The sequence below is a fragment of the Zavarzinella formosa DSM 19928 genome (assembly GCF_000255705.1).
In the GTDB taxonomy this organism is placed as follows: domain Bacteria; phylum Planctomycetota; class Planctomycetia; order Gemmatales; family Gemmataceae; genus Zavarzinella; species Zavarzinella formosa.
The window spans coordinates 19,188-76,858 of the sequence record NZ_JH636449.1 but is presented as its reverse complement, the minus strand read 5'-3'; the positions used below and the strand labels follow the sequence as shown (position 1 = coordinate 76,858).

Below are 57,671 nucleotides of genomic sequence, written 5' to 3'. Positions count from 1 at the left end.
TGATTCCAAGCCGTGTTGACGGTGGTATGGCCGGTAAAGTCCAAGTAGATGACTTTCGTGGCCGATGGCCTGCTGTGCAGCAGGAAGGTTTGATCCGCCGTCGCCGCAGCCGTGGCGGCCGGAACCATTTGCGGGTCGGTTTCAACCGTGGCCGCCACCGGGCCTGAACCGGGTGGCGGCGGCGGGAATGCGTCCGGCGCCGTGGTCACACTGAACACGGCTCGGGTTTCGAGAAAATCCAACTGCAGGGTGCGAGTCTTCAAAGACCGAAACGAAGCCATCGTGACTTTTCCGGAGAATGATCCAAGGAAAAATTTTGTTGATTGGTTATACCTGTTTCCAGATTTGCCGCACAACAGCGAACCGCACTCAGAAACCAGAGAACTTCACGCGGATCATGTCCGAGTGAAGTTTTAGGATGTGAGAGAATATTTATGTTGTGGGTGCGGGTGGCCCTGAGACAAGCGAGCGAACCGAGGCAAATGTTCGTTTGCTGAAAAGTAATCCAGTCCTGCCTCATCAAGGCCGTTCTTCTGGCCGACCCAGCACACTGTCCAACCGGCGAAGACCGGCGCCGACTTGGCCGCGATCATTCACAAAAATGTCGTCCTGGTCGATTCCGACGTTCACATGGGAACAAAAGCGGACATTCCCGCCGAGGAAGAGGACGTTTTGCCCGTGGGGATGGTTAAGGCTGGCGTGGCATTCTCCGTTGCGCATCGGGGCGTCGGCCAGCAGGGGCATTGATCCGTCGTCGGCCCGGACATGGAGGCCGCGAAGTTCGCCGGTTCCGTCCCGGTAGCCGAGAGAGTAGGAATAGTTGGCAAAAGGCAAATTGCCCGGCGGCGCGGGGGCGGCCGCGCAGCCGAAGTGTTCGTTCGGCCCGAGGCTGCCGGTCTCATCCAAGATGGTCACAATCCGGGCGACTTTTTCGCCGTCCTCGATCAGCGGCAGCCAGCCTTCACGGCGCTCGGCATAACTGGTGGCCGCCTCGTGGAAGCGTCGCATGGAGTTTTGGCAGGTCATCCGGTCGTTTTGTTGCCGCCAGTGGATGACGGCCGGGAACAAGAGGGCCAGCCCGGCGAGGGACAGGCCGATCGTGGCGAACACGTTCCATTGACGAGGCAGACGAATTTCCGGATCGCTCGCGGGCATCAAGGTGACCGGCGTGATCTCACAATTGGCAAGTTTGACGGCCTTCGACGGCGTCAGCGAGCATCCGTTGAGGCGGGGCTTGGCGCCGCGGCCACAAACGGGCGGTTCTTCAACAACTTGAGAGGGAGGCCCCTCGGTGGCCACCAGATGCTCGGCCACGCGGGAAATCGTCCGGAGCCAGAGATCCCTAGGCGGGGCGACATCATCCTTGTCGGCCGCCAGCGGGGCGAGGGCGGTTTCCAGCGTCTCCAAACTTCGGCGGGTGCGGGGATTGCAACAAATCAACCGCTCAACCTCGGCCTGCGTGGCCGGGTCGTTCGCCTTGAGAAGATGGCCGAGGAGAACTTCTTCGATCTTATTGTTCATGACTCACCCCCCTCACATCTCGGGGAGTGAGGGCGTTTCCGTCCAGGATTCATGGAGTTTAATCAACGCGGCATGCAGGCGAGATTTCACGGTTCCCAAGGGTATGTTCAGGGCATCGGCGATGTCCTGATATTTCAACCCCTGATAGTAGGCCATCACCACCACCGACCGCAGAAATTCCGGCAAACGGTCCACACAGGCCCGCACCAGTTCCCGCGTCTCGGCGGCGTCGGCATGGTCGAACGGATCGGCTTCGCGGGCTTCGAGCATGTCGAGCAACCCGCGATGCTCCCCTTCCGTCTCAACCTCGACCTGTTCCAAGCTCACCGTGGGCCGCCGACCGACCTTCCGCATGGCGTCGATGGCCTGGTTGGTGGCGATGGCATAAAGCCAGGGCCGCACCGGCCGTCCCGCCTCGAACTGGCCGGCTTTGGAAAAGACCTGCACGAACGTGGTTTGGAAAACATCATCCGCGAGATCCGCGTCCCCCAGATACCGCCGCAGGTATCCAAAGAGTTCCCGCTGATACCGCCGGACCAACGCGCCGAAGACGTCTCGCTGCCCCTTTTGGAAGCGTTTGAGAAGTTCCTCGTCCGAATAGTGAGAGAGCGGATCGAAATCGGCCACGGCCGCCTGTTGGTTGATACGTCGGAAAGAACGGCCGGGTTCACGGCCGGGTCAATCCGCGGGAGGGCAACAATGGTATCTCAGCCCGAACCGGCCCCCCCGTCAAGCCCGCGCGGTGAGGAAAGTTGATTTTCACTCCTCCGATGACCGGAAGATGACAAGGAGACAAGGTGACACGGAGACACGGTGAAAAAGACATCTTCGCCTCGACTCGAATGCGGGTTTTTTACCTTGTCTCCGTGTCACTTTGTCTCCTTGTCATCTTCCGGGTCCTTGTCGCAACCGACGTTTGAACGCAAAACAAGTGGGTCACATCGGTTCGCCGAAACAGAAGGATTCGATCATGTCCAGCACGCACGAGCATTTGGAACAAGCGGAACATGCCCAGCACGCGACCCATTCCAAGTTTGACAAACGGGTGGCCATCAGCATTGCGATGGTGGCGGCCGTCCTCGCCACCGTTTCCATGATTGCCCATCGAACCCACAACGACGTGTTGCGGCTCCAAAACGAGGCGAGTGTCAAGGAAGTGAACGCCTCGAACGGCTACGCTTGGTATCAAGCCACCCGCGTCCGGCAACTAACTTTGGAGATCAACCGGGACGCCCTCGACCTCCAGCCGGCGCCGACTGACCCGGCCGCCGCTCAAAAGCGGGAGAAACTGGTGGCCGGGTGGAATGCGAAGATCGACGAATACAAAGCGGACTTGAAAGTCCGCAAGGACAGCGCTGACGGCGACAAGAATCGCGCCAAAGAATTGGCGAAGGAATCCCACATCAAGCATGCCCAAGGCAACCGACTGGACATCGCCCACTTGGCCGTGGAACTTGGCTTGGTGCTCTGTTCCATCGCCGTGCTGACCAAACGCAAAGCCTTCTGGCTCTCCGGGATTGTCTCTTGCGCGCTGGGCATCGGCATCACTCTCTCGGCGTTCACTGTGACCGCCGAGCATCATGAGGAGCACCCGACGGAAAGCCACTAATAAAAACCAAGGATGAGGGATGAAGGATGAAGGATGAGGGATGAAAAAAAACAAGAAAGGACTGCGTGATCCGGTTTTCTTTTCATCCCTCATCTTTCATCCCTCATCCTTGCTTAAAATGATTGAAGCCCCTGAAAGAAGACTGTGGCATGAAGCGTGTCGTCCTGGCGATGTCTGGTGGTGTTGATAGTTCGGCGTCGGCCGTGCTGCTCAAGGAGCAGGGGTACGAGGTCATCGGCCTGTTCATGCGCACCGGTGTGCATTCGGAGGAGGGGGACACACGGGCCGATCACAAAAAAGGGTGCTGTTCCGTCGTGGATGCGGGAGACGCCCGCCGTGTGGCCGACCGGCTGGACATCCCCTACTACGCCCTGAATTTCGAGCGAGAATTCGACAAGATCATCGACTACTTCTCGGACGAATACCTCGCGGGCCGGACGCCGAACCCGTGCGTTGTGTGCAATAACTATCTGAAATTCGGTCAACTCTGGGAGTTTGGCAAGCAACTCGACGCAGATTTCATCGCCACCGGGCATTATGCCCGCATCCTGACCGGGCCGACCGGCGAACCGGAATTGCACAAGGGATTGGACCCGGAAAAGGACCAGTCTTACGTCCTCAACGGCATCAAGCGGGACATTCTCAAGCATCTGTTGTTCCCGGTGGGGGCGTATCAGAAGTCCGAGATTCGGGCGTATGCCGCCAAAGCGGGGCTGGCCGAGGTGGCGACCAAGCCGGACAGCGTGGAAATTTGCTTCGTGCCGAACGGGGACCATGCCTCCGTGATCCGCAAGCGCCGGCCGGATTTGCAAACCGCCGGGAACGTCGTGGACACTGAGGGAACCGTTCTCGGCCAGCACGACGGCTATGAACGCTACACCATCGGCCAACGAAAGGGCCTGGGCATCGCCGCCGCCGGAAAGCGGTATGTGTTGAACATTCTGCCGGAAACCAACACCGTCGTTTTGGGCGAACGCGAAGGGCTGATGTCCGCCGGGCTGACCGCCTCCCGCGTGAACTGGCTGATCGACACCCCGGCCGAACCGCTGCGATGCGCCGTAAAGATACGCTATCGCAACGCCGGTTCCCCCGGCACCGTGACCGTCACCGAAAACGACGGGGCCACGGTTGTCTTTGACGAACCCCAATCGGCCGTCACGCCGGGCCAATCGGTCGTGTTTTACGAGGGTTCCCGCGTGCTGGGCGGCGGGTGGATTGAATCACGTCAGTGAGATTTTTCTCTGGTAATCCCGGTAAAAATTGACTGCCGGGATTGCCTTCCCATCATCCGACGCACTCGCATTTCCCATTGACATGTGTCTTCATTTTTACCTGATGTCCGGCAAAACGAAAATCCTGAGAAGCATGCCCTTGTCAAGCCAAAATGTTTGAGATAACTTATTAGCAACGTTAATGAGATTTAATCTCATTAACGTTGCTAAGGTTTGTTTTGCCTGCCTCCGGGATGCGTTCCAACGCTCACCTCCGCATCATTGCCCGCCAAAGTTTCCCGGCATCCGGAGTATCCCGACATGAGCCGTCGCGCGTTCACGCTTATTGAGTTGTTGGTGGTGATTGCGATCATCGCCATTCTGATCGGGTTGCTGCTTCCGGCGGTCCAGAAGATCCGGGAGGCCGCCAACCGGATGAAGTGTTCCAACAATCTCAAGCAACTCGGGCTGGCCTTCCACAACTATTACTCGGGAAATGAGCGGTTTCCCGCCGGGTATGTCAACACCCCGGCGATTTCGTATTGGGGGGTTCAAATCCTTCCTTTTATCGAACAAGACAACGTCCGGAACAATTACCGTTTTGATTTGGCTTTCAATCACGCCGACAACCAAACCATTGTTCAGACGCCGATCAAAATCTTGGTTTGCCCGTCGGTGCCCGGCGGCGACGGGCGAATGGATTCGCTGGCGGGCAAACTTTATGCCATCTCCGACTACGCGACTCCTTGGGGTGTTCAGGCGACCCAGTACACCAACGGATTTGTGACCACGACGCAACCAGCCGACTCCAGTGGCATCATGATTTCGACCGTCAATGTTTATTGCACGTTGAGCCAGGTGACTGACGGGACATCAAACACATTCCTCTTGATTGAGTCTGGAGGCCGCCCGGACAACTGGAGGAACGGAGTCAAAGGAACGAATGCCGTGAATCTGGGCGGCTGGGCCGAATTCAATGGCTTTTTGGTTCGCGGCTTCAAAACAGACGGTACAGACACCTACAGTTCAACGGCCGGCGGCCCGTGCATGATTAATTGCAATAACTTTTACTCCATGTATGCCTTTCATACCGGCGGGGCCAATAACCTCTTTGCAGATGGTTCCGTTCGGTATGTTCGCCAAAGTGCGTCGGCGACCATTATTGCGGCTCTCATTACTCGGGCCGGCGGCGAGATTGCTTCGGAGAATGGTTGACATGCGAATGTGGTTTTCGGCCGGATGTCTGTTCTTGGCGGCGGGAATTCTTTCAGCCCAACCGGCCCCTTCGACCGCCAAATCTTCGCGGCCGGAATTGACTCTGGAGCAGGCGAAAACGCGGGCCGCCGAACTGCGAACGGCTTACGGCAAACCGGCGGCTGAATGGCCGAAACCAACTCTTGATCCGGGGACGGAGCATCGCGAACTTGGTTTGCTTCCGGAAGTGATTCACCCCAAGGACAATCCCCACTCCAAGGACAAGGAAGAACTCGGCCGAGCCTTGTTCTTCGACGGCCGATTGTCCGGCACCCGGCAATCAGCCTGCGCCAGTTGCCATGACCCGGATCTGGCTTGGGCGGACGGACGGACCACCTCTTTTGGCCACGACCGCAAACCGCTGAAACGCAACGCCCCCACGGTGGCCAACACTGCCTTTGCCACCGCTTATTTCTGGGACGGCCGCTCGGCTTCGCTGGAGGCACAAGCCAAGGCGGTCCTTGCCAACCCGGATGAAATGCGCGCCGACGAGAAGGAACTGACGGGGCGGTTGGAAAAAGCGCCCGGCTACACAGAGCTGTTTGAAAAGGTCTTCGGGGACAAAGGAATCACCGTTGACCGCGCGGCGATGGCCATTGCCTGTTTCGAGCGAACAGTGGTCGGCGGCCGCAGCCGGTTTGACACCTTCCTCAAAGGGAAGCCGGAAATCCTGTCCGATTCCGAGGTGCGCGGATTGCACTTGTTCCGGACGGATGCCCGCTGCCTGCACTGTCACAACGGCCCGACTCTGTCAGACGGCAAATTCCACGATGTCGGTCTGAGTTACTACGGGCGGGAGTTTGAAGACTTGGGGCGTTTTCGAGTGACGAAGGCGAAAGCCGACGTGGGAGCCTTCCGGACGCCTTCCCTCCGAAACGTTGGGAAAACTAGTCCATACATGCACAACGGTTTGTTTGATTTGGATGGCGTGCTGCGAATGTACAACGCCGGAATGCCGACGTTGAAAAAGACCGAGAAACACAAAGACGACCCGAATTTTCCGACCAAGTCGCCGCTGCTCAAACCGCTTGGGCTGAACAAACAAGACTTGGCCGATTTAGAAGCCTTTTTGCGATGCCTGGACGAACCAGCAAGACGAGTGAGACCACCGGCCATCAGTCTGCCAGTGAGTGAAATTGAAAAGTAGGTCCGGCTTTTCAGCCGGACCTACTTTTACCAGCCTGACAATGACAATCAGGCAGGTCTTAGACAATTCATTATTGGCTGTCCGACAGTTTCACCGTCTGGCGTTCGCGGAGCAGTTGCTCGATCGGCCCGATCTTGAAGCCAATCAGGGCGACGTTGGGCATCAGGATTTCATGACGGTCGGCCCCGGCGGTTCGCACGCTCAAGTCGCCGCTGCCGAAGCCGAGGAAAATGTGCCGGAACCAGTCGTCCCGGTGTTTTTCCACGGTCATTCCCATCGTGTCGTACACCTTTTCCCGGCCGCCGATCTGTTCGCACACCCGGATTTGGCCGGGCATGAAGATGATGTAGGACCGGTTGTCAAACACGAAGGTCGCCAGCGCCCAGCCGCCGAACACCACAGTTCCCAACATCAGGTAGCCGGCCATGTTGATGAAGATGTGCAGGCCGTACAGGGCGGAGAAAATGTTGTCCCACCAGCCGAACAGGCTGATGAACAGCGATCCGGTCACGCAGAGGATGACCGCCACCAGCGACCATAACCCCCGTAACGGCACATTGGTAATGATGATGACCAGACAGAGGATAATCAGGTAAAGCGGCCCCATCCACGATTTGTTGCTGACGCGCGGAATGAAATGGTATTTGTTGCCGCCCGCCTCGACCGGGGTGATGATCTTGGTCGATTCGTGCATGTCGCCGTCGATGTAAATCGCCGTCTTGACGCCGGGTTCCTTGGAGATCACCAACTCGGCGTTGGACGGCAGCACGGCCAGCCGGTCGTTTTCAACCAGTGTCCACAGGGCGAACACAAAGCCGAAGAGCCAGACCGGCCACCAGTAAAAGAGGTGGGAGTGGCTGACAATGCGGATTTCACGCATGTGGGTTTGCGGGGAGTGCGTCGGAGCCGGGACGTCCGGTGCGGGTGTGGACATCGATATTGATCCTGAATTAAGTTTGATTGGTTGGACTTAGGGATATCACTCCGTTCGCCGGAAGTCGCGTAATATTGCAATTTTTCGCGCCGAACTCACATGGTCATCCGCAGGCTGGCTTGCCCGCCCCGGCGTCGTGCTTCGGGTTGGAGACATCCACAAACACGTCTCCGTTTTGCACGGTCACCGGGTAACAACCGATTTTGATTTTCGGGTTGTCGGCCCAGGCGCCGTCCTTCAGGCGAAACCGCCAGTAATGCCACGGGCAAGTCACGATGCCCTCCTCCACCGGGCCGCCGGAGAGAGAGGCCCCGGCGTGGGGGCACATGTCGTCGATGGCGAAAAAATCCCCGCCGACCCGGAACAGGGCGATGCTCTTGCCCGGCCCCTGCAACACGCGGGGATTCTCCTCCGCGATGTCCTCCGCCCGCCCGACTTTCACGAGGTTGCTCATGATTCAAATCACCTTGGATGCCGCCGATGAATCGAAACGTATTGTAACGGGAAGTGTCCGCCCCGACCTGCCGGAAAGAATCCGAATGCTGGAAGTGGAAGCCAAGTTTCGCCTGCCCGATCCCGCCGCCTTTCGGCAACGGCTGACCGACCTGCGGGCGAAATTTCTGGGCGAAGAACGGGAAGCCGACATCTATCTGGGCGCCCCCGACCGCGATTTCGCCCGGACGGACGAGGCCCTGCGGTTGCGGGTCGGCGGGGAGGGAACCCGCCTCACGTACAAAGGCCCCCGGCGGGACGCCATCACGAAGACCCGCACGGAATGCGAGACAACCATCATCCCCGGCGAACAGGCCGCCGCCGAAATGTTAAAGCTGTTCGGGCATCTCGGTTATCGCCGGGTGGCCGAGGTTCGCAAATTGCGGCGAACCCACGAATTTCTGCGGGGTCATTTTATTGTTCATGTGTGCGAGGATCATGTCGAGAAGGTCGGTCAGTTCGTGGAAATCGAGATCATTGTTGATCGGGAAGACCATTACGAAGCCGCCAAGGGAATGCTCTTTGAGATCGCGGCCGAGCTTCGGCTGACCGAACAAGAAGGCCGTTGCTACCTCGAACAACTCCTCGGCCACACGACCGTCCCCGGAGGGGAAAAACCATGCTGACGCCGGTGGTTCCGAGCATTGCCGAGGTTCGCCAACTTGTCCGGGAAGCCCGTCAGGCCGGCCGCCGGGTTGGTTTTGTCCCCACGATGGGCGCGCTTCACGCCGGTCATGCCGCCTTGATTCGGCAGGCCCGGCTGGAGACGGATTTTGTGGTTGTCTCCATTTTTGTGAACCCGACGCAATTTGGCCCGACCGAGGACTTCGGCAAATATCCGCGCACCTTGGAAGATGATCGGCAACTCTGCACGGCCGTCGGCACGGACCTGATCTTCGCCCCCGACGCGGCCACCATGTACCCGCCGGATGCCTCGACGTTTGTGGAAGTCCCCGCCCTGCAAACCGGTCTGTGCGGCGATCGCCGGCCGGGGCATTTTCGCGGCGTGGCGACCGTCGTGCTGAAGTTGTTCAACATCGTTGCCCCGGATGTCGCCTATTTCGGCCAGAAGGATTACCAGCAAGCCCGGCTGCTCCAACAGATGGCCGAAGACTTGAATGTGCCGACGCAAGTGGTCATGTGTCCGACTGTTCGCGAGTCGGACGGGCTGGCGATGAGTTCCCGCAATCGGTATCTCTCCCCCGTCGAACGCGGCCATGCGGTGTGCCTGATTCAATCATTAGAACATGCGAAGCTCATGCTGGCCGCCGGGGAGAGGCATGTCAACCTGCTGGTCCGCGGCATGGTGGACATCCTCGAACAAACACCGGGCGCCCGGATTGATTACGTGGAGATTCGGGACGCCAAAACGCTTCAACCCATCGGGGTCGTCGAACGCCCGGCCGTTGCCGCCCTGGCGGTGTTTCTGGGAACCACCCGTCTGATCGACAATCTGATTCTGAATCCCTAACCACTCGTCAGGCAGGCTCGCATGGCTCACCCGTTATACGGCCCCGAACTGCGGTTCATGCTGCTCGACGGCAATCTGCCGGGATTGAAGGCGTTCGTGGAGACGCTCAATCCCACGACGGTGGCCAACGCCTTGGTGGACGATGCGTTTACGGTCGATCAACTTTGGACGATTCTGGGCCAGGCCGACCCGCGCCGACAGGCGCTGATTTTTGAATACTTTCCCATCGACTGGCAGGTGCGGCTCGCCATCGGGGCCGGCCGGCCGCAGATGGCGAAACTGATCGAGTTGATGTCTTCCGACGACCGCGTGGACTTGTTGCGGAAACTGCCGGAACAAGTCTCCGAGGCATTGTTGCGGTTGGTGGACGAGGCCGACCGCAAGGACATCGCCAAACTCTTCCAGTACGAGGAAAACACGGTCGGCTCGATCATGACGACCGACTATGCGTGGATTCCCGCCGGTCTCACCGCCGGGCAGGCCATCGACCGCCTGCGGCAACAGGCCCCCGACCGCGAGACGATTTATTACATTTTCGTGCTGGACGAGGGAACCCGCAAACTGCTCGGCATTCTCTCCCTGCGAAATCTCGTGCTGGCCGACCGGAACACGCCGGTCAAAAAGATCATGCTCGCCGATGATCTGATCTTGCTGAAAGCCTCCGATGACAAAGAACGGGCCGCCGAAGAACTCGGACAGTATGACTTGCTCGCCATCCCCGTGCTGGATGACGAAGGCCGGTTGGTGGGGATCGTCACGCATGACGACGTGTTGGACGTCATCACGCAGGAAGCCACCGAGGACATGCAGAAGCAGGCCGGCGTGGGGCCGTTCAGTGGAAACTATTTGGAGACCGGGTTCTTCACCATCTGGCGAAAACGGGCCATGTGGCTGTCGATTTTGTTCTTCGCCGAACTGGCCACCTTCACGGTGATGGCCGAATTTGAGGAAGCGCTCTCCACGATTCTGGTGCTGGCTCTGTTTGTGCCGCTGTGCATCTCCACCGGGGGCAACTCCGGTTCGCAGGCCGCCACGCTCATCACCCGGTCGCTGGCGCTCGGACATGTGAAGGTGGGGGATTGGTTCAAGGTGCTTCGCCACGAGTTTGTCATGGGCGTGGTGCTGGGGCTGACGCTCGGCGTGATTGGCTTCCTGCGGGGGGCGTCCACCTCGACCGAGTTGCGAAGCGCCAAAAAAGAACTCTCCTCCCCGACAGAAGTGATTTTCCCCTCGGATCAACCGCTGAAATCTGACGGAAACGGCGTCTATCGCCTCCCGGTCGGCACAGAAACCGCCGTGCGGGAACCCACCAAAAACCCCACGACCCTGACGATGGCCAGCCCGGACATCGTCCCCGAGAAGGTGGCCCACGGGGAGCATACCACTTACATTTTCCCGGCCGGGACGGTCAGCCAGGCCGAGACGGTGGGCCGCTGGCGGTTCGCAATGGTGATTTCCCAATCCGTGGCGTTTATCTGCCTGTGGGGGACAATCATCGGGGCCATGTTGCCGCTGGCGTTCCACCGATTCGGGATTGACCCGGCGCTGGCCTCCAGCCCGTTTGTGGCCACTTTTGTGGACGTGACCGGTATTTTGGCGTTCTTCTCCATCGCCAGCGCCTACTTGCTTTGACATTCGCCCTACGAAAACCTTGATCCGACAAATACACTGTTCCTTGGAGGCCGGCGACCCCCTGACGGAACCATGACAAACCCCCCCGCCTTGTTCAGCCTGTTTGGTTGCGTGATCCGTGTTCACTGGACGGTCGGCCTGTCCGTCCCTCTGGTGGCTGGTTACACCTTCGCCACCGAATCCGCATTCGCCGCCTGTTTCTATTCCCTGATTGTCGTGGCAATGTTGGGGTGTGTCTTCCTTCAGGCGATGATGCACGTCTTTCTGGCGGCCCGGCTCGGAATCGACACGCGGGACGTGGTTCTCTATCCGTTCTGGTCAGGCGTCCGGTATGCGACCATCAGCGAACGCCCCTGGCAGGAAATTTACGTGTCGCTGGCCGGGCCGCTCACTCACGGGTTGATCTCGGCGGTCATTACCCTGGGGTTGGGATTGGCCGGAAAAAGCGCGGCCTTCCCGATGCCCGACCAATTGAACTTTGATTCCACATTTGTCGTGTTCCTCGGCTGGTGCAATCTGTTGATGGCGATTTTTCATCTGGTTCCGGTGTTGCCGCTCGACATGGGACAGGTGTTTCGGGCCGCCCTCTCCATGACCTCCACCCGGCTCCATGCCACGGAGATCGCCTGCAATCTCAGCACTATCGGATCGCTGGCCCTGCTGCTAATCGGCCTGGCGTGGCTTCAATCGCCGCTGCTCGCCTACCTCGCCATTGCCCTATATTTGTCAAGCCAGGAAGACTTGGGGCGAATGCGTTATTTCGCGTCCATCAAGGCCGACAAACTGGAGGCGCTGGAGCCGATCCCGTCCATCATGATCCCGATGGATCAGATCGTGGATGAAACATGCAAACCGCCGGATGAACGCTTCACCGGGTTCACTTGGAATCGCAAGGCCCGGCTGTGGATTCAATGGCTGGAGGGGAAGGCCATCGGGGCGAACGCCCTCGTGGGGGACTGATGGACACGTCCGCCGTTGTCGCCGCCTTTCGCGGTGTGTCGCACCGCATCGGCTCCCATCCTGTCTTGCGGAATATTTCCCTCGAAGTGAGCGCCGGGCAAACCGTCTGCATCATCGGCGAAAGCGGCTGCGGCAAAACTGTCTCCCTGAAATTGCTCGTCGGCCTGATGACCCCGACCGCCGGAGAAGCTCTGCTGTTCGGCTCGCCGCTGGCCAGCCTCGGGGTGAACGAACTCCGGGCGGTTCGCCGCCGAATCGGTTTTCTGTTCCAGGGTTCCGCGTTGTTCGACAGTCTGAGTGTGGCCGAGAACATTGCTTATCCGATGCGGGTGGCCGGTAAAATAACCGGTGATGATCTCCCAAAAGAAGTGATCGCCCGGTTGGAAGAAGTCGGCCTGAATGCCGCCGCGATGACGAAATTCCCCTCGGAACTCTCGGGCGGGATGCAAAAACGGGTGGCGTTGGCCCGCGCGTTGTCCACCAACCCCGAACTGATGTGTTACGACGAGCCGACCACGGGACTCGACCCCGTGATGACCGAAGTCATCAATGAACTCATCGTACAAACCCGGCAACGCCGGCCGCTGACGAGCATCGTCGTGACGCACGAACTGCGAACGATTCGCCGGGTGGCCGACCGGGTGGTGATGCTCTCCCCGCTGACGAGGCTCGGGCCGGACGATCCGCAGGTGATCTTTGACGGAACGCCGGACGCCTTGTTTGATTCTTCCGATCCCCGTGTCCGACGATTTTTGGCGTGAGGAAACTGATTCGTGCCGACGTACCGCTATCCCGTGTTGATCGTCCGTGATGCCGCCGGGGGTTGCTCGGCCATCGCCATCGACGAGGACCATCTGGCCGGATTTGGCCCCAACGCGGCAGCCGCGCGCGACGACCTCGAAAATTTCCTGACGTGGCATCAACGGGAAAACGCCTGGCTCCCCGCCACGGACTTCCTCGAACCGGAGTTGCACACCTTCAAAGTGAACGTTCGCACCGAGTATCACGAGAAACAGCGGATATTCCCGACGGACATGCCGATCCCCGTTCGCGTGCAATGCATCACCGGGGTGCAGGATAGCGGCCAGCGGGTGGCGTCCATCCCGTTGCTCGGGATTCGCTTCACTTATCACAACGCCGATGACCTGAAGAATCTTGTCACCCGCTATGTGATTCAAAAACTGGAGGGGCTGACCCCGGAGGCGGTCGCCCGTTGTCTCTCCCCCGCCCATGTGGAATTGTCGGACGTGGTGGTTCGCGTTCCCCGCAAAGTGATGGCTGAAACAAAGTCCCCCATGCCAGAAACACTCGGCAAAGTGGGCGAACCGCTCGGCGACCGGGCGACGCGGAAGCAATTTCCCAAAGCATGGGAACGCGAGGACTCGCTGGCCCTGTTGGTGCGAAAACTCCACGATGAAAAGGCGAACGTCCTGCTGCTCGGCGAATCCGGGGTGGGCAAGACGACGCTGCTGGTCGATGCCGTACGCGAGGTGGAACGCCGATTGGAGCAGGAGGCGAAGGAGGCCGACACCCGGCCAGTGTCCCGGCGATACTGGGCCACCTCAGCCGGGCGGATCATCGCGGGGATGAAGTATCTCGGCCAGTGGGAAGAACGGGTGGAAACCCTGATCGCCGAGTTGGGGGAAATTCAGGGCGTTTTGTGCATTGACCGACTGCTTGATCTCATTCAAACCGGCGGACTCGGGCCGAGCGACAGCATCGCCGCTTTTCTCGCCCCATACATGGCTCGCGGGGAGGTGCGGATGGTTGCCGAGGTCAGTCCCACGGAGTTGGATGCCTGCCGGCGATTAATGCCCGGTTTGGCCGATTTGTTCCAAGTCATCCGGGTAGAACCGTTCAACCGGGCACAAGCTCTCAAGGTCATCGACCGGCAGATCGAGGCCACGCGGGCCAACCTGAAACTGGACGTGGCGGCGGGCGTCAGTGACCGGATCGTGCAACTGTTCCGGCGGTTCATGCCGTATTCGGTGTTCCCCGGCCAGTCGGTGCGGTTCACCCGTGAATTGCTTGAGCAGTGCAAGAGGGACCACAAGAAAGAGGTAACCGGGAACGAGGTCGTCAGCCGGTTCAAGGACCGCACGGGCTTGCCCGAGGTTTTCCTTCGGGACGAAATCACGCTGGATCGCAAGAACGTCTTCGATTGGTTCTCCGGTCAGGTGATTGACCAACCGGATGCCGTAGAGGCGGCCACCAGTGTGGTGATGACCTTCAAGGCCGGATTGAACGACCCGAACCGGCCGCTCGGGGTGTTGCTGTTCTGCGGCCCGACTGGTGTGGGGAAGACGGAACTGGCCCAAGCGCTGGCCCGCTATTTTTACGGCCACGGGGACGACGCCTCGGCAGCCACTTCCGGAAAAGCCAGTTCCCGGCTGATCCGGCTGGACATGAGCGAATACGCCGGTTTCGACGCCGTCAGCCGGTTGGTCGGCAGTTCCCCGGCCGAACCGGGCGTGCTGATCCGCAAAGTGCGGCAGCAACCGTTCACGGTGGTGTTGTTCGACGAAGTGGAAAAAGCCTCCCCGGATGTGTTTGACGTGCTGCTCGGCATGTTCGACGAAGGCCGGCTGACCGACCCGATGGGGCGGGTGACCAACTTCCGCAGCACCCTCATCATTATGACCTCCAACCTCGGGGCCGACCGCCAGCGCACCGTCGGCTTCAACCCGAACGGCGCGCCCCGCTATCAGGACGAGGCGATGGCCTACTTCCGGCCGGAGTTCTTCAACCGGCTTGATCGCGTGGTGACCTTCCAACCGTTGAAGGAAGAAACCATCCGGGCCATTACTCGCAAGGAACTGACAGCCATCGGCCAGCGCGACGGGCTGAGCCGGTTGAAACTCGTCATCGAATGGACCGATCCGCTGGTGGACCAACTCGCCAAGGTGGGATACGACGCCCGTTACGGGGCCAGGCCGTTGCAACGGACCATCGAACGGGAAGTGGTCGCCCCGTTCGCCAAATGGGTGCTGAGTCAGGAAAACTTGTTCGGGGCGAAGATTGTCGTGGATTGGAGTGACGGCAAACTCGCCATCCACCGGCGTTGAAACCGGCAAAATCCGTGCCCCAAGCGTAACAAACGTGTCACCAGTGACGTAATATCTCGTGTCGGCATTTTCCCGATGGCCGGGGGGATGTCTAATATAATGACAAACGACTGGCGACGGAGGGTTCCGCCGTGGCGCTCACAGCTGTGGACCGCACCTTGCTTCAACGATGTCTGCATCACGACACAGGTGCGTGGAACGACTTCGTTGACCGTTTCCTCGGTCTCATCTACCACGTTATCCACTACACAGCTTACCTGCGCAGCACTGGCCTCACCCCGGAAGAGGTGGAGGACATTGCCCAAGAAATCCTGTTGCAAGTGGTCGCCAACGATTACTCAGTCCTCCGGCAATTCCACGGCAAAAGCTCGCTGGCGGCCTATCTCACGGTGATCGCCCGGCGAATCTGTGTTCATCAGATGGTCAAGATCGACCCGGCCCGCAAGCCCCTTCCGAAGAATCTGCAAAAGACCGACGACGCGGACAACCATCAGCCCCGCCTCGGACTGGACAGTCTGGAAGAAGTGCAACGTCTCCTCAAGCGGTTGCCTGCCAAGGAACGAGAAGTGGTTCGTCTCTTCTATCTGGAAGGGCGAACCTACGAGGAAATCAGTTCCCGGCTGAACATCCCCGTGAACACCATCGGGCCGGTGTTGTCGCGGGCCAAGAAGAAACTCCGTGAATCGGAGGAGAATGAAACCGCTCCCGCCAAGAAAGCTCCCGCCAAGAAAGCGCCCTCCTGATCTGATCGCGGGATTTTTTCCCTGTCTGCGGGACGTTCATTTCCCCGTCTCCTTAGAATGACCTCCGACATCAAACCGAGGAGTACGCCGTGAAATATCTGGCAGCAGTCGTCGTTTGCGGAATCGTCTTCTCCGGCGCGTTCGCCGGGGATGTGGAAGTGGCCGGCATGAAGTCCGTCACCCCCAAGGGATGGAAGGAAGAAGCCCCCTCCAACAGCATGCGGCTGACGCAATTCAAGTTGCCCAAGGCCGAAGGCGATCCCGAGGATGCCGAACTGGCCGTGTTCTACTTCAAGGGGGGCAGCGGCGGCGTCGAAGCCAACCTCGAACGACAGGTGAAGAAGTTCAAGCCCGCCGCCGGGGAAGACAAGGTCGAGGCCAAGACCGAGAAGATCAAGGTCGGCAAGATCGACGCGACCTTCCAAGACGTTCAGGGGACGTTCCTCTCCAAGTTCCCGCCCTTCGCCCCGAACGCGAAGATCACGGAAAAAGAAAAGTACCGTCAACTGTATGTGATCTTCACGACGGAACAGGGCGATTACTACATGACCCTACTCGGCCCGGCGAAGACCATCGAAAAACACAAGAAGGACTTCCAAGAGTTCCTGACGAACTTCAAGTGATTTCTGATTGATGAAGACACCAGACCCCGCTCCCAAAGAGCGGGGTCTTTTCGTTTCTCCAGCCGATTTGACTTGGCGAGATAGGATAGTTTCTCGCCCCGTTCGCCCGGACGGCCATTTTGAGCGTCGTGGAGGAATCGCACCCATGCCCGCCACCGTTGAATCCCGGATGCAAGTCATTCAAGGCGACATCACTCATCTGAAAGTTGATGCCATCGTCAATGCCGCGAACGAGTCTCTGCTGGGAGGCGGAGGCGTGGACGGGGCCATCCACCGGGCGGCCGGGCCGGATCTCTTGGCCGAGTGCGAGGACTTGGGCGGCTGCCGCACGGGGGACGCCAAGATGACCGCCGGGTATCGGTTGCCGGCCCGGCATGTGATCCACACGGTCGGCCCGGTCTATCACGGCGGCGTTTCCGACGAGGCCGAACTGCTTCATTCGTGCTATTCGGAATCGCTGCGTCTGGCGGCCGACGCCGGATTGGGGACGGTTGCCTTCCCGTGCATTTCAACCGGCGTGTTCGGCTACCCCAAAGAAGAAGCCTGCGAGGTGGCCATCGCGGCGGTCACGGAATGGCTGGCCGCCCACGAATTGCCCCGCCAAGTGACCTTCTGCTGTTTCAGCATCGACGACGCGGAGTTGTACCGCTCCCGGCTTGGCCGGGAAGCGTGACCGCATATTTTGCGCTGCAAGAATTGACCGGCAGGGATCGTTATCCCGTCGAAGAACCGCATGATCCCAAGAGCCCCACTGCGTGAGCGGTGGGGGTGGCCGTCACACTTTAGAAGCCACCCCCACCGCTCACGCAGTGGGGCTCTTGAATCTCTCACGCGAGATGCTTGTTGAAATTGCTTTACGTTTTTTCCACCCGCCCCATCGTCACTTTCACTTCGTGAATCTTCCCGTCATCCGACAGCGTGACGGCCATGCCCTCGGCCGGCTGACCGTCCAAAGTCACCGTTTTCACGCCCCGTTCCACACCTTCCGGGTTGAAGATTTCAATGCGGTAGGTGGATGATCCGTGCCGGTAAGTCACCTCGAAGGTTTTCCAATCCGGGGCGACACACGGGTTGATCTTCAAGTGGCCCGCCTCGCGCTGGAAGCCGAGGATGCCCTCCACCCCCACGCGGTACATCCACCCGGCCGAGCCGGTGTACCATGTCCAGCCTCCCCGGCCGGTGTGCGGGGGGACACCGTAGACATCGGCGGCGATCACATAAGGTTCCACCTTGTACTTGGCCACGCCCTCCGGGGTGGAGGAGGCGTTCACCGGGTTGAGCAGGCGGTACAATTCCGTCGCCTTCGCCCCCTCGCCAAGCATCGCGGCGGCCAGCACCGTCCATGTGGCGGCGTGGGTGTATTGCCCGCCGTTTTCGCGGATGCCTGGCACATAGCCCTTGATGTACCCCGGTTGAAGTTGTCCGGCGTCAAACGGCGGCGTGAACAGCAGGATCAGCCGGTCCTCCGTTCGCACAAGCCGCGAATAAACCTCGTTCATCGCCTGACGCGCCCGTTGCGGATCGCCCGCCCCGGAAATTACCGACCATGATTGGGCGATGGCGTCGATCCGGCATTCGGTGTTCTCATGCGAACCAAGCGGTGTGCCATCGTCAAAGTACGCCCGCTTGTACCAGCTTCCATCCCACGCGGACGTTTCCACTGCCGACTTCAGCCGGGTGATCGCCTCCGCATAGTGCGAAGACCGGGCCTGCTCGCCTCGCTTTTGGGCCAATTCCACGAACCACGGCAGAATCGACAGTTGGAACCACGCATTCCAGACGCTTTCGCCGGTGCCGTGGTTGCCGACTTTATTCATCCCGTCGTTCCAGTCCCCGATGCCCATCAGCGGCAATCCGTGGGGACCGAACTTCATTCCGTTGTCCAGTGCCCGGAAACAGTGCTCCGCGACGGTGGCGGCGTCCTCGCTCACGCCCGGCAGGCCGTAATCTTCTTCCTGCTCCGGCCGAAGTTTGGCCCAATTCAGGAAGTGGGCTTTTTCCTCCAGAATCGTTTCGTCCCCGGTGACCGTGATGTATCGGCTCACGGCAAGCGGGAGCCACATAAAGTCGTCCGAGAAGCGGGTGCGAACCCCTCGCCCCAGCGGAGGATGCCACCAGTGCTGCACATCCCCCTCGGGGAATTGCCGGCTGGCGGCGCGGATGATGTGCGCCCTCGCCTCGCCCGGCGTGAGATGCACCATCGCCATCAGATCCTGAAGCTGGTCCCGATAGCCATAAGCCCCGCCGGATTGATACGTGGCCGAACGGCCCCACACTCGGCAAGCCAGCGATTGATACGCCAGCCAGCCGTTGAGCATCACATCCATCGCCGGGTCTGGCGTTTTCACTTGAATCGTCGTGAGCGTTTGCGACCAGTATTCCCGCACGGTTTTCAACGCTTCGCCGGCCGCCGCCGGTTCCCGATAGAGCTTCGCCAACCGGGCGGCCTCGGCCTTGTCCGTGGTTTCGCCGAGAACGAACACGACTTCCTTCTCCTGACCGGGGGCCAGTTCGACGGCGCACATCAAAGCGGCGCACGGATCGACCGTCGGATCAATCCGGCCGGTGAATTGAACCCGTCTCAAGCCCGCCGGCCAACGAACCGAGCCGTTACGCCCGAGGAATTCCGTGCGATCGCTGCTGAAACTCGTCGGCCGGGGCATGGCGTCCGCGAAGGCGACCACCGTGGGGAAGTCCGGGTTGAACGGGTTGCGGGCCAAGATTCGACCGCCGTCTTCCGTTTCGGGAATCACCTGCATGATGGCCGCGTCGCGGGTCGTCCCCAAGACCCACTCGGCATAAAAGATAGCCGAGAGCTTTCGTGGGGTCGGGCCGGTGTTCTTCAACTTCAACAGGAGAATTTTCACCGGATCAGCGACGGGAACGAACATGGTCAGTTCGCTGGAAACTCCGTTTACCTCGCTTTGGAACACGCTGTAGCCGAAGCCGTGCCGCACGATCGTTTCGCCGCCGAGCGGCAACGGCGTCGGGGTCCAGCATTCGCCGGAAACATCGTCCCGCAGGAAGATCGCTTCGCCGGGGGCATCCGTCACCGGGTCGTTGCTCCACGGCGTGATGCGGTTTGTCTGGCTGTTGCCCGCCCATGTGTACCCCGCTCCGGCTTCGGAAATGGTGAACCCGGCCGCCGGATTGGCGATGACGTTCACCCACGGCGCCGGGGGAAGCGCCCGCATCGACGGAATGATTACCACATATTCCCGGCCGTCGGCCGAGAAGCCGCCGTTGCCGTTGGCGAATTGCAAATTTGGAACGGACTGGCTGCCGGTTCGGGCTTTCGCCGTTGCCGGGCGCACGTTGAGTTGCCGGCCGACGCCCGCCTTCGGGTCTTGCTCCCGGCGGTCCACCTGATTCGCCAGCGATCCCCGCCGGCCATCGAGCGTCACTCGCGCCGCCGCGAGCAGCAAGCGGCGGTCCTCGGGAACCAGTTGATCCCCGCGCCGGATGAATATCCCCCCCGGTTTGTCGATCAGGGAATGCGAATCACACGCCTTGGCCAGTTCGATCAATTGCTGGTTCAAACTGTCGAGATAATCGGACGGATGCTCGTTGAGGATCACCAAGTCCGCTTCCAATCCCTGCTGCCGCCAGTAGGCATGGGCCAGGAACAATTGCCGGACAATGGCAATTTCGTCCGGTTCGTTCAACGTCACCAACACAATCGGCTTGTCCCCGGAGATGCCATGCCGCCAGAGGCCGTTTTGGCCTTGTTGATTGGAAGCGATGATCTCCTTCGATGCCCGCAAGGTTTGGCCTGCGTAAATCACTTTCGCGGCCAGCCGTTGGAACAGGTGGACATCCTCGTCCGACAAGTGCAAGTGACGAAGCTGAACGCGGGAATGTGCCCACGCCAGTTCAAACGCCCGGTTCACGCCGTGAAAATCGTTGAAGCGATCGGCGAGCAACAGGGCTTCTTCCCGCGTGACGGCGATGGCCGTCGTGAACGCCAGCGCGGCCGAGCCGCCAGCCGGAACCTTGATCCGGCGCCGCAGGCTGAACACCGGGTCCAGCACCGGGCCGGTCGTGCCGGAAAGGCAGGCGTTCTTGTCCATCGCCGCCGGGGAGGCGGGAGTCCGGCCTCGGCCCAGCCAGCGGGAGCGGTCTGATTCAAATTCCACATCCCCGACCGTCGGGCAATCCGTGGCCAGCACATGCAAGGCCCAGATCGGTTGCTCCGCCGAAGCTCGCGGGCGCCTTCGGCAGAGCAAGGCGTTGAATCCGCCAAGCCATTCTGTTTCCAAGAACAATTTGCCAAACGCCGGATGGGCCACATCGGCCCGGTGCGGCAAAAGAGCCACCTCGGTGAAACTCGTCAGTTCGATTTCGCGTTCCGCATCGCCCAAGTTGAGGATCGTCAGTCGGCGAATCTCGGCCGAGTGTTCGGGGGAGACGGTTACCTCCATGTGGGTTTCAATCTCGCCATCGCGGCGCCGGAACTCGGCTTTGTCCGTCGAGTAAATCACCTCGAAATAGTCGGCCTTCGCGGCCACCGGATGATGCCCGGCCGACCAGATTTTGCCGGTTTGAACATCCCGGATATAGCAGAACTGGCCGCTGGAATCGGTCGTGCGGTCTTCTCGCCAACGGGTGACATCCAAGTCGCCGCAGGTCGAATAACCGGCGCCCGTGTTGGTAATCATCACACTGTAACGACCGTTGGAAAGCAGATGCGTGCGCGGGTGCGGCGTGTCGGCGGTCGTCAGACGGCGGCTCATCGGCAAGGCCGCCTCGCGCACCACGGCGGCCGGTTCCGTTTCATCCTCGTGGGCTTCCACCAGTGGGGCCACGCGGGGGAGGCGTTCTTGCAAGAGCAGTTCCGTCGCCCGAACCATCGGTTCGTTGTGGAATCGTCCGGCCATCGGCTCGCCGAGCAATGCCTCGGCCAGCGCCGTCAGCGCCATCCCCTGATGGTGGGCCATGTAAGAACGCACAACGGCCGAGTGGCGCTTCCACGCCACGCGATCGCGAGTGTAGTCGATGGCCTCGTAGTACCCGTATGGCCCTTCGCCTTTTTCCTCGGAAATCTGGCGAAGGTTTTCGAGCGCCGACCGGGGCCGCACCATCACCGCCAGCAACGTGGCATAGGGGGCGATCACCAAGTCCCGCGAGAGGCCGCGTTTTAACCCGAGGCCGGGCACGCCGAACGATTGATACTGGTAGTCCAGCCCGGCGTCCAATGCGTTGAAGCCCGATTCCGAAATGCCCCACGGGATGCGGTTTTCCTTGCCGTATTGAATCTGCCGGGCGACCGAGCCTCGCAGGCTTTCTTCGATCAACGTGCCCGGATAGGCGTTCATGAACAATCGCGGCATCAGATATTCAAACATCGTGCCGCCCCACGAGACAAGCGACACCCCGCCGGGCACCTTCGTGAGCAACCGGCCCAACTGGAACCAATGCTTGCGAGGCACATCCCCGCGGGCGACAGCGAGGAAACTCGTCAGGCACGACTCGGAAGCCAGCAGGTCGTAATGCGATTGATCCAACCGCCCGGCCGAGCGGTTGAAGCCGATGGCGAACAAGTTTCGCTGCCGGTTGTAGAGGAACTGAAAATCCATCGCGGTGCCGAAAGCGTCGGCCCGTTCGGAGAGACGTTGCAATGTCTCCACCGGCGTCGGGTTGGCCAGTTCGTGAGACCAGCTTTTCGCCTGGGTGTTGAAATGGCCGATCCAGTCGGCGAACATCCGTTGCCCTTCGGTGGGCTTGGGCAGTGCCTCGAATTGCCGGAGGATGTCGGCGGAGCAGTTGGCCATTTTGCCAAGCCGTTCGGCGACATCGGCAGCGTCATCCCGCCATTCGGCCAACAGTTCTCGCAGATGTTTGAGGTTGCAACCGGATTCCCCGGTCGTCCACGATTCATCAAGCGTTTTCTTGAAGGCAATGCCTTCCTCGGCCAACCGCAAAGTGTCGGCCAATCCGGCCCGAATAGTGGCGAACTTTGTCGGCTGACCGGCTTTTTCCAGCAAGCCTTGCTTGAGCGTGATAAAGCAGCCGAGCAGGTTGCCGCTGTCCACTGTGGAGATGTATGCCGGGTTCAACACGGCTTTGTTGGACGTGTCGTACCAGTTGAAGAAATGCCCATTGTACCGTTCGAGGCTGTCAAACGTGTCGAACGTGTCGCCAATTCGCTTCGCCATTTCGCCGGGCGTGATATAGCCGAAATCATTGGCCGCCATCGAAGAGATCAAATACAGCCCCATGTTCGTCGGGGATGTTCGCCGGGCAAGCTGGCGCTTCGGGTCTTCCTGGAAATTGTCCGGCGGCAGCCAGTGGTCGGCGGCCGTCACGAACGTGTCAAAGAACAGCCACGTTTTGCGGGCCACACGGCGAAGTTCTTCCCGCTCGGGTTCCGTGAGCAGTTCATCAGGTTCGTCAGGAACCGACCGGCTGACAAACCACGCCACGCCGGGCGACAACACCCAGCAGACCAGCAGCGGCAGGGCGGTCAGCAGCACATCCGTCCGGCCCCATGTTCCGGCGAAACCGATGCACACGGCGATCACCAAGGCAATCGCGACCGTGGGCCACATCACCTTGAAGAAATTCGCCACGCTTGCCTGCAACCGGCTGTCGGCGGCGGCGGCCGTCTCCCATTCCAGCAACCGGCGGCGGGAAATGAACAATCGAAATAGCGTTCGCGTGATCGCATCCGCGAGGTTGCGGGCCTGATCGGCCAGAAACACCATGCTGAAGAGGAACTGGCCGAACGTGGCCCCGAAATTCCCCTGCAACTCCCGCAGTTGCATCCGGCGGGATTCGCCAATGACCAACCGGACGGCCGATTCCAGCCCAAAGGTCAGGAATGGCAATGCCAGCACGCCGAGAGCGAAGGCCGTCCATGCCCACGCCGGGCCGGGCAACACCGTCCAGCCGAGGGCGAGCAACACCAGCAACGCCGGGGGCGTGATGCTTCGCCGCAGATTGTCAAAGATCTTCCAGCGTTCCAACAAGGGAAGCGTGTTGGCCCGTTTGCCGGGTTTCGCGGCCGGACCATGAACGCCGGTCGGCTCTTCCTCGGTCGAGGGAGCCGGGGCGGGCACGCGGTTGAAAATCCACGGAAAAATCTGCCAGTCGCCGCGCACCCAGCGATGGTCCCGGCGGGCGTGGGTGTGATACCGGGCCGGGAAATCATCGACCAATTCGATGTCCGTCACCAGCGCGCAACGAACATAATTCCCCTCGATCAGGTCATGACTCAGGATTTGATTCTCAGGGAAGGCATGACCGACGGCCGACTCAAACGCATCAAGGTCGTAGATGCCCTTGCCAGTGAATGTACCCCGGCCGTAGAGGTCTTGATAGACATCCGACACGGCAGTGGTGTACGGGTCAATCCCGGCCGAAGAGGCCATCACTCTGGAAAACAGCGAGCGCTTCCCGGCCGCCATGCTCAGGGTCACGCGGGGTTGCAACACACCATAACCTTCGGTGACCCGGCCTTTGGCCTTGTCAAACCGGGGTTGGTTCAGCGGATGGGCGATGGCCGCGACCAGTCGCCGGGCGGTTTCCCGCGGCATTTGTGTGTCCGAATCCAGCGTAATCACGAAGCGAATTCGGGGAATCGAGGTCATGTCCCCGGCGATCGTGGTGAACGTCGTGTCGGCCGCCCCCCGCAGCATTTCGTTGAACTCGGAGAGCTTGCCGCGTTTCCGCTCCCAGCCCATCCATTTCCCCTCGGCCGGGTTCCAGAGACGGCGACGGTGGAACAGGAAAAAGCGATCTCCCCCGCCGGGTAACGGGTATCGTTCGTTGAGGGCGTCGATGCGGGCGGTGGCCGTGGAGAGAATCGTCTCGTCGTCCGGCCGTTGTTCGGTGTCCGAATCGGTGAAGTCAGTCAGCAAGGCAAAGCGGAGTTGCGGATCCGGATTCGAGAGGAAGTGAACCTCCAACCGCTCCGTGAGGGCGACGGCTCCCTCGGGCTTGGTCAGCAATGTGGGAACGACCACAAACGTCGGGCAATCAACCGCAATGCCATCCTTGAAGTCCAGTTTTGGCAACACGCGAGGCGGGAGATAATGCGTCACCAGCCAATGGGTCAGCAACACCCCCGTATCTAACGCCGGGAAAAACGCCGCCAGCCCGGCCAACACCAGCCACAGCCAACCGGCCCCGGTCGAGGCCGTCAACAGTACCACTGCCACGATAATCAATGATGTGAGAACGCCCATCGTCCCGAAGTGAAACACTCCGGGACGGGCAAGCACCGTGTCTTTCAGCCATTCGGCCGGGCCGGGACGGTATCCCAGCAGACGCTCAAAACTCGCCCGGCCGGGGCCGATCAGGTGATAGCCGACATGCCGCACCGGCGATTTGTCGGAGACGGAAGCTTGGCACAAATCAAGCAGACGTTGTGTGACCGTGATTTCTTCCTGCTTGGTTCCCCGGCTGAGTTGTTCCACCCGGCGACGGTAGCGGTCCTTCGTGGCAAAGTCTTGCCGGGCGTAGATGCGGGCGGGATCGCTGCGCAGCATCGATTCGACCACGCTGGTCGTCTCGAAAAACTCGGCCCAATCAAGGTTCGACAACAGCCGCAAGCTGGTGACGCAATTCCCCACGGACACCTGATCGGCGGCCTGCCGACGGTGTTCCCGGCGAAGAAGCTCCGAACAATTGTCATTCGCGCAAGAAAGCCGTTGCTCCAGCCATTCAACGTGCGGCGTCGCGGCCGGGCCATGATCCCGGAACAATTGCAGCAGATGAACCAAAAACGGATCGGACCATTCCGGTTTCCAACTCGGGGATGGCGGCGGGGCCTCGGCTTGGGCAAACTGGGCGTCAAACCACCCCTTGGCGGCGATGCGCTCTCGCCGATGCTCGATGAATTGCTTGGCCAGCCGGTTGAGGTTTTCGAGAAGCACCACCCGCAACATGATCGGCACGGCCCACAATTCGCCGATGGTGAGCGGGGAAATTTCCTGATACGACTTCACGAAACGAGTGACGTTTCCCTCGTCCAGACTGGCGTCAGTGTGCGAAATGAGGGCCACGGCCAAGGCATACACCCTCGGCAATCCCTCGTGCGGCCCATCCCCCACTTTGGGCAGGCGTGAGTAATAGCCGCTGGGCAAATCCTCGCGGACTTCCCGCAAACCCTCTTCGATGATGTGAAAATTATCCAGCAACCACTCGGCATCCGGCGTCAGCACTTCCTCACGGCGGTTGGCCTCGACGATCTCGGCATGATCGCGCAGCAGTTCTCGCTGCATCACCGGGAACCGCTTGAGCAGCGACACTTCCTTGGCCGATTTAGGCGCCACGCGCGACGCCTCGGCCAGCCAGCGGGCGTGGCTGTCGAGATGATCGCCGCCGAACAATTCCGCACGCATCGGCTGGTCGATGGCGGACAATTTCGAGGAAGAAGTTGATTCGGCGGCAGGCAATTTCGAGGAAGATGTCGAAGAGGAGGACGCCGGGCCTTCGGGAAGAATGGTGGAAGCTTCGCTCATCTGTGTCCAATCCGTGGTTACTCGCGCCGCGTGGGGGTGCGACGCGAGAATCTGCTGAATTGGAACCGCATTAACGCAATCCGTGTGCCGTGAACACGGATCGGGGAAATTAGAAGTGGGTGCGTTTAAAAGCCAGCAAAAAAGCGGGCAAACTGACTCTCAATGGTGGGAGGAGATGTGCCCAAAGAGAAAAGAATTCTTAGCCCCGGATGAAACACAGATTCGGAAAAAAACCGGCTCCATCCGGGGCTAAAAAGGTTTTCATTTGCCGTTCACAATGGCCACCTTGACCGGAGAACCGGGCACGTCGTCCAGTTCCACGCGAAGGCCGTCGACGCGGTTGTCGTAGTCCACGCCGAAGGTCAGGTTTTGCAGGCCGACCTTGAGATCGAGGATCATTTCTTCCTTCACGGCCACCGGCGTCGAGCCGACATAGAGCGTCAGACCCTTGGCGTTGTTGATTTTCAATTTCACCGGCCCGGCGGTGGTCACGTCAAGTTGTGCCCGCAGGAGCGAGATCGGGGCTGAGCCGTTCCAGACCGTCAGCTTGGGCATGTCGCTCTTCGGGAATTCGCCGTTGACCATCGAATAAACCGACGACCATGTGAAGGCATCCGGCGTTTCGGCGGCCAAGGCGGCCCGGCCCCGACGGAGTTGGTTCATGTTCTCCAAGGTCGGTTCAAATTGCTGCCAGCGCCGCACGACGCGGGCCTTGCTCGGGGCGTATGGCCCCTGTTTGCCGAGTTCGGAAAGGAAGCGGACCAAGTCCACGAATTCCTGACGGGTGAACTGATCAGCCAACCCGTCCGGCATCATGGAGCGAGAGGCAGACTTTTCGTCGATGTCCTTGTCCGCAATCGTGATTTCCTTGTCTTCGATGGTCCGCAGGGTCAGCTTCCCCTCGGCCTCACGGGTCTTAATGCCGACGATCACCTTGCCGGAATTCGTCGTCACCTTGATGGCGTTGTAGCCTTCCTTGACAGCCTTGTTCGGGTTGAAGATCGATTCAACCAAGTAATCCACTTGGGCGCTGGCCCCGATGCTCGTCATGTCCGGGCCGACCTGTCCGCCGGCGCCGGCAATCGCGTGGCACGCCAGACAAGTCGCCTCTTTGCGGCGATAGACCAGTTCGCCCCGTTTGGCGTCCCCCTTCAGGGCCACTTCGTTCACATAGGCTTTGAGTTCTTCCGGGGTCACTTCCGTCTTCGGGGCGGTCAGGTTGCCAGCTTTTGTCAACGCCTCTTGCAGCGGCTTGGCGTCCTGCACGCTCGAACGAAGCGTCCGCAGGCCGACTTTCGCCACATCGGGGGGAAGGCTCTTCCCTTCCAGCGCCTTGGCCAGAATCGGCGAACCCCCTTTGCGATTGAGGAAGGCGGCGAACACATCGCTCACGTCGTCGGTCGCCTTGGCCTTGGCCAGCCAGGCGGCGGCGAAGGTCGCGGCCGTGGTTTGGTCGATCCCCGAGAGGGCGATGATCGCCAGTTTCCGCGTGTCATCCGGGCCAGCCGTGGCGGCGTTCAGGATGAATTTTTTGGTCGGTTCCCCGCCCATTGACAGCAGGCCATCGAAGGCGGCTCGTTGTTCCGCCGGGCCGAATTCCTTGGCGGTTGCCAGCAATTCCAGAGAGGGCCGTTCGCTTTCCACCTTCCAAAGCCCGGCCAGCCGGGAGCGATACACCGTCAACGGGGACGGCGAGACGATGCTCTTGAAGGCGGGCGTGATGTACTTGTCCATCGGCCGGATCTTGCGGTCGCGGGCACTGGACTCGATGGCGTCCAGCACCGGTGAGACGGTCGCGGGGGGCAGTCCCGGCTGGGTGGCGAAGGCCAGCGCCTGGCCGATCTCATCTTGCCCGCCGGTTTGGGCGATCAGTTCCCAAGCGGCCGCCTCGCGATCCTTCGGGATTTTTCCGGCCTTCACCAATTGCAACAGCGGCAGGGCGGCCGAGGCGTTGCCGAGGGCTTGCATCGTGAAGGTCATCCCCTTCACGTTCCCCTTGAACACATCCTCCCCGGCCCGGAACTTCGGCATCCACACCGGCTCAAGTTCCCGCACCGTCAGCCACAGTTCGTAATCCAAGGCCCGGTCCACCGGCTTGTTCATCGCCTGCAACACTTTGTCCAGCACGTTCGGCGTCTGGGGAAACTCGGCCAGGCCGCGAATGGCTTCCATCCGCACGCGAGGATGGTCGTCCGTGGCCAGCGTCGTAAGAACATCGGCGGCCTCCGGGGCGGTCGGGTGCGTCGTTGCGTGGATTCTCGCGGCGACGGCCCGCGCCCGGTAGTCCTTCGCCGTTTCCAGTTGTCGCAACAGTTCGCGGGCGGGCTTAAGCCATTGGCCCTTTTCATCGGCGACGCCGACATTCAAATACGTCCACATGGCTTCCAACACGAGATGCTCGTACTCGGCATTGGCCCGATCCAGTTTGGCGATCCACGCATCCAACGCGGGGATCACTTCCTTGGCTCCGCGTTCCTTCAAGACCTGCTTGGCTTGCGAGCGGGTCCAGAGTTCCGGGTCTTTCAACCGCTCAAGCAATTCGGGCGTGGTCGCCCCGACAAGATCGGGCTTCTTCACCAGCGGGCGGCCCTTGGCCGTCACCCGCCAGATGCGGCCGTGAACATGGTCCCGCCGAGGATCGCGGAAGTCCACTTCCCCATGCTGGATGATCGGGTTGTACCAATCGGCGATGTAGATCGCCCCGTCCGGTCCCATCTTCACATCAATGGGGCGAAACGCCGGGTGATTCGATTTGATGACTTCTGTCATTTCCCGGCTGGTGTAAGAGGTGCCGTCTTCGCTCAATTTGAAACGGCAGACGCGATGGCCGCGGAAATCGTTGGTAATCATGTCGCCTTGCCAGTCGTCCGGCAGGTGACGGCCGTTCACGATTTCCAGCCCGCAATGCTTCGGGCTGCCGGTGTTCAGACCCTTCCAAATCTTGGTCGCCCCGACTGCGGTGACGTAATACGCCCCCGGCAAGACGTGGTTGATCCCTTCGCCATATGCGCCGTCGGTGGCGAAGGATTGGCCCCACGCATCCACCTCATGGCCCCACGTGTTGACGAAACCTTTGGCCAAGACATCCAGTTGCATTGTTTCGGGGCGATACCGCCAGATGCCGCCGCCGTTGAGGCGCTTGACGCCGTGCGGGGTTTCCAAGTGCGAATGAATGTAAATCGATTGGTTCATGTACAAGCATCCTTCCGGTCCCCAGCGGAAAGTATGAAGGATGTGGTGGGTGTCTTCCGTGCCGAAGCCGGACAGCACCACCCGCGATTGGTCGGCCTTCTCGCCCGGCTTGCTGGCTTTCAGGTGAACCAGTTCGGTGCTGTTGGCCACGTAGGCCCCGCCATCACCGGGCGCGACGCCGGTGGGGATCAGCAGGCCGTCGGCGAAGACGGTCGTCTTGTCGGCTTTGCCGTCGCCGTTGGTGTCTTCCAGAATGATGATCTTGTCGTTGGCCTTCTGCCCCGGCTTGATCTGCGGGTACACTTCGCTGGACGCCACCCAGAGCCGCCCCTGCGGATCAAAGTTCATCTGAATCGGCTTCGCCAGCAGCGGATCGGCCGCGTACAGCGTGACCTCAAAGCCCTCGGGGACAATAAACGTCTTGCGTTCAATCTCCGGATCCGGGTCCGGAATGGTGGCGTTCGCCTGGGCGAAGATCGCCGTCGCGGAAAGAAAACAGCCGAAGGCGGCGAGCAGATATCGGATCATGATCGGATTACCGAGACGAAGAGTTTGATGGAGTGTGTCAGAGGCCGATTCGTATGAGTGTTGATCGTTTGCCGGGTTAGTGGAAAATCAAACAGCAACTTTTGCAAATGATCTCAAGAGCCCCACTGCGTGAGCGGTGGGGGTTGATTCTTGTGTGTGACAGCCACCCCCACCGCTCACGCAGTGGGGCTCTTGAGAATCTCGCACAAGATGCCTGTTGAATTTGCATTAGGTTGTCTTTGCGGCGGCGTGCCTCAATATTTACTTCTTCAACAACTTGCCGATGTCCGCTTCCTTCGCGGCGATCAGAGGATCGAACTCGGCGATTTCCTTGCCGTTCTTGCCCTGTTCGTGTTTGCGGAAGCCGAACAGATAGGTTTCGTTTTGCGGGCGCCAGCGGTGGAAGTACAACTCGTTCTTTTCCAAGATGATTTGCCGCAACGGGTCGAGGGTGGCCGAGTAACCGCCGGCTGGGTCGAGGCCGAGTGACTTCAGGAAGGGGCCGGTGGTGTCGCGGTAGCCGGTGTCGCCGAAGTGGAGGCCATTGTCGGTGAGCTTGGCGGTTTTGTTTGTCCCCTCGCCGAGTTCGGCGAAGAGGTCCGCGAAATAAGCCCCTCGTTTGGCGGCGAGTTCTTTGATCGCATCCCGATAGAGGGCGAGGTTTTTGTTTTGCGGCGCCGGATCGGTGACGATGGCGCCGAACGCTTCCAATGGCGGCGGGCTGATGAGGATCACGCGGGCCTTGGATGGGGCCAGCTCGTCCAGCAACCGCTCATACCCGGCGATGAATTTCTTCAACCCGGCCATGCCTTCGTAGGATTCGTTCGTGCCGTAACAGATCAGCAGCACGGTCGGCTTTTCGGCGAGGGCCAATTCCACCAACCGTCGACGGCCGATGTTCTCATCGGTCACCTCGAAGCGGCGGCGGGAGTCGCCGAACACGGTGTCGCCGCTCCAGCCGAGGTTGCGGAATTTCAGGTCCGGGAACTTGGCCGTGAGGGCGGCCTCCCAATAGCCGTGCCGCTGTTCGCGTTCGATCAGCGTGCCGCCGACCAGAACAACGCGATCAGCGGGCTGAAATTCAAACGGAGCGGCCGAACACCACGCGGCAGGGCCGAAACACAAAATGCCGAGGAGGAAGAGAACACGCACGACAAATCTCCCGGTTGGGCCACGATAAGCTAGGCGAATTTCGGGACAAAGAAAAGCGAAGGTGTTTGCATTCTTCGGAAAAGTTGTCTACAACCAGAAAAGATGTTTGAACATGTTGGGGCGACCCTTCTCATGCTTCCCGGAGTTCGGCCATGAATCTCGCCATGCTTGCCCAACTGGCCGTCGTTGTCGGCGGGTTGATGGCGACCGGCGGCATGTCGAACAACAAGGGGAAGATCGAGGGGACCAAGTGGGTCAACATAAAGTCCATGATCAACAACGAGCAAACGATCCCGGCGGGGATCATCACACTGGACTTCAAGAAGGACGGCGGTTTCGTCCAAACCATCCTCGTTCAACGATACTCGGGCACTTACCTCCTCCAAACCGGGGACCACATCACCCTGAAGCTCGATGAACCGCTGGACGGCCATACGGAACTGCATGCGAAGTTCATCATCGACCGGGCCGTTCTGTTGATGCGTGACAGCGACGGCACGACCATCACATTCGCCAAATCCAAGTGACGTTTGAGCGAATCGTTCTTCGGAAAAATCGAATGCAAAAGAGGTGAATATCCCGACAATTGCATCAGGAAATGCCGGAGAACAGAACATGAGACTCGCAAACTTGAGAAGTCTGACCATGATCGCCGCAGTGCTCTTGGTTGCCGGTTGTTCGTCGAACAACAAGGGGAAGATCGAAGGCACCAAGTGGACCAGTCAGGTGTCTTCGGGAAACGCCCGGATGATTCCGGCCGGTTTTCTCACTTTGGAATTCAAGGCCGACGGAAAATTCACCAAGACCACCCCCGACGGCAATATCACCGGCCGATACGACCTCGGAAGCGGGGACACCGTCATGCTCAGTCTCGATCAACCCGTGGACGGCTTCCAAAAGCTGCGATCCAAATTCATCATCGACGGCACATCCATGACGATGCTCGACCCGGATGGCACGGCCATCTCATTCACCAGAGACAATTGATTCCAAACGGCAGAATCGTCAAGTCGCCCGAACGGTCATGTTGGCCGGTCAAATTTCGGGACAAAGTCAAACGAAGGCAATTGCATCCTTGGAACAAATTGGTTACAAATTTGAAGGGAAATCCGGGTGCCTTTCTCAATCATTCGCTGGAGCATGAGATGAAACTCGCAAACATCGCCCGATTGGGCGTGGTCGCTATTGTGTTGGTGATGGCCGGTTGCTCGACAAACAAGGGAAAAATTGAGGGGACGAAATGGACGTCCAACGCAACAACAATCCAAGGAAAGACGGTGCCGGCCGGCGCGCTCACACTTTCGTTCGGCGCTGATGGCAAATTGGTTTACACGGGAGGCCAGACCATCTGGACCGGCAAATATTCCCTCGGCATGGGAGACTACGTTACGTTCAATACAGACCAAGATCTTGGCGGTCACAAGTCAAACGCGGAGAGAATCTCCATCAACGGCAATGTGCTGACCATGAAGGATTCAGACGGCACTTCCATCACATTTACCAAGGTCAACTGACACATCTGATTCTGGTGAACGGGATGGTTTTCAATACGGGATCGCCGTATCGAAACCATCAGACCGACACGCCCCGCCCGGCCAGTTCCGTCATCAAATCATCGAAGTGGTGATAAAGAATCGCATCCCACCCGGCGGCTTTCGCCCCCGCCACGTTGACGGGCAAATCATCGATCAGCAAACATTCGGCGGGCGACACGCCTGCCAAACTCCGGGCATACTCGAAAAACTCGCGGGTCGGCTTGCGCGCCCGGCCCTCGTGTGAAACCGCCAGCCTCTCAAAATGACTCAGTGTTTCCGCGAACATCACCCGGAACTTGTTAAAGTGGGCATCGTTCGTGTTGCTCGCCAGAAACAGGCGATGACCATTGGCCCGCAATCGGGGAATGAGATCGGCCATTGGCGGATTGGGCCAAAAGATGTCGCAAAAAGCGGTGACGAATTGTTCTTGGGTGCAGGTCAGCCGGCCAAGCGGGCGAATCGCTTCAAAGAGTTCGGCCGTGGTGATGTGCCCGCATTCATACCGGGTTTCCAGTTCCCCGGCGTAAAGACTCGTGTATAGCTCGTCGGCCGGCATATCGGAATAGGCCACCAGTTGCCGAATGGCCCGTTGGTGATCGAAGAAACCGATCACGTTGCCGAAGTCGAAGAAAAGAGCTTTGAGCATTTATTTGGCCGCGTTTTTACGGCGTTTTATTTCTTTCGCTTTTTGGAATCCATTATTTCCCGACGGTCAAAAGCACGTGCCGAATACGAATCGAGATTTTCGGAAATACTCAGGACACTCAGGAGATTGTGATTGCGCCCCTTCTCGATGGTGAGTAACACGGTTCGTCGATCAATCGCTTCCCACTGGGTAACAAGCCCCATGGTTGTCCAGCGAGGTTGATCAACATAGCCGTCCGCTTTTAATGTGATGTCGCCATCTCCTCCCCACTCCCATTGAGTTCCGGCTAGAAATTTTTTGAGATCCTCTTTGGTGACAACAGCGGCCGGACGTGGCGTGCCGGGAAACTCCTTCTTTGGGGTTGATGTCGAAGTGGATGTCTTTGCCGCCGGAGCGGCCAAGCCTCCGCCTGCTTGAAATGTCTTCCAATCAGCCCGGATCAGTTCGGCTTGGTCAATTTTGAGAGCTTTGGTGGATTCGCGGACGGCCTGATCGTAAGCCTTGTCCAAAGCCATTTTGTTCTTCTGGACGGTGCGGCGATACTCTCCGGCCACCGTCTCCGTCCGAGTTGAGGTGGGAACCTTTCCGCTTTCGTCAAAGGCTTGCCGCTCGGCCCTCAACGCTTTGACCGCGTCCAAGTCGCCCTTTTGCGCAACCGTTTTAATGATGTCGTCGATTGATGTGAGCAGAAGAGTTTTGGCTTTGGCGGCACCGTCAGAATAGGCGGTTTTGGCCTTTTCCAATTCGATCTGAATCTCATCCGAGTCTTGGGCTTGGATTGGCTGGAGAGCCAGCGTGAGCCAGAGAAAATGAGCAATCAACGAGCGAATCATGAGCAATCCTTTTGAGTCATTCCCATCAATAAAACACCGTCGGCTTTCAGTCGCCATTCGGAAGTCTAAGCGACAACAGAACAGGCGACTGGCCGACGGGTGATTGCTTACGGTTCAAAAAGTGTTCGTCAGTGTCCCCGCAGCCAGACTTTCGCCCGGCGGGCAACACCGGCGGCTTGGTTCAACAGCATGACACGGTCGAACCATTTCGGCGTGTTGTCGCTCATGGAGGCTCGTTGCCAGCCAAGGTTTGGCGAGGTGACGAGAGTGCGGAATTCTGGGTGTTTTTGGCGGAATGTCCAAAGGGCGCCGTCGTGGCTCTGCGGTCCACCGTCCGGATGGCCGGGGGGGCGGGTGAGCATGGCTTCCTTGAACTCGATCAACGGCTCGAACATTGTGTGGTGGACGGCATAGAAATGCCCGAGCAGCACTTGTTCGTAATACGGGCGCAACAGCGTGGGTTCGTCACGGGGCGGGTCATCCAAGCCGTGGCCGAAATAACACATGCCCCAGTTCTGGCCTTCCAACTCGCCGATCAGCGATTTTTCGTCGGTTTGGAAACGGTCGGAAATGGTCAGGTCGTCCTCGATGATGAGAACGTTCCGGGCCTTTTCCCGTTGGGCTTTTTTCAAAACTTCCAGATGGCTGAGGAAACAACCCCGATAGCCAATGGTGGGAAACCCGGCGGCCTCGGTGGGGCGAATCGCCGGGAACATCTCAATATGGCCCGGAGCCAGCCAAAGGCCGACTCGGTTGAGTTCCTGGACAATTTGCCGACGGCGGTCGTGTCGTTGCGGAAGATTAATCACGCAAACAAGGTCGAAATAGTCGCGGAAAGTCACTCGACACCCTTTGGATTATTCGGCAGGCCATTGGAGCAGGAACGGCCAACCGGGGGTCTATGTCATCATTCAGCGAAACACAATCCCATCCGGGTGAAAACCGGAAACAGAACTCATTTGTCCCAAACACATTGGGTACTTGACCCGGTTCGGTAAAATGGGGTGCTGTTCAAACCGTTGCAAACTGGTTGTGAGAAAGTCCGGACCAGCCACAAGAGGGGGTGGCTGGTCCGGTTCGGGTCGGGACCCGCAGTCGCTGACGCCCTCGTTGCAACGAGGGCGATCCTGTTTTAGTGGAACAATCGGATTGTTTGCGGAACCAACTCCACAAACAAGTCGTTGTTTGTTGTTTTCACTTCTCTGCCGATTGTAACGGTAGAAACGAAATAACGAAAGACGATATTGGCTGATTCCGTCAAATTTTTTTTGACATTCGTGTTTCTGTTATCTTGCCCAATCCAAAAGCATATCCCTGTTTGACTTCGGGCATTTCATCTCCGAATAAACCAGCCAATTTTCCCCGGCGACCCTGTTTGCCGAATCGTCTCACTTCAAGGAGTGATTGCGGCCCGGCCTCCCGGAGTTTATGCTGGAGAGCATCGACCATTTCCCCGGAGTTTTCCCATGATGGGTCTCGACACACTCGCCACACTTGCCTTGGCGGCCTCTCTGATGGCCCCGGCCCTTCCCAAGCGGACAGACTGGCAGGGAGAACCCGTGATGATCCGGCAAGCCTCCGTGGCTTACGGGCAGGTGGATGCGGACGGGAAATTCACCCCGCAGGAAACCCTGCATTCCCTTCAGTACATCGTGGTGAAGGAGGAAAAGGGGTATTTGCAGGTGAACCAAGAAGGGAAGATGGTTTGGGTGGACAAGAAAGACATGGTGCTGTTGCGGGATGCCCCCGACCATTACACCAAAATGCTTGACAGCGACCCGAACAACGCCACCTGGTATGCCTACCGGGGCTGGGCCAATCACCGGCTCAAACAATCCGACAAAGCCCTGAAGGATTACAGCGAAGCTATCCGGATCAAGCCGCTCGTCAGCGCATGGCACAATAATCGTGGCCTGATCTACGCCGACCAGAAGAAATACGACGAGGCCATTCAGGACTACACGGCCGCCATCGACCTCAACGACGAGAACGCCCTTTCCTTCCGGAACCGGGCGGTGGCGTACACCCGCAAGAAGCTTTATGCGAAGGCCGTGGCCGATTTTGAAAAGGCCGTCGAAATCGCCCCCAACATTCCATTTGCCCAAAACGGCTACGCTTGGATTCTCTGCACTTGCCCGGAGGACAAGGTGCGCGATGGCAAGAAAGCCTTGGCGCATGCCAAGAAAGCCTGCGAGCTGACGGAGTTCAAGAACGGCGGGTATCTCGACACGCTGGCCGCTGCCTATGCCGAGAATGGCGAATGGGACAAGGCCGTGGAATGGCAGGAAAAAGCCATCAAGAGCGGCGACTTCCCCCTCGCTGACATCGAGGCCGGGAAGAAGCGGCTGGAACTCTTCAAGAACAAGAAAGCGTACCGGGGCGACGACTGAGAAAGGGCAACGAGAGAGAAGACGAGAACTCTTCTCTTTTCTCCCGCAGCGACTCACTTGGCCGGGGCCGATTTCACAAAGGTGATGACATGCTGCCACGGCAATGTCTTGCCCGTGCCGGCATGTTTGAGGTTTTTGAACTCGCTCATTTCCTTGACGACCTGCCGTTCGCTCATCTTGTGAACGAGTTTGATCGGCACGTTGTCATCTTCCAGCCGAAACTCCACGAACACCAGACGGCCGCCCGGTTTGAGGGCCTTCACCATCTTCTCGGTCATCTCGTGGGGTTGGGCGAATTCGTGGTAGACGTCCACCATCAGGATCATGTCCACAGAATCGTCCTTGAGTTTCGGATCGGCCTCGCCCCCGAGGACCGGTTCGACGTTGGTGACCTCTTCCTTCTTTGATTTTTCCTTGATGATGTCCAGCATTTCCGGCTGGATGTCCACCGCCAGCACCTTCCCCTTCGGGCCGACGAGCTTGGCCATTTTGAACGAATAATAACCGCTACCCGCCCCGATGTCCGCGACCACATCCCCCTCGCGGATTTTCAGTTCTTCCAACAGTTTCTTGGGGTTTTCTTCTTTCTCGCGTTCCGGCCGTTCCAGCCAGGTGGCCGCCGCGTGACCCATCACATGGGCGATTTCTCGCCCCATGTAAAACTTGCCGATCCCGTTGGGGTCGTGCTTGGCCTTCCACTCATACCGCCCGTCGGTCTTGTCTTTGATCGGGGCCTCTTGCGCCCGCAATGAGCCGCCAAGCAAGACGAGAAATCCGACCAGTAAAATGCGTCCGGCCATGTGATGACCTCCTGGGGAAAACGATAAGCCGTCATGATCGGCTCAGACAATTGAATCCTACCCATGAACGGGGCGATTGGGTCTGTTTTTCGGCAAGAGTCGCCGCCTGGCGCAAACTCAAGCAGCAACAAGCGCCAATGATTCCCAAGAGCCTCCCTGCCTCGGCGGCGGAGCTTTTGAGATCATTGGCGCTTGTTGCTGCTTGAGTTTGCGTCAAACGATTTGGTTCCCGACCCAAGAGATTAGCGGGAACGGGCGACCTTTTCCTTGAAGAGCTTCACCTTGTCCAAATCGCCATCCTCGGTGAAGATCTTGATGAGCCGGGTTTGGGCCTTCACCTGTTCGCCGCGATCTTGGTTGTACACCGTGTCCACCCACAAATAGGACCACATCGCATCCCGTTTGCGTTTCTTGGCCATGTAGCAATCTCCCAGCACATTGTAGCCGAGGGCCTTCAGGCCGGGGTCTTTGGACTTGGCAATCGCGTCTTCAATCTTCTTGATGGTGGCCGGAAAGGCGGCGTCGTCAGCCTGCACGCCGTCGAGGGCGAGTTGGTAAAACGCCAGACGTTCTTTCAGGGCCGGGGTGGCTTTCGCATCCTTCATCATGGTGTCGACCCGCTTTTTGCCGGCCGCGTAATCCTCGGATTGGAAGGCGAGGTCAATCAGTGCCGCCGAGGCGTCGGCCTTGTATTCGGCGGGGACGGCGGCGGTCTTTTCCAGTTTCTCCAAGACGAGCGTGGCGGCGGGATAATCCCCCGAGTCCGTTTGCAGCCGGGCCAGTTGCCGAGCCGCATGGGAATATTGCCAGCAATCCGCGTTGGCGAGCATGAAATCGTTTAGCCCCTTGATGGCGGCCTTGATTTCCTCTTCGCCGTCGGCCATGGAAGCCTTTAGGGAGGCAACGCGATACTCAAAATTGCGTTTGGCCTCCGGCGGCATGGTGAACTTGGCATCCTTCGGTTCTTTGCCGGAGAGCAGCCCCTCATAGATGGTCAACATGGTGGCGTAATCACGCTTGGCCTCGGCATCCACCGCCTCGGCGATCTTGTTGTTGACCGGAATCGGAAACCCGGAATACGTCACGGAAAGGATTTCATTGGCCGGAATGGCTTCGTCCTTGGTGGCCGAGAGCTTCACCTTGACGCCGCTCACGGTGTCTTCGGAGACTTTCCCGGTGACGGTGACACCCTTCTCGGTTTTCTTGTCTTTGCGGATCACGTTGTCCGCATGAACAAACGTCTGATGCGAAACAGCCGCCATCACAAAGGCCAGCGCGCACAAACCAAGGAAACGTCGGAGCAACATATGAGAGGAGCCCTATAAGGGGAGTGTGAATAATAATGACCGACTTGGAATAACCAATTCGCGAATGACCAATGACCAATCCGGAGTTGTTCACGATCTCGGATAAGACTCAAACACAATCGGTTTGGTCATTGGTCATTGGTCATTCGCGAATTGGTCATTTCATCAGGTTACTTCTGGGACATCTTGCTCAGTTCGTCAAACTTTTTCTTCGTCGCGGGATACTGGGCCGCCAGGGCAAGAATCTTTTCCCGGAGGTCGGCGCTGATGTCTTTGTTCGATTCCAACAAGTCGTGGAGTTTCTGGCCGATGTCACCAAGTTTGCCATCGATGAAGGCCTGATCCTTTTTGATCTTGGCCAGATCGGCGGTCGCGTATGCCTTGGCGCTGGATCGCTGGGCTTCGTAATTCAACTCAAAGAACAACTGACGTTTGGCGGCCTTTGTGGCCCCGTCCTTGTCCCCTTCTTTGGGCGGGCCGGGGATGGTCGGGACAAATTCCTTGCTCAACCGGGTCCACTGGGAGATGGCCCCGTTGGGGCCGCCGTAGATCTTCTGGTCTTCAAGGAGATAGATGTACTCCTTGCGGATGTTGACGTTGGAATAACCCCAGCCTTTGACCGGCCCCTTGGCCGCGCCCGGATCGCCGACGATATCCTTCATCATGCCGCTGGCCGTCTTGAGGTTGTTCTCTCCGCCGGCCTGTCGCAGGGCGCGGACCTGTTCAAACTGCAAGCTCCGTCGGAACACTTGGTCGGCCTTGGCCTGTTCATCTTGTTCGGCGGGGGTCTTCCCGGTGTTCACGAACGGCTTGGCAAGAGTCTCGGAATAGAGGGTGAACGCCTTGACGGGCTGGCCCACGCTGTCGTATCCGTGGCCAAGGAATTTAATGATGCTGTTCGGCAGGTTGGGAGTCGAGCCGATCTTGTCGAGAAATTGGGTAAAGCTGTCGGAAAGTTCCTTCGCCTCGGTGTCCTTGTTTTCTTTCTTCAGACCGTCAATCTGCCCGCGGATCGCACTGACAAGCTGCTGCATGACGGCAATGTTGGATTCGATGTTCCCGCCGCCGCTTTGGAGGATTCCCAGCAGTTCGCCGGCCTTGTCCACCTTCTTGTCCTGCACGCAGGCAGTCATGGCTGAAATAATCAAATTACGCTGAGCCTGCCGCAGCCGCACATGAGCGGCTGTTTCGGTCATCGGGGCCGGCTCTTTCAGTTCTTTGGCAAGGGCGGTGATCTCGGGGTCCAAGGTTTCAATCACCTTGCCGAATTCCTTGGCCTTGATGATGTCGGCCGCCCGGCCCGCGAGGGCGCGGAAATATTGCACGCGAACATCACTAATCAGATCGGCTTTCTTGTCAGCTTCGAGGTTGGCAAGTTTGCCAGCCGAGACGACCGTGGCCTTTACCGTGGCCTCGCACTTCACATAATCGCTTGACATGAAGTAAAGCTGCGCCAACATTGTTCGGGCCAAAACGTAGAAGGTTCCCTTCTGCGGTTCGATGGTCGGCGGCGCTTCGGGCAGGGCTTCCAATTGGCTGATCGTCTGCACCCATTGGGCCGAATGGGTGGTGATGTTCTTTTGCAGTTCCTCGCGGTAAAGCTTGGAATCACGGGTGGTCGGGTTGACCATGTAGAACATGGCGATGGCCTGCGCCCAACGGGCCTGATACACGCCTGGGTAGGCATTGGTGATGCGGCTCAGCATCGTCCACGCCCCCTCGTAGTTCTTCTCCTGATTCAGGTAAAACGCGAGGGTCTGCCGAACCCCGTCTGTCGGAGGTTCGTTCGGCCAGTTTTTGTCCGCATAATCGCCGAGGGCCTTGAGGCGAAGCAAGTCCGCCTCGATGGCCTCTTCCGTCTTGTTCACCGATTCCTTCAGTTTGCCCAGCGAGGTGTTGTAGGAATCGACCCCGAGTTGAGCGGCAAACGCCCCTTTGGACATCTTCGAGTTGTTGTGGGCCAGACCGTCGCAAAGCACGGCCGCCTCGTCGTACCGGTTCGCTTCGCGGAAGAACAAGGCCAGCAACAATTGAGCATTCAGCACATCGCGGGCGCTGTCTTTTGATGTGGCCATTGACAGGCCGCGTTCGAGATAAGCAATGGCCAGATTCACCCGTTCCGCTTCGGTCAGTTGCTTCGGGGCCTTTGGATCCACGACAGCCTTGGGGGCTTCCTTCGGGGCCGGGGGCGCTTCCTTCTTGGCGGGAGGGGCGGGGTCTTTGCCCTTCATGCCCTCCTTCGGCATCTTTGGGTCTTTACCGTCGGGGTCCTCCAAGTTGATCTTCGCGCCCGGTTCTGGCTTGTCCTTTTCCTTGTCCTTGACCTGAAGAATGCGGGCCTGCTGCACTTGGGCGGCGAGGTAGCCCTGCTCCAGCGTGCGGATGGCGGTAATCGGAATTTCCTTGCCAGCCCCGGCGGCGTCAAGCAGGGTCACCATGTTCCGCAGGCGATAGACCGAGGCCCGGTCGCTGTATTCGTTGTCGGTTTCCGCGAGATCCGCAAAAACTTTGTTGGCGGACTCCAACAAGGCGCGAGATTCGGCTGTCAGGCTGGCGGCCCGGCCGGTCTTCGGATCGTACTTGATGCCGGGTTTGGCCCGGTCTTGCCGGCCAAGGCCGACGTAAAGGAAACGCGCCCGCAATCCTTCCCGGCTGTTGCGATATTCCGGGTAGCGCTTCAGCCATTCGAGGGCGACGTTTTCCACCCGGAGTTTTTGGGCGATCGGATCTTTGGTGTCGGCTTGTTCGGTGTGTTCGATCACAAAGTACTGGGCCTGCCGGACGGCGTCAGCCGCCTCCCGGTTGGTGCGATTCGCCAAAATGAACGCCTGCATTGTCTTGCTGGCCTTGGCGGGATCGGTGATTTCAAAATCACATTGCGTCTGCCACACGGCCGCGAGATAACCGGCGCTTTCCGTCGGGTACAGGTCGGCCAGTTTGGTGAATGCCTTTTGGGCTTTGAGGATTTCCTCGCTCTGCTTGGCCGTTTCGCCGGCGCCAACGAACGTCTTGGCCTTTTCGTAAGTCAGAATGGCCGAGTCGAGCGTGGCATGCAACTTGGATTGCGTCAGTTCGATGGCGAGGGGAGACTTGCCGTCCATCCCCTTCAACCGGGCATCAATGGCCGTGATGGCCCCTTGGTACCGGGCGATGGCCTTGTCAAACTCGGGACGAACCTTGGAAAACTCGGCGGCCCGCGCCTCCTTGCCCTCCACCCGGCGGCCCTTGCTCAGAAGGCCCTTGGCATTGACCGAGATCAACCGGGCGATTTCCATGTTCGCCTGGGAGGTCTTCGGATGGGTGGGGTTCGCCTTGATGAAGTCGTCGAATTCTTTCTGCGCCTGGGCCAGCAGGCCGGCGCGCTTGCCGTCCTCGGTCTCCTGGATCGCTTGTTCCAACCGGACGCGGGCCATTTCCAGCGGGATGGTTTTGATTTCATCCGGGGAGAGCGTGCCCGGCTTGGCCTTCAATTCGTTGAGCCGCTCATAGGCGAGGTCCGTCAGCCCGGCTTCCCGCAGTCCGCGAACCAGATCAAACGGGGAGGCCAATTGGGCTTGGGAATAGGAAACGCACACGAGCGGGAGAGTTAGCGCGAGGAGAACCCGACGCATGATGGAAAACTCCGAAGGAGCCTGACCGGCAGGGAATCAAACCCGACCATGTTAATTTTTCCGTGCCGGGCGCCAACTGGCAAGAAGAATCGCTCAATTTGCACCGGAATCACCAAAACGCAGGACAAAGACCCAAGGGAAAGCTGATGTGGCGATGAAACGCCGACTTTTCAAGCAATTCAATCAGGGCTAGAGTCTTTTCTCAAAGTCCTGATTCTTCTTGTCATCATGGAACAACATTACGAGTTTTTCGCCCGCGTCACGGAGATGATGAAGTCGCCGAATCCTTTAGAGGACGATCCCTTGGTTTCCGTTCCGAAGAATTCAAAATTGTGCGAGTGCGGCCTGCTGTTAGCCCTGAAAGCTATTTTTAATTGAATTAGTTCCCAAGAGTTTTGATTGTATGATTGGCCGAAAGATTCATCCTTCCGGTGTGTCGAGCAGATGCTGCAATCTCTCGGCAAGTTCCGGCGAGAACCGGGCCGGCCACGTTTCGTCGAGCAAGCCCACATCAAGCATGTCTCGCAAGTGCATTCGATCTTTGTCGCGGTTGGAAGTCAATTTCATCCGCACGAGGGATTCAAAAGACAGCACACGAAACGAAGCCCCCTGTTCGGACTCGGTGACATCCGGAGCCGGGGCGGCATATTCGGCCCGCACCTTCTCGTTCGCAAAAATCACATGAATGGCGTCTCTCGCCCGGCCGCTGGCTCCGTCGAGAAACATGTCGATGCTCGCGGCATGACGGTAGACAAACCCCGCCGATTCCGCGGCGATGATGCTCGCGGGAAGATCCTCCCGCCGCAACAAGATGTCCACATCTTGCGTGTTCCGCACCGCCGCCTCATCCACGCGGCCCACCCATTCGGCGACGGCATTTCCACCGATCACCGCATACGGAATGCCCGCCGACTCCAAAGCGGCCGTCACCCGCCGAAGCCGTTCACGTACTTTTTCCACGGCTCGAACCGTCCTTTCCCAACCGGAGATGACCGACGAATCCATGACTGATTCCCTTGGAAGATGCCGCTCATTATAAGGGACATGCATTGCTTGCGCTAATCGGCCGTTTTCAGCAGAGCATCCATCTCAACCCATAATTCCTCGCACAGATTTGGTCGATAGGCGGCCAGTCGAAACTCCGGATGTTCGCGGCGATACATTTCCAGTTTTGAGCCTTCTCTCTGGCCGGTGGAAGCCCGGAGATTGGCCAGCCGGTCGGCGGCCTTGACGATCAATGCGAGATGGTGCTCCGGTTCCACTTTGGCCAGTTTGGCGTTGGTGAGAGCTTTGCGTTGCTTGCGGTTCGCCCCGTCCTCGTCGGTCACCAACGCCACGCAATCAGCCACCAAATCGCCGAATATTTCACGGATTGTTTGAACTGTCACCGGGGTATCCTCGGCCACATCGTGCAGGTAGCCGACAATTTGGGCTTGTTCCCCGAACGGTTGAAGCAACGTGGCAATAGCATCCAAATGAACAGAATAGGGTTCCGTGCCGTATCGCTGGTCGCCGTGAGCCGTCACCGCAAATTCACGGGCTTGGCTTGTCTTCTCGCTCATCATTGTCACCCGTGATGCTCTCGTCATGTTGGAAAGCCGTCGAGAAACTTCTTCCGAATGGCCTGCGGATCGACCTTGTGAAAATAGGCCACAGGATCGCCAAGACCATCGAGAGATTGCTCAATCAAGTCCCGGCTCACCTCGCCGTCGCTCCAGAGATATTCTTGGATGATTAATTCCCGGTCGATTCCCAACACCGTCAAAAGCACGGCCACCACGACACCGGTTCGGTCTTTCCCCGAGGTGCAATGGAACAACACCGGCGAGCGAACCACTTGGTTTTCCAGACATGCGAAGATGTCGTTGAGCCACCGCTTGACGACGCGGTCGGTGGTGTCGTATTTTTCGTGGTCGTTGGAAATTGGAAAGTGCCAGTGGTCAGCGTCGAACATTTTGTCCGCCGGGTCCGGCCCTTTCCGCAAATTGATGATCGTTCCCGGACAACAAATCTGTTCGCCGCTGTCGGTCGAATCCAGTTTGCCGCCCCGTAGGATCACGCCCAATGGCAAAACGTCACGCCCGGCGAGCAGATTTACGCATTCGCCGACATCACGAAAATTGACGCAGCCTTTGGAATAATCAAGCCCCATGATTGTGCCGATTCAAGACGGATCTACTTCGTTTTCCGAACGATCAACCGGTAATTGAAATTGTTTCCCCCTTGGTCGTTTCCTTCGAGCAGACTGATGAAGTACGGGCCGTCTTTGGGGATTTTCACCGTAAGCGCGGGGTCGGGGTTGTCTTCCCTGGCCTCGCCGGTGGCGATCACCCGTTGGTCGGCGTTGTAGAGCGAGAGCAGCACGTCGGCGGGGGAGCCGAGGCGTTTGGCTTGCACGCTGATGGCGTATTCTTCCCCGGCTTTGGCCTCGAACTTGAAGACATCCGCGTCTTGGGCTTGTTTGAAACCACCTGTGACCACGACCGGCACCGTCAGCGGCATGGCTTCCTTGAACCCGTCATTAGGTTCCTTCTCGGCCAGTCGCGGGGTGTCGTCATTGATGGCCACCGCGCACGGCTTGCTTTCGCCGCCGGGGCCGATCAGGGAAATGGCCAGCAATCCCCCGGCGACCTCCGGGGGGACGGTCACTTCCACATCAATTTCCGAGTCGCCAACCACATCGGCGCTTTGCTGGTTGCCGACGGCCGATTTGCGGCCCTTGCCCAACACCTTTCCGGTGGATTTGGGTTCCTGGACCCGAATGTCCGTTGCGGTGTCGAGACGCAGCCCGCGAATGGTGAGCTTGGTCGGCTTGCCGGGTTCGACGGCCAGTTGAAAAGAGTAAAGGGGCTTCGGCGGCGGATCTTTCGGCTTGTCTTTGTTCTGGGCAAAAGCGGGGACAAAAAGAACCAACGCCGGAAGGAGAGAACGCATCATGAAAGGACCATCAATTTAAAAGACATTTCACGCAAAGGACGCCAAGACGGCAAAGTTCGCCAAAGAGATTTGGAATGCTCTTCATTCATCTGCCACGCGTGGCAAGAGAATGATTGCACATTTACGACTCTTTGGCGAACTTTGCCGTCTTGGCGTCCTTTGCGTGAAATATTTTCTCTTCAGTTTTCAGAATAACTCTTTCACCAATTCGCCCTGATCCAGAATCTCAATGGGCCGCCCGTCCGGCGTCACCAGTTGTTTGCGGGGATCGATGCCCAGCGAATCGAACACGGTGTAGGCCACGTCGGCCGGAGAGACAGGCCGCTTGGTGGCGTAGGCCCCCTGTTTGTCCGTTGCCCCGATCACGTTGCCGGGCTTCACGCCCGCCCCGGCGAACAGCAGCGAGCCGGCCTGGCCCCAGTGGTCGCGGCCGGCGTCCTTGTTGATCTTCGGCGTGCGGCCAAATTCGCCCATGCACACGACCAGCGTGTCCGAGATCAGGCCGCGTTCCGTCAGGTCGTTGACGAGGGAGGAGAAGCCCCGGTCAAACTCGGGGAGTTTCCGGTCCAATCCCTCGAAGATTTTGCCGTGATGGTCCCAACCACCGTAATTGACGGTGACAAACCGCACGCCGGACTCCACCAACCGCCGGGCGAGCAGGCAGCTTTGGCCAAAGGTCGTACGACCGTAACGGTCGCGGAGCTTTTCGCTTTCCTCGTCGATGGCAAATGCCTTGCGTGCCTCGCCGGAGAGGATCATCGCGGAGGCCCGTTGCCGGAATTCGTCGTAGGTGTTGATTTGATCGTTTGACTGAACCTGTCGGGCCAAGCCATCGACGGCATCAAGCAACCGGCCCCGGCGTTCGATCTTCCGGGTAGTCATCGCATCGGCCGGGGAGACGTCCTGCACCTTGTAGTTCTTGTCGTTCGGATCACCGGCCTTGAAGGACTCATACCGGCCGCCGAGGAAGGCGCTCTTGCCGAGTTCCCAAGTGAAGGAAGGATTGCGCGGCACCGACACATACGGCGGCATCGTTCCGCGAAATCCCGTCTCATGGGCGACAACCGCCCCGATGGCCGGGAAGTCCCCGAAGGCCGATCCGAACCGGCCGGACATCACCCAGTTGGTGGCCGTTTCGTGGTGGTCGTTGTTGTGCGACCCGGAGCGGATCAGCGAGACTTTGTCCATCGTCTTCGCCATCATCGGCAACAATTCGCCTATCTGCAAGCCGGGCACGTTCGAGTCCATCGGCTTGTATTTGCCGCGAATCTCGGCCGGTTGTTCCGGCTTCAGGTCAAACGTGTCGTGGTGGGACATGCCCCCGCCGAGATACACCAGAATGACCGACTGCGCCCGGTGCTTCGACTTCCCGCCGGGCAACTTCCGCTCGGCCCGCAGCACATCCGCAAGCGACAGCGAGAACGCGGAGAGGCCGCCGACTCGGAGAAAGGAACGACGATTGAAGTTGATGTCGAACATGTCGGTCCCAAATGATTCAAGGTTAAGAGACTTCGTTTGTGATCCGTTTTCGTTTCAGGGCAAGGGCGTGATTTCTACCGCCCCGCCGGGTTTGGCCTCGACGGACAGATGATGGCCCGCCAGCAGACGCATTCCCATCATGGGAGCGTCCTCCGTGCATGTCGCCAGCACCTGTCGCCACACGCGCCATTCCATTCCACTTCCAGCTTGAATATTTCAAGCATCCTGACAACCCCATCCGCCAGCGTCCATTCGGACCTGACATGGAAATCCAGATCCAAGTATCCCACGATATTCCGAGGCAAGGTAATCGCCGCGGAATATCCCGTGTCAATCACGAGGCCTTCGTCTGTCTCTGCCCCTTTCGGCCCTCGCAACCGAAGACGGACAATCGCCTCATGACGATCATTAACCGTCCCCCGTATCATCGAAAGCCTCTTGATTGATAAGCAGTCGGGTAACCGACCCGCCCGAGATAATACTCGCCGGACGGACGGCGGACTCTCAATCGTTCGGCAGCGGAGTAATCATCGGCGTCGAGTTCAAAGTCTTCGCTCAGAACCTCGATGGCAACAAACTTCCCGTGATCTTCCGGCCGGACGACCGGCTTGACGACCCGGTCATAAATCTCATGCCCGCGACGGACAACTTCCGCTGTCGCCATCTTGGATTCTTGGACACTCATTAGGCTTCCCTCAACTCCATTCGACACGAGATTCTATTGTCGTTCAATGATTAAACGCAAAGTTCTTCGAGTTCAGAATGGCCCAAAACAGATCGCGGAAAACCTCGTCTCGCGGGTCGCCCTCGGCCAGCAGTTTCTTCACAGCGTCACGTTCGGCATTGCTCGGTTTGCGGGCCAAGGCCGAGAGGAACAGGTCGTCCATCACTTGGTCATTGTCGGCATGTTTCTTCAACAGTTCGGCGAGGCGGCCGTCTGCCGATTTCACCTTTTGCACCACGTTTTCGCCATTTTGCAGGTGGAGCAGTTGAGGCATCGTCACTTCGCCGTTTCGTTCGCAGGCACACGCCGTCACCCGTTCGGAACGGCCAAACAGAGCGAGGAAATAGGAGTTCATGCTCGGGTCGGGAAGTTGCACCGCCCGGACGCCGGCCGGGTAGCCGGGGAAGCGGTCGGGGACGCCGGTCACCGTCGAGATCGCGTCGAGCATCACTTCGGCCGGGAGGCGCCGGGCGTAATAGTGGGAGAAATACCTGGTGTCCGTTTCGTTGGCCGGCCGGGTGGCGCTGGACAGTTGATAGAGGCGGGAGTTCAAGATGTTCCGCATTAGGTGTTTCATGTCGTATTTGTGCGAGACAAATTCGCCGACGAGGGCCTTCCAAAGCGGGATGTTGGTCGGCGGGTTGGTGGCTCGTAGGTCGTCCACGGGTTCGACGAGGCCGACGCCGAGATAGTGCTTCCAGATGCGGTTGGTCATCGCCCCGGCGAAGTATTCGTTCTTCGGGTCGGTCATCCACGTCAGCAGTTGGGCGCGAGGATCGGAGGTCGGCTTGATGTCCATCACCTGCCGGTCGAGTGGTTGCGGCTTCATGAACTTGCCGGTGCGCGGCTGGTTCACCCCCACCGGGCGGCCGTTTTGATTGGGGTCCGGGGCCGATACTTTGAGGGCGCTGTCGCCCATTTTCGGGTCTTTGCGGTCAAGCCGGATGCGGGAGAAGAACCCGGCGAAGTGGTAGTAATCATCTTGGGTGTATTTTTCGAGCGGGTGGTTATGGCACTGGGCGCAACCAATCCGCGTGCCGAGGAAGGCTTGGGCCACCGAGGAAACCACTTCGGATTTTTCAGCTTCCCGGTTTTCGCCGATGGTCACCAGATAGTAGCCGATAGCCGGGGAATCGGTGGTGTTGCCGGCGGAACCGAGGACTGATTTGGCGATCTCGTCCCAACCCTTGTTCGCGGCCACTTGTTTGCGAACCCAATCGTGCATCTGCCGGACGCCCTTGATGCCGCGAACATCGTGGTCACGCTCTTTGCGGTTCTGCAACAGGTCGCTGAGGATCAATGCCCAATAATCGACATACTCGGGCCGTTCCAACACCTGATCGACGAGTTTCGCCCGCTTGTTCGGCGAGTTGTCATTCATGAACGCCCGGACTTCGTCGGCCGAGGGGAGGCTTCCGGTCGCGTCAAGGAACACCCGGCGGATGAACTCATCGTCGGCGCAGGCGTCGGACGGTTCGATCTTCAACGCGGCCAGTTTGGCGAAGGCGTGTTCGTCAATGAAATTGTTCTTCGCCGTGTAACGACTCGGATCAACCGGCGTGTCGAACGGGACAGCCATCGTGGCGACGGCCACTTCTGTCTGGAACGAAGCCCGAATCGCCGATTCACCGAAGCGCAACGCCCTGACAAATCCTTCCGGCGTCACCTTTAACAGGCCGGGATCGTTGGACTCGAACTTGGTCAGCCAAGTGACATCACGGCGGGAACCGTCGCCGAACTCCCCGATGGCGAGCAGTTGTTGAACATCTCCCTTCCTCATCGTCCGCGTGCCGGGGAAGAGTTCCAGTTTCACCAACTTCGCCTCGTCGGCCAGCGGGCCGGGAACACCGGCCTTGATCCAGTCAAGCAACACGCGATATTCCCGGCTGTCGGCCCCGAACACCCGGCCCCCCTCATGAGGGGAAGTCCCGAGCGGTTTCCGGAGCATCAAACTGGCCTCGGGATCGGCCATCTCCAGCCGACGGCCGTTGAATTCGCGGGTGATGTAACGATGGTCAGTTTCCGGGGCATAGCCACGAAGCGACAGGCGAAAGCCGTTCTGCCCGGCACCTTTGCCGTGGCAGGCCCCTTGGTTGCATCCCTGCCGGGTGAGAATCGGAACCACGTCGTTGGCAAACGAAGGGGGTAATTCGATGGCGGGAAGAGCGATCTTCACCTTCACATCAGTCGTCAGGCCATTGTGGGAGACAGTCACCATTGTTTCGCCGGTGGCATTCCCGATCACGCTTCGCCCGAAAACGGCGGCCAGCGCCGGATTGGCAGACTTCAATGTCACGGCGGCCGAGACATCTTGGGACACGCCGTTGGCGTCCACCCGCGTCACCAAAATCTGGTGCGGGTGGGCCTTGTCATTGAGTTCAATAGCGGCCGGGGTGACGATTAACCGGGGGGCATCGGCCCACACCGGGACCGCGAACGCCAGCGAAGCGAGGGCAAAACGAAGCATGGAGAACAAACCTCTCAGCAGTGCGAGAAGGTCCTATGGGGTTCCGCTTGATGGTAAGGAGAGGGAACCCGGTGGGATAATCTGTTGTTATCTTATGCCCGTCCGAGCGACAACGCAAGCGGCATTCCGAAGGTGGTCCACGGGTGGAGCGAAGCGAACCCGTGGAACCGGGCAAGCCCCTTTATTTCATCACAATATTGCGATACTTAATCGCCCCGAACTCGGCCCGCAAGCCGAAGTTGCTCTTGTCCCCTTTGGTGGCCATCGTCTTTACGGTCTCGCCGTTCAATTTAAACTCGGCCTTTGATCCTTTCACGGCGATTTCAAAGGTGTTCCAGTCGTCTTTCTTCCAATTTTTGAGTTCGCCGCCTTCTTTGAGGTCGAACTTGGTTCCCCGCAAGAACAGGTCGTTGTTGCACTTCTCGCCCGGTTTGAACTCGAACGAGACGGTCACGTCGCCGGTGGTTTCGGCTTGGGTATAGATGTATTTGTCACCCTTCACGGCCGGGTCGAGCACGAGTTCCTTGTCGATCACCTTGAAACGGCCGGCATAAGCCTCGGTCTTGCCGTCGAGGGATTCACCTTCTTTAGTCTTCCAACCGGCGAGATCTTTGCCGTTAAACGCGGCGGTTGGCTTGGTGTCGGCGGCCGTGACAGCGAAGCCAAAAGCGAGGAGTGTCAATACGGAGAGAACGCGAATCATCGGAGGGAACCTCTGGAGAGGGCAAGCGGATGGCGGGATATCACTACGATGAAAGGCCGATTCGATACGAGTTTAGGCCAATTTCTTGGCGAGTTGCCTGAATGTGATGCGGTCACGGCCGGGCGTCGATCACCCGTTCCTCCCGCAACGGTCGCGGGGCATGACGGGCCACGATGCTGCGGACATAACTCATCTCGTGCAGGGTCGAAGTAACGGCGAGCCGAGCTTCTCTCACCAAAAGCATGCTGCTGTAAAACAACATACACCCGCCCGCGAGTCCCGAACATATTGGAATGACACTGAATTTCCAACGAAAAAAAGAGTCAAAGCCAATGGCGAGGCTCGTCGCCACCAACAGACCGATGGCTAGGTAAAGCATCGAGATCACACGGGCCAGCAATTGAATGCGAATGGCCAGTTGCGTGAGTTGGGTGGTGATGAGGTTTCGCTTCTCATCCATGCTAACGCCAGGAGTCGGTTGTTCGGCCGCCATTTGCTCGGCCACGTCCGTCAACGCGCGAACGCGATCAACGATCCGCCCCAACCGGTTGCCGGTGGACAACACCAGTGTCCCCGAGGCGGAGATCAGGAAAGCCGGGGTAATCATTGCCCCCAGCACTTCACTGGCCGGGGCCTCAAACATCTCGATTCTCCCGCGAGGAATTGGGGAACGGTTCGACGATGTCGTCGGCCAGGAGGAACAGCGCCAGCAAGATATGCGGGTTCAACACGCGGTCGAGCGGGGCGTCGGCCCATGGTTTCCACAGGCCCTTCGCCCGGATTTGAAGCTGGCCCCCGGCGATGATCGCATCCTCGGCCAGCCCCCACCGGAGTCGAGAACCGGCAAAATACAAGCCGTCGTTCCGGGCGACGAACAACCCAAACCGCAGCCGGTTGCCCGCCTCGAATTCGCCACACACCGCCGGCCAGTGCTGGCGAAAAACCTGCTCTTGAATCTCCCGGCTCAACGCGGAAAACTCCGTCAGGGCCGCCGGAAAGTCGGCCACCATGCCATCGGCCCGGTAAAGCCGCACCACCGGCCCGAGGATTCGCTCGGCCACCGGATCCAACGGAATCCAACCCGTGAGCGGTGTCCCACGGTCGTCGGCGGTTCCCGAGTAGGCTGCGCAACGGGTCACGCCATGCAAACTCATCCCGGTGACTTCCGACCATGGCAGGGACATCACTTCGCCGCGCTGCCAACGGAGCAGGCCCATCGGATACCGCATGACCCAGATTCCACGATCCCGAAGCAGGGCCAGCAAGAGAGTCAATCCGGCCAGCGGAATGCCGATCACTGCGAGCAAAACGACGATCCGCTGTTGCGGGGCAAATACCCAAAACCAGATATTGGTGATAAATCCCGCCAGCAGAATGACCGTTCCCCAACCGGCTCGGCGGAAATTCATGTGGGGGGAGGTGCGGTAAAGCCCGAGGGGTTGGCCGAGACCGGCGACGGCCGCCGCCAGTTCCCGAGGCAACTCCGCATGGAAGGCCGATGATGTTTCGGGGCTAATCATCCCGGAATGCTATCGGCCACTGTCACCGGAGACGACCGCGAATCACCGGAACAGTTCGGTCATGTCGAGACTTGCCACCGTCTGGCCGTCGAGAATAACGGGGACCAGCGTTCCCGCCGGGAACACTTGGCGGGTTCCATAACCTGTCGGCGAGGGTTGGGTGAATACTTCCAACTGACGGTCGGGGATGTTGACGACCCAGTATTCGGGAACATTTCCACGGGCATACGTCAGAATTTTGACCGTGGTGTCGATTCGCCGCGAAGAGTCGGCTACTTCGATGACCAACCCCAAATCACCGACCTGCGGGGTGCGAGCGGCGTAATCATCCGGATCGAAGCGGACAATGCAAAGATCGGGTTCAGGGACACTGGCCTCTAATTCCAAGGCCATTTGTCCCCGGTCCATCCAAGAAGCCGGAAGAACCGCCCGCAACATTCGCGTGATCCGGCTTAATCGACTGTCATGAGGATCGTTTCGGGACATTTTCTCAACCAGATAACCATCCAGCAATTCAACCGGCTCACTCTCTCCCAGCACACCCATTTCGATCATGCGGTTGTATTGCTCGACAGTGAATCGTCTGAACCGGTCGATGCCAAAACCAGCCGCCGGAAGTTCTGGTTTGGAACCATTGGCTGGCGGAAACGGAAGTCCGGCCGCCGACGTGGTCGGGACCGGACTTGTCGAAAGAGTTGGCAGCGTGGCGCTCATGACGATTAGTTTATCAGACGACCGAAAGACTTGCTCAGGGGAACCGGGGATCCCGGTTGTACGGTGTGAACACCGTGCCGGGGGTGGAGTCGCCGGTGCCGAAGAACTGACGGCAACTTCCAAAGACGAATTTGAACTCGGTGTAAAACGTGCTGCACCCGATCGGGGTCGGGGTGCCGTGCGGGGCGTTGATGTGGCGGTTGTAAATGCTCTGATAAGGCTCGCTCATAATTTGCGGAACGAGCGTCGGATCTCCCAAATGGGCGTTTGGCCGATTGGACGACGGGAACTTGGCCGGTTTGGCCTCGCCATACATCGCCGGCGGAAGGACATTGGACTGCGGCGTCGGAAGGATCAACGGCCCTTGCGCGGCGGCCAGGCCGGGAAACAGAAACACCGCTCCCAGCAGAAATTTCGTCATCGAACTCACAGTGACACCCCTCATTCCCCAAAGTCAAAACAGACCGGCGGATACCACCATCCATCGTCGTCCGGCCCGGTCATCATCGGGGAAAAACCTCTCATGCCTGTCGGGCGCAACCGGGTCGCGCCGGTCGGCCGGGAGATGACGGTTTTGCGGGGGATTTGGCGGATTCCAGGGAGGGCGGTTTGGGGCAATATCAATTTGAAAACATCGGAATTTAAGCCTTGCAAACGTCCGCATTTTCGTCAGATTCCGGACAATTGCCCGGTCAGGTGGGGAGGGTCAATGCGTCGGGCCATATCAGGGGAAGGATGCGAATGGAACGACAAAGGGGAAATGCTTGCGAGCGATTCGGAGGGCCTTTTGATCGGCCGATAGCAACTGACACTGCTCTCGCTCGGCGAGAGCCACATATAATCCCCCGCAAACCGTGAGACGGGTTGACAAGGCAATCTCCGTTGCCCGTCGAATCAAGGTGGATGAAAGAAAAATAGTGATGCCGACAACCAAAAGATCGTTGAGAGAAAGGACCGATTCCTCCGGATCGATGTCACCCGCTCGTTCGGCTTTCACAAGCACGCCCGCACATTCGGTCATCAGGATATCGGGGGCCAAGACTTCATGGATGCCCGCATGAAAATCGAAGCGAAATTTCAGGGCCTTTACCGTGTCCGGATTGGGCAAATACCATTTGGCGGCAACCGAAGAATCGAGAACGTACTTCATTCGTCATCGGTGGTTCGCGGGAGAAGATGTGCCATGTTGACGAATCCATGACGGTGGAAACACTTCTCTCTCACACGATCGGCGCGGGCACGAATGCGGGCACGGACGGCTGGGTCAATTGGCTGTCCCTTGTCAACGAAATTTTGAACGGCCTGACTGTCGGATTCACGGAGGAACGGATCGTCAAGCGGGTCGATACTGATTTCAGGAAGAATATTCATCTGAGTATCTTTCCTTTGAAGCAAAGAGGACTCAAGTCCAGTTTGCAATCTGGCAGACATCGGCAAACATAACTCGCCTGTTTCAGACTAACTTCGGTATTCTGGCGATTTTGATGGATGGAAAGCTCCGTCGAGCGGGCCAATTCCAACCAATCCGGCGGGGCAATTTATCACAGCGGATTGTCTTTGACCTTCCTATGGGTCTTGTCTTTTGGGTCTTTCGATTAAACCTGTTTTCAGGAACTTCTCACATTTCACAAACTTTACTCTTGCATTGGATCGGTCAACAAGCGTAATTTAACCATTGTCAACCATCCCGTCGTTTGGTTCTGTTGGAAACCCATTCCTTATGATGCCCGTCGTCGGTCTGTCATTCCGTCGCGGTTGGTTGTGCATGCCCCCTTCCTCTCCTTTCTCCGACGGGTCGGCCGGTTCCGGTTGTCCCGTGCGTTCGCTACCCGGAGCGTAAAAGTCATGGCCAAAGCAACACGTGGCGATTTCGTCGACATTCTTATCAAAAAGGGAGCCTTGGGCCCCGACCAGATCGAGGAGGCCGAACGACTGGCTTCCTCCAGCGGGATCAAGATGCAGGAGGCCCTCGTCAAGACGGGCTATGTCACCCTGCCCGAGATCATGGAAGCCATCGCCGAGTTCCACAATCTTCAGTTTGTGGACTTGGAAGAGGTGGAAATCCCCAAGGCAATCATCGAATTGGTTCCGGAATCGGTGGCGCGTGAAAACATCGTGCTGCCGTTGTCGCTGGAGGGGAACACCCTCAAGCTCATCACCTCGGACCCCACCAACTTCGATGTGATCCAAAAACTCACGTTCATCCTGAACAAGGACGTGCAGCCCGTTCTCGCTGACCACGAACAAATCCGGGCGGCGATCAACCGGCACTACGGGCAAAGCGAAACGGAGTCGATGGACTCCATGCTCGTCGAATTCACGGACACGGCCATTGACTTCACGCAGACGGAGCAGTCCAAGCAGGCGGCCGAGGACGATTATTCGGACGCCCCGGTGGTGAAACTCTGCAACCTGCTCATTCAGGAAGCGGTGGCGCTGCGGGCCTCGGACATCCACGTCGAACCGTTTGCCGACCGCGTCCGGGTGCGATATCGCATCGACGGCGTGTTGGCCGAGCGGGATTCCGTTCCTCGGCGGTTGTTCTCGGCCATGACTTCCCGCCTCAAGATCATGGGGGCGATTGACATTGCCGAAAAACGGCGTCCGCAGGACGGCCGGATCAAGGTGAACATTCAGGGCCGTCACTTTGACCTGCGGGTGAGCATGCTCCCCACGGTCCACGGGCAATCGACCGTCATGCGGATTCTGGACCGGAGCAACATTCAGGTCAGCATCCGCGACCTGGGCTTCGGCGAGGAGGACTACCTCCGATTCCAGCAAATCATCAAGCGGCCCAACGGCATCTTCCTCGTCACTGGGCCGACCGGGTCCGGGAAGACGACGACCCTTTATGCCGCGTTGAACGAACTGAACCGGCCCGACCGCAAACTCATCACCGCCGAAGACCCGGTTGAATACTATCTGCCGGGGATCAACCAAGTCGAGGTGAAGCACAAGATCGGGCTGGATTTCGCCCGCATCATCCGGGCCATGCTCCGGCAAGCCCCGAACATCATTCTGGTCGGGGAGATCCGGGACAAGGAAACCGCCGAAATTGCCGTGCAGGCCTCGCTGACGGGACACTTGGTGTTTAGTACGCTACACACGAACGACGCGCCCTCGGCCATCACTCGACTCGGTGACATTGGCGTGCAACCGTTCCTTATCGCCTCGTCGGTCATCGCCATCCTCGCCCAGCGTCTTGTTCGCGTGAATTGCGTCAAATGCAAGAAGCCGTACAAGCCGGACCCGGCCGAAATCCGTTCCGTGGCCCACACGGAGGAGATGCTGGCCAAGGCGACGTTCATGAAGGGCACGGGTTGTAATCACTGCAACCAGAAGGGATTCCGCGGTCGCAAGGGCATCTTTGAGATGATGAAGCTCAACTCGGCCATCCGGGAAATGACCTTCAACATGGCCCCCTCCCCGGATATCCGCAAGGTGGCTCGGGCAAACGGAATGCGGACCCTGTTGGAAGACGGCACGGCCAAGGCCTTTTCGGGCCTTACCACGCTGGATGAAGTTCTGAGCACCTGTCACGCCGAGTTTGTGGAGTTGGAATCGACCAAGAAATAACGGATTGACTGACAGCATCGTGGTCGGGGGATCCAATCCCTCGATCGGGAGACTCCTTTCCCGATGTATAATGTCTGACAGGTCCGGGATATAACGCCCATTGTTTCGGGGGATATTGTGGCAACCGTTCAAATCGAAAAGCTACTGGCCACCGTGATCCAGCTCAAGGCGAGCGACCTCCACATCACCGTGGGGCAACCCCCCGTCGTCCGTCACCAAGGCCGCATGAAGCGACTGGAAACCAAGTCGCTCGACAACGATGACTGCACCCTGTTGATGAAGTCAATCACCCCCGACCGTTGCCAGCAGGAAATTCAGGAAAAGGGGGGATCTGACTTCGCCATCGAGTATGTGGACGGATATCGGTTCCGCGTGGCTGTGTTCAAGCAACGCGGCAACATCGGCATCGTGATGCGGCGGATTCCCAGCCAGTTCCTCACCTTTGAACAAGTGGGGATGCCCGAGGCCATCCGCTCCCTGATTGTCCGGCCTCGTGGCATGATTCTGGTGACCGGCCCGACGGGGTCCGGCAAGACGACCAGCCTCGCGAGCATGTTGAACTTCCTCAACGATAACTACGACCGGCACATCATCACGCTGGAAGACCCGATCGAGTATTTCCACAAACACAAGAAATGCACGGTGAATCAGCGGGAAATCGGGCTGGATGTGCCGGACTTCAAAGAAGGGATTCGCCGGGCGTTGCGGATGGACCCGGACATCATCCTCGTCGGTGAAATGCGGGACTTGGAAACGATCCACGCCGCCATCGAAGCGGCCGAAACGGGGCACATCGTGTTCGGCACGCTCCATACCTCTGGAGCGGCCTCCACGGTGAACCGGATCATCGACGTGTTTCCGAAGGACCAACAGGATCAGGTCCGCACGCAACTTTCGACCGCCCTCATCGGGGTGTTGTCCCAGACGCTGCTTCCCAAGAAGCCCGAGGGTGTGATCGCGGCTTATGAAATGATGGTCGTGACGGACGCCATCTCCAACCTGATCCGTGAAAACAAGGTGTATCGGATCGACTCGGCCATCCAAACCGGGCGAAAACACGGGATGTTCCTGCTCGACGACACGCTGTTCAACCACTGGAAGAACGGCCTCGTTGAGAAGGAAGAATGTCTGCTGAAGGCCAAGAAACCGCAGGATCTCGCCGCCAAGATTGCCGCCGCCGAACGCGGCCAGATGTCCGATGATGATTACGAAGACGATGAGGATGACGACGAAGACGATGATGACGACGACGATGAACCGCCGCCGCGCAAGAGACGCTGACCTCGTGTAAATTCGTCCGGAACCCCTGATCCGCGAACTTCCAACGGCTGGAATTTTCCGATATGTCCAATCCGACACCAAACGAACCGAAAAAGCCCGCCCCCCAACCGGGTTCCGGCCAGCCCGTCGCCGCCAAGCCAGCCGCCCAAC

At 58.9% G+C, this 57,671-nt stretch carries 48 protein-coding genes (1 of these 48 only partly in view); 19 read left to right on the top strand and 29 right to left on the bottom strand.

All coding sequences use genetic code 11. The features are described 5' to 3' along the window. The 3 genes from BGIM_RS59160 to BGIM_RS55065 form a co-directional block, all read right to left on the bottom strand. Positions 1-281 carry the 5' end (the start) of a proprotein convertase P-domain-containing protein gene (locus BGIM_RS59160; RefSeq protein ID WP_020475325.1) on the bottom strand. 2,563 nt of this gene lie to the left of the window's left edge, so only the first 281 of its 2,844 coding nucleotides appear in the window; its start codon is at positions 279-281; the stop codon falls past the left edge of the window. A gap of 238 nt (positions 282-519) precedes the next feature. After that, positions 520-1,521, bottom strand: coding sequence for a hypothetical protein (locus BGIM_RS0140535; protein WP_020475324.1), 1,002 nt, complete (start codon positions 1,519-1,521; stop codon positions 520-522). Positions 1,522-1,533: 12 nt separating this feature from the next. Continuing rightward, positions 1,534-2,148, bottom strand: a complete 615-nt coding sequence (locus BGIM_RS55065) for an RNA polymerase sigma factor (RefSeq protein ID WP_020475323.1) — start codon at positions 2,146-2,148, stop codon at positions 1,534-1,536. A gap of 343 nt (positions 2,149-2,491) precedes the next feature. On the opposite strand from BGIM_RS55065, the gene BGIM_RS0140525 reads away from it, so the two are divergent. The 4 genes from BGIM_RS0140525 (at position 2,492) to BGIM_RS0140510 (ending at position 6,742) form a co-directional block, all read left to right on the top strand. Further along, positions 2,492-3,130: a DUF4337 domain-containing protein gene (locus tag BGIM_RS0140525; protein ID WP_157369802.1), complete on the top strand. Its 639-nt coding sequence runs from the start codon at positions 2,492-2,494 to the stop codon at positions 3,128-3,130. A gap of 149 nt (positions 3,131-3,279) precedes the next feature. Next, positions 3,280-4,362 (top strand): tRNA 2-thiouridine(34) synthase MnmA, encoded by a 1,083-nt coding sequence (mnmA, locus tag BGIM_RS0140520; RefSeq protein ID WP_020475321.1) that lies wholly within the window; start codon positions 3,280-3,282, stop codon positions 4,360-4,362. 300 nt (positions 4,363-4,662) lie between these two features. Next, the gene (locus BGIM_RS0140515) at positions 4,663-5,556 is read left to right on the top strand and encodes a DUF1559 domain-containing protein (RefSeq protein WP_020475320.1); all 894 of its coding nucleotides are present in this window, start codon (positions 4,663-4,665) and stop codon (positions 5,554-5,556) included. Position 5,557: 1 nt separating this feature from the next. Then, positions 5,558-6,742 (top strand): cytochrome-c peroxidase, encoded by a 1,185-nt coding sequence (locus BGIM_RS0140510; protein ID WP_020475319.1) that lies wholly within the window; start codon positions 5,558-5,560, stop codon positions 6,740-6,742. Positions 6,743-6,812: 70 nt separating this feature from the next. Here BGIM_RS0140510 and BGIM_RS59155 read toward each other — a convergent pair whose 3' ends face one another. Together BGIM_RS59155 and BGIM_RS0140500 are read right to left on the bottom strand one after the other, a co-directional pair. Next, entirely contained in the window at positions 6,813-7,676 is an 864-nt protein-coding gene (locus BGIM_RS59155) for a hypothetical protein (protein ID WP_029631648.1), read from the bottom strand. 103 nt (positions 7,677-7,779) lie between these two features. Beyond that, a complete protein-coding gene (locus BGIM_RS0140500; protein ID WP_020475317.1) occupies positions 7,780-8,130 on the bottom strand; it encodes a Rieske (2Fe-2S) protein in 351 nt (116 codons plus the stop codon). Between BGIM_RS0140500 and cyaB the strand changes: the two genes are divergently transcribed. The 9 genes from cyaB to BGIM_RS0140455 all read left to right on the top strand — a co-directional run bounded on the left by cyaB (position 8,129) and on the right by BGIM_RS0140455 (position 17,335). Beyond that, a complete protein-coding gene (gene cyaB, locus BGIM_RS55055; protein WP_020475316.1) occupies positions 8,129-8,794 on the top strand; it encodes a class IV adenylate cyclase in 666 nt (221 codons plus the stop codon). The genes BGIM_RS0140500 and cyaB overlap by 2 nt on opposite strands. After that, a complete protein-coding gene (gene panC / locus BGIM_RS0140490) occupies positions 8,788-9,639 on the top strand; it encodes a pantoate--beta-alanine ligase (protein WP_020475315.1) in 852 nt (283 codons plus the stop codon). The genes cyaB and panC overlap by 7 nt, the downstream gene beginning before the upstream one ends. A gap of 21 nt (positions 9,640-9,660) precedes the next feature. Further along, a complete protein-coding gene (gene mgtE, locus BGIM_RS55050; protein ID WP_020475314.1) occupies positions 9,661-11,271 on the top strand; it encodes a magnesium transporter in 1,611 nt (536 codons plus the stop codon). Positions 11,272-11,343: 72 nt separating this feature from the next. Continuing rightward, a complete protein-coding gene (locus tag BGIM_RS0140480; RefSeq protein WP_020475313.1) occupies positions 11,344-12,231 on the top strand; it encodes a site-2 protease family protein in 888 nt (295 codons plus the stop codon). Next, entirely contained in the window at positions 12,231-12,992 is a 762-nt protein-coding gene (locus BGIM_RS0140475) for an ABC transporter ATP-binding protein (protein ID WP_020475312.1), read from the top strand. The genes BGIM_RS0140480 and BGIM_RS0140475 overlap by 1 nt, the downstream gene beginning before the upstream one ends. Positions 12,993-13,004: 12 nt before the next feature. Then, positions 13,005-15,296 (top strand): AAA family ATPase, encoded by a 2,292-nt coding sequence (locus BGIM_RS0140470; RefSeq protein WP_020475311.1) that lies wholly within the window; start codon positions 13,005-13,007, stop codon positions 15,294-15,296. Positions 15,297-15,427: 131 nt separating this feature from the next. Further along, the gene (locus BGIM_RS0140465; protein WP_020475310.1) at positions 15,428-16,039 is read left to right on the top strand and encodes an RNA polymerase sigma factor; all 612 of its coding nucleotides are present in this window, start codon (positions 15,428-15,430) and stop codon (positions 16,037-16,039) included. A gap of 89 nt (positions 16,040-16,128) precedes the next feature. Further along, the gene (locus BGIM_RS0140460; protein WP_020475309.1) at positions 16,129-16,662 is read left to right on the top strand and encodes a hypothetical protein; all 534 of its coding nucleotides are present in this window, start codon (positions 16,129-16,131) and stop codon (positions 16,660-16,662) included. 145 nt (positions 16,663-16,807) lie between these two features. Beyond that, entirely contained in the window at positions 16,808-17,335 is a 528-nt protein-coding gene (locus BGIM_RS0140455; protein WP_020475308.1) for an O-acetyl-ADP-ribose deacetylase, read from the top strand. Positions 17,336-17,516: 181 nt separating this feature from the next. On the opposite strand, the gene BGIM_RS0140450 is transcribed toward BGIM_RS0140455, so the two are convergent. The 3 genes from BGIM_RS0140450 to BGIM_RS0140440 all read right to left on the bottom strand — a co-directional run bounded on the left by BGIM_RS0140450 (position 17,517) and on the right by BGIM_RS0140440 (position 30,998). Then, positions 17,517-26,126 carry a GH36-type glycosyl hydrolase domain-containing protein gene (locus BGIM_RS0140450; protein ID WP_020475307.1) on the bottom strand — a complete coding sequence of 2,870 codons (8,610 nt, stop codon included), beginning with the start codon at positions 26,124-26,126 and terminating at the stop codon, positions 17,517-17,519. Positions 26,127-26,387: 261 nt separating this feature from the next. Further along, positions 26,388-29,846 carry a PVC-type heme-binding CxxCH protein gene (locus BGIM_RS0140445; protein ID WP_020475306.1) on the bottom strand — a complete coding sequence of 1,153 codons (3,459 nt, stop codon included), beginning with the start codon at positions 29,844-29,846 and terminating at the stop codon, positions 26,388-26,390. Between the two features lie 261 nt (positions 29,847-30,107). After that, on the bottom strand, positions 30,108-30,998 hold the full coding sequence (locus tag BGIM_RS0140440) for an SGNH/GDSL hydrolase family protein (RefSeq protein ID WP_020475305.1): 891 nt from the start codon (positions 30,996-30,998) through the stop codon (positions 30,108-30,110). Between the two features lie 152 nt (positions 30,999-31,150). Between BGIM_RS0140440 and BGIM_RS0140435 the strand changes: the two genes are divergently transcribed. The 3 genes from BGIM_RS0140435 to BGIM_RS0140425 all read left to right on the top strand — a co-directional run bounded on the left by BGIM_RS0140435 (position 31,151) and on the right by BGIM_RS0140425 (position 32,512). Then, on the top strand, positions 31,151-31,525 hold the full coding sequence (locus BGIM_RS0140435) for a hypothetical protein (RefSeq protein ID WP_020475304.1): 375 nt from the start codon (positions 31,151-31,153) through the stop codon (positions 31,523-31,525). 118 nt (positions 31,526-31,643) lie between these two features. Next, positions 31,644-31,985 carry a hypothetical protein gene (locus tag BGIM_RS0140430; RefSeq protein ID WP_029631643.1) on the top strand — a complete coding sequence of 114 codons (342 nt, stop codon included), beginning with the start codon at positions 31,644-31,646 and terminating at the stop codon, positions 31,983-31,985. 158 nt (positions 31,986-32,143) lie between these two features. Further along, positions 32,144-32,512, top strand: a complete 369-nt coding sequence (locus BGIM_RS0140425; protein WP_157369801.1) for an META domain-containing protein — start codon at positions 32,144-32,146, stop codon at positions 32,510-32,512. A gap of 58 nt (positions 32,513-32,570) precedes the next feature. Here the strand turns inward: BGIM_RS0140425 and BGIM_RS0140420 are convergent, their stop codons facing one another. The 3 genes from BGIM_RS0140420 to BGIM_RS0140410 all read right to left on the bottom strand — a co-directional run bounded on the left by BGIM_RS0140420 (position 32,571) and on the right by BGIM_RS0140410 (position 34,854). Then, the gene (locus tag BGIM_RS0140420; RefSeq protein ID WP_020475301.1) at positions 32,571-33,179 is read right to left on the bottom strand and encodes an HAD family hydrolase; all 609 of its coding nucleotides are present in this window, start codon (positions 33,177-33,179) and stop codon (positions 32,571-32,573) included. Between the two features lie 26 nt (positions 33,180-33,205). Continuing rightward, positions 33,206-34,012, bottom strand: coding sequence for a hypothetical protein (locus BGIM_RS0140415; RefSeq protein ID WP_020475300.1), 807 nt, complete (start codon positions 34,010-34,012; stop codon positions 33,206-33,208). A gap of 128 nt (positions 34,013-34,140) precedes the next feature. Further along, a complete protein-coding gene (locus BGIM_RS0140410; RefSeq protein WP_020475299.1) occupies positions 34,141-34,854 on the bottom strand; it encodes a glycosyltransferase family 25 protein in 714 nt (237 codons plus the stop codon). A gap of 624 nt (positions 34,855-35,478) precedes the next feature. Between BGIM_RS0140410 and BGIM_RS0140400 the strand changes: the two genes are divergently transcribed. After that, the gene (locus tag BGIM_RS0140400) at positions 35,479-36,402 is read left to right on the top strand and encodes a tetratricopeptide repeat protein (RefSeq protein ID WP_020475296.1); all 924 of its coding nucleotides are present in this window, start codon (positions 35,479-35,481) and stop codon (positions 36,400-36,402) included. 53 nt (positions 36,403-36,455) lie between these two features. Here the strand turns inward: BGIM_RS0140400 and BGIM_RS0140395 are convergent, their stop codons facing one another. The 18 genes from BGIM_RS0140395 to BGIM_RS64060 form a co-directional block, all read right to left on the bottom strand. After that, positions 36,456-37,202 (bottom strand): class I SAM-dependent methyltransferase, encoded by a 747-nt coding sequence (locus BGIM_RS0140395; RefSeq protein ID WP_020475295.1) that lies wholly within the window; start codon positions 37,200-37,202, stop codon positions 36,456-36,458. Positions 37,203-37,444: 242 nt separating this feature from the next. Continuing rightward, a complete protein-coding gene (locus BGIM_RS0140390) occupies positions 37,445-38,509 on the bottom strand; it encodes a tetratricopeptide repeat protein (RefSeq protein WP_020475294.1) in 1,065 nt (354 codons plus the stop codon). Positions 38,510-38,679: 170 nt separating this feature from the next. Continuing rightward, positions 38,680-42,120: a hypothetical protein gene (locus tag BGIM_RS0140385; RefSeq protein ID WP_020475293.1), complete on the bottom strand. Its 3,441-nt coding sequence runs from the start codon at positions 42,118-42,120 to the stop codon at positions 38,680-38,682. Between the two features lie 420 nt (positions 42,121-42,540). Next, positions 42,541-43,125, bottom strand: a complete 585-nt coding sequence (locus BGIM_RS0140375) for a nucleotidyltransferase family protein (protein ID WP_020475291.1) — start codon at positions 43,123-43,125, stop codon at positions 42,541-42,543. Positions 43,126-43,178: 53 nt separating this feature from the next. After that, the gene (locus BGIM_RS0140370; protein WP_238537815.1) at positions 43,179-43,709 is read right to left on the bottom strand and encodes an HD domain-containing protein; all 531 of its coding nucleotides are present in this window, start codon (positions 43,707-43,709) and stop codon (positions 43,179-43,181) included. Further along, entirely contained in the window at positions 43,706-44,272 is a 567-nt protein-coding gene (locus BGIM_RS0140365; protein WP_020475289.1) for a tyrosine-protein phosphatase, read from the bottom strand. The genes BGIM_RS0140370 and BGIM_RS0140365 overlap by 4 nt, the downstream gene beginning before the upstream one ends. A gap of 23 nt (positions 44,273-44,295) precedes the next feature. Next, positions 44,296-45,057, bottom strand: coding sequence for a PPC domain-containing protein (locus BGIM_RS0140360; RefSeq protein WP_020475288.1), 762 nt, complete (start codon positions 45,055-45,057; stop codon positions 44,296-44,298). 186 nt (positions 45,058-45,243) lie between these two features. Beyond that, positions 45,244-46,536, bottom strand: a complete 1,293-nt coding sequence (locus tag BGIM_RS0140355; protein ID WP_020475287.1) for a DUF1501 domain-containing protein — start codon at positions 46,534-46,536, stop codon at positions 45,244-45,246. Between the two features lie 54 nt (positions 46,537-46,590). Then, positions 46,591-46,731, bottom strand: coding sequence for a hypothetical protein (locus BGIM_RS64065; protein ID WP_157369800.1), 141 nt, complete (start codon positions 46,729-46,731; stop codon positions 46,591-46,593). A gap of 229 nt (positions 46,732-46,960) precedes the next feature. Beyond that, positions 46,961-47,221 (bottom strand): hypothetical protein, encoded by a 261-nt coding sequence (locus tag BGIM_RS0140345; RefSeq protein WP_020475285.1) that lies wholly within the window; start codon positions 47,219-47,221, stop codon positions 46,961-46,963. 43 nt (positions 47,222-47,264) lie between these two features. Further along, positions 47,265-49,727, bottom strand: coding sequence for a DUF1549 and DUF1553 domain-containing protein (locus BGIM_RS0140340; RefSeq protein ID WP_020475284.1), 2,463 nt, complete (start codon positions 49,725-49,727; stop codon positions 47,265-47,267). 181 nt (positions 49,728-49,908) lie between these two features. After that, positions 49,909-50,430, bottom strand: a complete 522-nt coding sequence (locus BGIM_RS0140335) for a 3-keto-disaccharide hydrolase (protein WP_020475283.1) — start codon at positions 50,428-50,430, stop codon at positions 49,909-49,911. A 112-nt stretch (positions 50,431-50,542) separates the two neighbouring features. Continuing rightward, positions 50,543-51,073 carry a DUF2721 domain-containing protein gene (locus tag BGIM_RS55045; RefSeq protein WP_020475282.1) on the bottom strand — a complete coding sequence of 177 codons (531 nt, stop codon included), beginning with the start codon at positions 51,071-51,073 and terminating at the stop codon, positions 50,543-50,545. Next, a complete protein-coding gene (locus BGIM_RS0140325; RefSeq protein WP_020475281.1) occupies positions 51,066-51,950 on the bottom strand; it encodes a DUF6585 family protein in 885 nt (294 codons plus the stop codon). Before BGIM_RS0140325 ends, BGIM_RS55045 begins: the two co-directional genes overlap by 8 nt. 42 nt (positions 51,951-51,992) lie before the next feature. Further along, the gene (locus tag BGIM_RS55040; protein WP_020475280.1) at positions 51,993-52,664 is read right to left on the bottom strand and encodes a Uma2 family endonuclease; all 672 of its coding nucleotides are present in this window, start codon (positions 52,662-52,664) and stop codon (positions 51,993-51,995) included. 34 nt (positions 52,665-52,698) lie between these two features. Further along, on the bottom strand, positions 52,699-53,085 hold the full coding sequence (locus tag BGIM_RS0140315; RefSeq protein ID WP_020475279.1) for a hypothetical protein: 387 nt from the start codon (positions 53,083-53,085) through the stop codon (positions 52,699-52,701). Positions 53,086-53,388: 303 nt separating this feature from the next. Beyond that, complete coding sequence (locus BGIM_RS0140305) at positions 53,389-53,814, bottom strand: type II toxin-antitoxin system VapC family toxin (protein WP_020475277.1); 426 nt, start codon at positions 53,812-53,814, stop codon at positions 53,389-53,391. Further along, positions 53,811-54,095, bottom strand: a complete 285-nt coding sequence (locus tag BGIM_RS64060) for a hypothetical protein (RefSeq protein ID WP_157369799.1) — start codon at positions 54,093-54,095, stop codon at positions 53,811-53,813. Before BGIM_RS64060 ends, BGIM_RS0140305 begins: the two co-directional genes overlap by 4 nt. A 414-nt stretch (positions 54,096-54,509) precedes the next feature. Here BGIM_RS64060 and BGIM_RS0140290 point away from each other — a divergent pair, with 414 nt between their 5' ends. Continuing rightward, positions 54,510-56,240 carry a GspE/PulE family protein gene (locus tag BGIM_RS0140290; RefSeq protein WP_020475275.1) on the top strand — a complete coding sequence of 577 codons (1,731 nt, stop codon included), beginning with the start codon at positions 54,510-54,512 and terminating at the stop codon, positions 56,238-56,240. A gap of 117 nt (positions 56,241-56,357) precedes the next feature. Beyond that, on the top strand, positions 56,358-57,521 hold the full coding sequence (locus BGIM_RS0140285) for a type IV pilus twitching motility protein PilT (RefSeq protein ID WP_020475274.1): 1,164 nt from the start codon (positions 56,358-56,360) through the stop codon (positions 57,519-57,521). Positions 57,522-57,671 lie beyond the last annotated feature (150 nt).

Coding starts and splice junctions, on each gene's coding strand:
- BGIM_RS0140535 (WP_020475324.1), bottom strand. CDS start 1,521: ATGAACAATAAGATCGAAGAAGTTCTCCTCGGCCATCTTCTCAAGGCG.
- BGIM_RS0140525 (WP_157369802.1), top strand. CDS start 2,492: ATGTCCAGCACGCACGAGCATTTGGAACAAGCGGAACATGCCCAGCAC.
- mnmA (WP_020475321.1), top strand. CDS start 3,280: ATGAAGCGTGTCGTCCTGGCGATGTCTGGTGGTGTTGATAGTTCGGCG.
- BGIM_RS0140515 (WP_020475320.1), top strand. CDS start 4,663: ATGAGCCGTCGCGCGTTCACGCTTATTGAGTTGTTGGTGGTGATTGCG.
- BGIM_RS0140510 (WP_020475319.1), top strand. CDS start 5,558: ATGCGAATGTGGTTTTCGGCCGGATGTCTGTTCTTGGCGGCGGGAATT.
- BGIM_RS59155 (WP_029631648.1), bottom strand. CDS start 7,676: ATGTCCACACCCGCACCGGACGTCCCGGCTCCGACGCACTCCCCGCAA.
- cyaB (WP_020475316.1), top strand. CDS start 8,129: ATGATTCAAATCACCTTGGATGCCGCCGATGAATCGAAACGTATTGTA.
- BGIM_RS0140500 (WP_020475317.1), bottom strand. CDS start 8,130: ATGAGCAACCTCGTGAAAGTCGGGCGGGCGGAGGACATCGCGGAGGAG.
- panC (WP_020475315.1), top strand. CDS start 8,788: ATGCTGACGCCGGTGGTTCCGAGCATTGCCGAGGTTCGCCAACTTGTC.
- mgtE (WP_020475314.1), top strand. CDS start 9,661: ATGGCTCACCCGTTATACGGCCCCGAACTGCGGTTCATGCTGCTCGAC.
- BGIM_RS0140480 (WP_020475313.1), top strand. CDS start 11,344: ATGACAAACCCCCCCGCCTTGTTCAGCCTGTTTGGTTGCGTGATCCGT.
- BGIM_RS0140475 (WP_020475312.1), top strand. CDS start 12,231: ATGGACACGTCCGCCGTTGTCGCCGCCTTTCGCGGTGTGTCGCACCGC.
- BGIM_RS0140455 (WP_020475308.1), top strand. CDS start 16,808: ATGCCCGCCACCGTTGAATCCCGGATGCAAGTCATTCAAGGCGACATC.
- BGIM_RS0140450 (WP_020475307.1), bottom strand. CDS start 26,126: ATGAGCGAAGCTTCCACCATTCTTCCCGAAGGCCCGGCGTCCTCCTCT.
- BGIM_RS0140445 (WP_020475306.1), bottom strand. CDS start 29,846: ATGATCCGATATCTGCTCGCCGCCTTCGGCTGTTTTCTTTCCGCGACG.
- BGIM_RS0140435 (WP_020475304.1), top strand. CDS start 31,151: ATGAATCTCGCCATGCTTGCCCAACTGGCCGTCGTTGTCGGCGGGTTG.
- BGIM_RS0140430 (WP_029631643.1), top strand. CDS start 31,644: ATGATCGCCGCAGTGCTCTTGGTTGCCGGTTGTTCGTCGAACAACAAG.
- BGIM_RS0140425 (WP_157369801.1), top strand. CDS start 32,144: ATGAAACTCGCAAACATCGCCCGATTGGGCGTGGTCGCTATTGTGTTG.
- BGIM_RS0140420 (WP_020475301.1), bottom strand. CDS start 33,179: ATGCTCAAAGCTCTTTTCTTCGACTTCGGCAACGTGATCGGTTTCTTC.
- BGIM_RS0140415 (WP_020475300.1), bottom strand. CDS start 34,012: ATGATTCGCTCGTTGATTGCTCATTTTCTCTGGCTCACGCTGGCTCTC.
- BGIM_RS0140400 (WP_020475296.1), top strand. CDS start 35,479: ATGATGGGTCTCGACACACTCGCCACACTTGCCTTGGCGGCCTCTCTG.
- BGIM_RS0140395 (WP_020475295.1), bottom strand. CDS start 37,202: ATGGCCGGACGCATTTTACTGGTCGGATTTCTCGTCTTGCTTGGCGGC.
- BGIM_RS0140390 (WP_020475294.1), bottom strand. CDS start 38,509: ATGTTGCTCCGACGTTTCCTTGGTTTGTGCGCGCTGGCCTTTGTGATG.
- BGIM_RS0140385 (WP_020475293.1), bottom strand. CDS start 42,120: ATGCGTCGGGTTCTCCTCGCGCTAACTCTCCCGCTCGTGTGCGTTTCC.
- BGIM_RS0140375 (WP_020475291.1), bottom strand. CDS start 43,125: ATGGATTCGTCGGTCATCTCCGGTTGGGAAAGGACGGTTCGAGCCGTG.
- BGIM_RS0140370 (WP_238537815.1), bottom strand. CDS start 43,709: ATGACGAGAGCATCACGGGTGACAATGATGAGCGAGAAGACAAGCCAA.
- BGIM_RS0140365 (WP_020475289.1), bottom strand. CDS start 44,272: ATGGGGCTTGATTATTCCAAAGGCTGCGTCAATTTTCGTGATGTCGGC.
- BGIM_RS0140360 (WP_020475288.1), bottom strand. CDS start 45,057: ATGATGCGTTCTCTCCTTCCGGCGTTGGTTCTTTTTGTCCCCGCTTTT.
- BGIM_RS0140355 (WP_020475287.1), bottom strand. CDS start 46,536: ATGTTCGACATCAACTTCAATCGTCGTTCCTTTCTCCGAGTCGGCGGC.
- BGIM_RS64065 (WP_157369800.1), bottom strand. CDS start 46,731: ATGGAATGGCGCGTGTGGCGACAGGTGCTGGCGACATGCACGGAGGAC.
- BGIM_RS0140345 (WP_020475285.1), bottom strand. CDS start 47,221: ATGAGTGTCCAAGAATCCAAGATGGCGACAGCGGAAGTTGTCCGTCGC.
- BGIM_RS0140340 (WP_020475284.1), bottom strand. CDS start 49,727: ATGCTTCGTTTTGCCCTCGCTTCGCTGGCGTTCGCGGTCCCGGTGTGG.
- BGIM_RS0140335 (WP_020475283.1), bottom strand. CDS start 50,430: ATGATTCGCGTTCTCTCCGTATTGACACTCCTCGCTTTTGGCTTCGCT.
- BGIM_RS55045 (WP_020475282.1), bottom strand. CDS start 51,073: ATGTTTGAGGCCCCGGCCAGTGAAGTGCTGGGGGCAATGATTACCCCG.
- BGIM_RS0140325 (WP_020475281.1), bottom strand. CDS start 51,950: ATGATTAGCCCCGAAACATCATCGGCCTTCCATGCGGAGTTGCCTCGG.
- BGIM_RS55040 (WP_020475280.1), bottom strand. CDS start 52,664: ATGAGCGCCACGCTGCCAACTCTTTCGACAAGTCCGGTCCCGACCACG.
- BGIM_RS0140315 (WP_020475279.1), bottom strand. CDS start 53,085: ATGACGAAATTTCTGCTGGGAGCGGTGTTTCTGTTTCCCGGCCTGGCC.
- BGIM_RS0140305 (WP_020475277.1), bottom strand. CDS start 53,814: ATGAAGTACGTTCTCGATTCTTCGGTTGCCGCCAAATGGTATTTGCCC.
- BGIM_RS64060 (WP_157369799.1), bottom strand. CDS start 54,095: ATGTCTGCCAGATTGCAAACTGGACTTGAGTCCTCTTTGCTTCAAAGG.
- BGIM_RS0140290 (WP_020475275.1), top strand. CDS start 54,510: ATGGCCAAAGCAACACGTGGCGATTTCGTCGACATTCTTATCAAAAAG.